The following is a 57671-nucleotide window of genomic DNA, read 5'->3' as shown; positions in this document are numbered from 1 at the left end:
TGCTCTGCGGAATTCCCCTCGGCGTGATTGCGGCGTTGCGCCACAACTCGTTCTGGGATTACACCATGACCGGCCTCGCAATTTTCAGCCAGATCTTCCCCAACTTCGTGCTCGCCCCCCTCATGGTGCTTCTCTTCACCCTATGGCTTGGCCTATTGCCCGGTGGTGGCTGGAACGGTGGGCAGTGGGCCTACATCGTCATGCCTGCGATCGCGCTCGGCACCTCCTACATGGCCTCTGTGGCACGTTTGACGCGGGGGTCGATGCTGGAAACGCTCAATTCGCCGTTCATCCGGACCGCGCGCGCCAAAGGGTTGCCGGAGCGCACGATCATCTGGCGGCACGCTCTCAAACCTGCGCTTTTGCCCACCATCGCCTATATGAGCCCGGTTTTTGTCTACATGATCACCGGATCGGTTTTTATCGACGTGTTCTTTTCGACGGGCGGGATCGGACAGGACTTTATTGATGGCGCCTATAGCCGCGACTATTCCATGTTGCTCGGCCTCGCGATCCTCTATTCCGTGCTGACATTCGCGCTCAACCTCGCCGTCGATCTGATCTATGCGTGGATTGACCCCAAAGTGAGGGCCGGCCTGTGATCTCCCCTAAAAAAGCACTCTCTTCGCCCGAAACCACGACCGCGCTCGCCGAACAGATGATCGTCAGCCGGTCGTTTTGGGCCGACGCGCGCATCCGTTTTTTCCGCAACCGGATGGCGGTTGTGTCGATCTTCATGCTCTTTTGCCTCGTTCTATTTGCGATCTTTGGCCATGCCTTGGCGACGTGGTCCTATGAAGAGATCGATTGGTCCCTTCTGGGCAAGATCAAAACCGAAGGTGGACCATCGCTCAGCAACGGGCATTATTTCGGGGTCGATGAACTCGGTCGTGACCTCTATGCGCGCGTGGTCCAGGGGTCGCGCACATCGCTGTTGGTCGGGTTTATCGCGGCGATCCTCGCGGTGGGGCTGGGCGCGACTTTCGGTGCGATTGCGGGCTACTATGGTGGCCGTATCGACCAGATCATCATGGGTGCCTACAACATCACCCTGTCGATCCCGTACATCATCTTCTTTGTCGTCTGGCAGGCTTTCTTTGGCCGCGATCTGATCCAGATGATCCTCGTTATGGTGATCATCAACTGGACCGCCGGTCTGTTGATCGTGCGCGGTCAGGTGAAGATGTTGAAGAACCGCGAATTCGTTGACGCCGCACGGATGCTTGGCATGTCGGATTTCAAAATCATCACGCGGCACATTCTGCCAAACATGCTCTGGGTCATCATCATCTATATGTCGATCACCATCCCCGAAACGATCATGTACGAGAGCCTCGTGTCGTTCCTCGGCGTCGGGATTCAGGAACCCAACACCTCGTGGGGCGCGTTGATTTCCCAAGGTGCGGGAACAATGACCTTTGGCACGCTCTGGCAACTCGCATTTCCGGCGATCTTTTTCGTGATCGCGCAGGTCTCACTTTACTACATTGGCGACGGTTTGCGCGACGCGCTCGACCCGAAGGAGCGCTGAGCATGTCCCTATTGTCTGTTCAGAACCTGAACATCCGGTTTTCCACCAACGACGGCGCGGTCTACGCCGTCAACGACGTGAGCTTTGATATCGCGGCGGGCCAAAAGCTCGCCATTGTGGGCGAAAGCGGATCCGGCAAGAGTCAGATCGCCCTTTCGGTCATGGGCCTTTTGGCCAAGAACGCGCAAACCTCCGGTCAGGTCATGTTCGATGGGCATGACCTGCTGACGCTGTCCAACACCGAGATGAACAAAATCCGGACCCGTGAAATCGCGATGATTTTTCAGGACCCGATGTCGTCGCTCAATCCCTACATGCGCATTGAACGCCAGTTGGGCGAGATTGTTGAACACCACGAAGGCGTGCGCGGTGCTGCTCAGCGCAAACGCGTGCTGGATGTCATGGATGCGGTTCAGATACCGGATGCCAAAAACCGGCTGCGGGCCTATCCACACGAGTTTTCGGGCGGGATGCGCCAGCGGATCGTGATTGCGATGGCGCTCATCTGCAATCCGCGCCTGATCCTCGCCGACGAGCCCACGACGGCGCTCGATGTTACCGTGCAGGCCCAGATCATGAAGCTACTGGACGAAATCCAGCGCGACATGGGCACCTCGATTGTCCTCATCACCCATGACCTCGGCGTGGTGGCGGGCTTTTGCGAAGACACCCTCGTCCTCTATGGCGGCCGCGTGATGGAAACCGCGCGCACAGAGGCGCTCTTCGAGGCTCCGACGCACCCCTACACGCGGGGGCTTTTGCGCGCGGTGCCAAACATCACCGACCCCTCGGAAACCCTCACATCCATTCCCGGTAGTCCGCCGAACCAGATGAAGTGGCCCGAATTCTGCCCCTTCGCCCCGCGATGCCCTGATGCAATCGCGGCCTGCCACACCACCCTGCCGGTCCTTGAAAACGGGCGGGCCTGTATCCGCTCCGTGGAGGAGATTGCATGACCACCCCTCTCCTGTCGGTGCGCGATCTGCGCGTCTCTTTCGCCGCTCCCCAATCAAAGAAATGGCCATGGTCGCCTGCAAAACGCGTGAACGCTGTGAATGGTGTGTCTTTCGATTTGCCTGCGGGGAAAACGCTCGGCGTTGTTGGGGAAAGCGGCTGTGGGAAGTCCACGCTCGTGCGCGCCATTGCGGGTCTCTATCCGCCGACATCCGGCGACGTGACCTTTGACGGAAAACCGGTCGACTACACCAACCGGCGCGAAACCAACGCGCTCAGATCGCGGATGCAGATGATCTTTCAGGATCCGATCGCCTCGCTCAACCCGCGCATGAACATTCGCGAAATCGTCACCGAGCCGTTGCGCGTGTTCCGCCCTGACATGACTGCTCAGGCGCAAAAAGAAGCAGTGCGGGCCATGCTGGACCGTGTCGGCATCGCCGAGCGCAATTTCAATCGCTACCCGCACGAGTTCTCCGGCGGGCAGTGTCAGCGAATTGGTATCGCGCGCGCGCTGGTGACCGAGCCGGATATCCTTCTGTGCGACGAACCGGTTTCGGCGCTCGACGTGTCCATTCAGGCACAGGTCATCAACATCCTCAAAGAGCTCCAAAAGGACATGGGGCTGACCCTGGTTTTCGTCGCCCATGATCTCGGCGTGGTGCGTCACATCTCGGACGAGATTTTGGTGATGTACATGGGCGGTGTGATGGAACATGCGCCTGCCGCAGATCTGGTCGCCGCGCCCCAACACCCTTATACCAAGGCGCTGTTTTCCGCGGTGCCGGTGCCGGACCCGAAGGTCACGACAACGCCTGAGGTGCTCGACGGGGACTTGCCAAGCCCTCTCGACCTGCCGGAAGGGTGCCTGTTCCAGTCCCGTTGCCCGCGTCGCATGTCCCGCTGTGCGACGACCCGCCCTGCATTGCGGCACGTCGGGCAATCTAAAGTCGCCTGTCTCCTTTACGAACCTGAGCCCGCCGCGATCTGATACTTTAGTGACGGTGAACCGTATCTGCGGCGGACACTCGCGACGGCGCGCATGGGCATTATTTATGGACTCCTAGAAGTCTCACGCCTATGGCGATGCAGCATCTCGCCAAGGACAACCATGACTGTCACAACCTACCCAAGCCCGAACTTGTCGCATCGTCGTGCTGATTTCGCCGTTCATCTGGCTAGCACGGTGCTGATTTTGGTCGCGGGTGGCCTGCTGTTGCGGGAAGCTTACGAGCGGCTGGACAGCAGGTTGATCGGCGCCGTGGCCGTGTATGTGGCCTGCGCGCTGGCTTCCAATCTTGCGTCTTGGACCTACCACTTCGCACCCCTGCATGCGCATCGCCAAAGGCTGCGCCGCGTTGATCATGCCGCGATCTACCTCAGCATTACGGGCACCTTCACACCGTTTTTCGTGCAGGCCAGCACCAGTTGGACACTGACCGTTTTGTGGATTTGTTGGGGTTTGACGGCGGTGGCCATTGTCAAAAAGGTGACGGACGAGAACGTCAAATCGAAATGGTCAACGGCATCATATCTCGGTCTCGGGGCCGTTGGGCTGAGCGCATTACCCGAGCTTTCGGATGTGCCCACACGGACATTGTGGTGCATTCTGGGTGGCGCGGTTTGTTATGTGTTTGGCACCACATTCTATGTCAGGAAATCCATGCCCTATCGCTACGCTATTTGGCACATCTGGGTGACCTTGGGCGCGATTTTCATGTTTGCGGGGATTTGGATTGCGTTGTTTTAGGACGCGGGTGCGGACGTCAGATGCAATAGCACCCAACGTCCTCGTTTCTTGAACCCATCAGTCGGAGATGGAGCCCTCTTCGTCGCGAGGACCGTGCATTTTCGATTTGACTTTGCGCCCCACGATGAGCGGCAAGATGAATCCCACAATCGCGATCAGCCATAGGGTGATGGACAGCGGACTATCGATCAAGGTCATCCAGTCGCCATTGTCGATAGTGATCGCCCGTCTGAGGTTATTCTCCATCGAGTTGCCGAGAAGTGTGCCCAGAATGATCGGCACCAAGGGCACGTCGAATTTGCGCAAAACCCACCCCATAACGCCAAAGCCGATCATCACCATCAGGTCGAAAGACGACCCCGAGATGCCATAGATCCCGACGAAGGAAACCATCGCGACGATCGGCATCAGGATACGTGGGGGCACCATCAAAACGCGGGTAAACAGGCCCACCATCGGAATGTTCATCGCCAAAAGCATGAAGTTCGCGATGAAAAGCGCCGCGATCAGGCCCCAAACCACGTCGGGGTTCTGGGTGAACAGCAGCGGCCCCGGTGTGATATTGAGCGACAGGAGGACCGCGAGTAGCACAGCCGTGGTGCCCGATCCCGGCACGCCCAGCGCCAGCATCGGCACGAGCGCACCACCAGCGGCAGCGTTATTACCCGCCTCTGGCGCCGCCACACCGCGCGGATCGCCTTTGCCAAAGGTCTTACCGTCTTTGTCCACCAGACGTTTCTCGAACGAATAGGAGATAAACGACCCGAGCGATGCGCCGGCTCCGGGCAAAACACCCGCAACGAACCCGAGAACCGTCGAGCGGGCCATAGTCGGTGCGGTTTCTTTCAGCATCGACAGGGGCGGCGTGAGGCGCCCGACTTTGATCTTGGCGGCTCTGCCGTCGGCTTCCCCATGACGGTGTTCCAGAAAAATGAACACCTCGGAGAGGGCGAACAGACCAACGATGGCCACGAGGAAATCCAACCCGTCATAGAGGTGGACCTCCCCGAAGGTGAACCGCGGAACACCGGTTTGCGTATCGACGCCAATCATCGCGAGACCGAGACCAAGTGCCGCCGCGAAGGCCGATTTGGCCTGGTTCGTCGAAGACACGCCCCCGAGCGTCATGAAGGCCAGCGCAAAGAGGGCGAAGTATTCGGCAGGTCCGAACAGAAGCGCAATCTTCACCAACTGCGGCGCGAGGAATATGAGCCCCCAAGTGGCAAAGAACGCGCCCACGAAGGAGGCGATACCCGACAGGGTCAGGGCTTGACCGGCCATCCCCTTTTGCGCCATCGGATGACCGTCCAGACAGGTCATCATCGCCGGTTCATCGCCGGGAATATTAAGCAGGATCGACGAAATCCGGCCCCCATACATAGCCCCGTAGTAGACCGACGTGAGCAAGATGAGCGACGGCGTCGGGCCCAGTCCGAGGGTAAATGCCAGAGGGATAAGAATGGCGACACCATTGGACGGGCCGAGGCCGGGAAGCGCGCCCATTATAGTGCCGAGGAAACAGCCCAGAAGGGCGAGGAACAGGTTTTGCCACGTCAACGCGATAGCAAACCCGTCTGCGAGTGAGGCGAGAGTCTCCATGTGGATGTCTCCTAAAAGCCGAGGGGACCACGTGCGAGCGACAGGCCCAGCACGAGATGGAAAATGACGTAGATTCCGACGGATGTGCCGATGCCCGTTGCAATCGAGGCGAGCACACCGGAGCCAAGGCGCCACGTCAGGTATGTCGCCGCGAGAGCCGTCGCAAAGACAAAGCCCATGACGGGCAGCATTTGCGCATAGAGCCCCATTACAACGACCGCGCCGAGGATTTCAACCAACCGGCCAAGCGGCGGCCATGTAGGATCGGCATCGGGTTTGAGGACAATAGCAATGGAACTCAGCCCCAGAACCGTTGCGATAATCAGGGGAAAGGCCTTGGGCCCGACTGCGTCGGACAGGAAGCTTTCTTCGATCGCGAGAGCGGCAAAGGCAAAGCCGATCGCGACAAGCAGGCCGATAACGCCAAAAATTCGATCACTCATAGGGAACTCCTTTTTTGGTGACACGGGTCATGTCCATGGCGGGAAAAGCGAGGCGCCGCATTTTCATGCGACGCCAATCAAGTAAGCTCAAACCAAATGGCTTACTTGATGATGCCGATCTCTTTGGAAATCGCCTGAATTTGGGCCACACTATCGGCCACGAAGGCTTGGAATGCGTCGCCTTGCAGGTCGAGCGGTGCGAGACCGTTGTTGGCCATGACTTCTTTCCACTCAGGTGTGGCGTAGAGGTCCGCGATTTTGCCAACCCAGGCTGCGTAGGCCTCGTCGCTCATGCCGCCGGGGGCGTAAAACCCGCGCCAGTTGGCGCCAATCGCGTCAACGCCCTGTTCTTTTGCTGTTGGGAAGTCCGCGAAATCGCCGGGAAGGCGTTCGGGCGAAAGCACGGCCAGCACACGGATGTCGCCGCTGTCCACAAACCCTTTGGCCTCCGAGATGTCGCCGGTAAAGGCCTGAACCGAACCTGCTAGGAGCTGCGTCACAGCCTCGCCGCCGCCGTCAAAGGCGATGTATTTCACCGAGCGAACGTCTTCGATGCCATAGGCGTTGGCTGCGATCAGGACCTTAAGGTGGTCCCAGCCGCCCACGGCAGAGCCGCCAGCCACAGAGATGGTTGTCGGATCACTTTTGATCATGTCGAGCAGCGCAGGAAGATCGGCAATTTCGCTATCTGCGGCGACAGCAATAACGCCATAGTCTGCACCGATGGACGACAGCCAACGCACCTGATCCATCGAGTTGCCCGGATAGGCGCCTTGGGCCAGACGGGTTGCGGTCGCGGCAGAGGCGGCCACGATCAGGTCGTTGTCATCGCCGCGCTTGTTGACGACTTCGGCGAATGCCACGCCGCCACCGCCGCCTGCGAGGTTCACAACCTGCATGGTTTTTTCCAGAAGCCCGCGATCCTGAAGGGATTTACCAACCTGACGGCAGGTGAAGTCCCAACCACCACCGGGGTTTGCGGGTGCGATACATTCGGGGTTTTCGGGGGTGAACCCTTGGGCGAAGGCGCCAAAGGTGGACGCGCCGAGCAGAGCCGCAGCGATCGTGAGGCGGGTTGCCTTGAATTTCATGTGATAACTCCTCCACATTGATATTTTGTCGGACTGTGTGGCCGCCCGAACGCCTGAGCCATCGCTCCGCGGTTTGCGGACTCCTCGCGATTGGCTGATAAAGGGATATGTTCTTTAGCTGTCGTGAACCTGTCACTTTACGAATTCAGCCATTGGTCAGGACGCATGTTCCTGTCACACAAGGTCATTACAGAGGGTGGAGACCATGCGCGTTTTGATCGTGGAGGACGCAGAAGACGTCGCCGAAGCCATTTCGATCCGGCTCGGAAAGAGCGGCATGGCATGTGATATTGCCGATAGCTGTCAGGCTGCAGAGGACTATCTGGCCGTGCAGCGCTATGACGCGATGGTGCTCGATATAAACCTGCCGGATCGCAACGGCACAGAATTGCTCGCCCAGTTGCGAACCGGCGGCGACCGCACACCTGTGCTCATGCTAACGGCGCTTTTTTCCGTCGATGATCGGGTCTCCGCGCTCGACCTCGGGGCGGATGATTATTTGGTGAAACCTTTTGATCAGCGCGAATTGGAGGCACGCCTGCGCGCTTTGGTCCGGCGAGAGGCGACGCAGAAATCGGATGCGATTGCGCTAGGTCCGCTGTCGTTTTCTCCTGCAGCGCTGTCGGCGTCTCTGGATGGTGAGCCGCTCGATTTGACCCGGCGCGAAGCGACATTGTTGGGCCTGCTCTTGAGAAGTCAGGGCACAGTCCTGAGCAAAAAGCGGCTGTATGACGGGCTGTTCGCCTTTGACGATGCCGACGTGGGGTTGAACGCGATCGAACTTTACATCGCGCGGCTGCGCAAAAAACTGGCCGCCTCCGCTGTCAGCATCGAAACGCAACGCGGCCTCGGCTACCGGATCATCAAGAATGACTAATGCAGCCAGCCCTGCCCCCCTTCAACGGACGCTCCTGTCGCGTGTCATGGGCGGGGTGTTGTCGCTGCTCGCCGCAGGGGGGATTCTGGTGACCATCGCCGCCTTTGCCTATGGCAAAAGTGCCGCGCGCCAGTCCTTTGACCGCATTCTGCTCGGCGCGGCGAACGACATCGCGGAATCGATCAATATCGTGGATGGCGTCCCCGTCGCAGATATCCCCGTCTCCGCCTTCGGCCTTTTATCTCTGGCCGCAGAGGACCGGATTTTCTATTCGGTTCGCGGCCCGCAGGGCGAGGTCCTGACAGGGTACGAGGGCGGCACGATCGGGGATTTTTCCCGCAATGACCTGACCGAACCGGCTTTTTTCGACAGCACCCTTCAAAGAGAGCATGCGCGGTTCGTTACCGTCGCGCGTAGGTTTTCGGAGCGCGATTTTTCGGGCGCTGTCTTCGTGACCGTCGGACAGACGTTAAGGGCGCGCAACGAAATGGCGCTGGATTTGGCGAAGGGCGCGGTTCTGGTAACCGGGCTTGGCGGGATTGCCTTGCTGGTGAGTGCGTTCCTGGTGATCCGCTCCGCCATGCGACCGCTCGACAGGCTCACGCGGGATCTGTCGGAACGTGACCCCTATGACCTTACCCCCATGCCCGCCGATGGGCCTGCGGAAGTCGCAGTTATGGTCGAGGCGATGAACCGCTTTATGCAAAGGTTGGATCGCCAAGTGGGCGCGATGAAAAACCTCATCTCCGACGCGGCCCATCAATTGCGCACACCGGTCTCGGCGATCAGGGCGCAGGCGGAGCTGGCGATAGAAGACGACCCGGAAAACCGCACGCAGCGTTTGGAAAAACTGGTGCGGCGCACGCGCTCGCTCGGCACGCTGCTCGATCAGATGTTGTCGCGCGCGATGGTCATTCACCGGACCGAAAATGCCAAACCGACAGTCGTGGATCTACGCGATGTCGCGCTCAATATTTTCGAAGAGCGCGACCATGAAGTTCTGGCGCCCGACGCAGAGGTCGAATTGCAGTTCGGAGACACGGAGGTCATCGTGATGGCTGACGAAATCTCTCTGCGCGAGGCCGTCAAAAACATGCTCGCCAATGCACTTCGCCACGGCACATCGCCCGTCACCATTGGCGTTAGTGCTCACGAAGGAACAGGAGAAATCTGGGTGCGCGATGTGGGGAAAGGCCCCGCCGAGGACGTGTTGGAGACCATCGGCGAACGGTTTGAACGCTCCGCCGCCTCAAAGGGCAATAGCGCGGGGTTGGGCCTGTCCATTGTCCGTGCGGTTGCAGAGGCGCTGGGGGGCGAGGTGCGCATGGAGAAGAGTGACGACGGGTTTCGCGTCACCTTGGCCCTGCCGATCGCACAGGAGGTGCAAACGTCATGAATGTGCAGGGGCTCTGGCGCAGGTGCGCCACAATGATTGCGCTCTTCCTATGGGCTTTGCCTGTGGCGGGTCAGGAAGCCACCCAAAGGTTTGTCGCAGCCGACGCGGCGCCGCAGACCTCATTGCTGGTGCGCTCAACCACCGACATTTCCATCTTTGCGCCTGCGTTAGAAGCCTTCGTCACGCAGTTCCCCACCGTCCAAATCCAATATGAACAATGGGGATCAAATGCCCTCTACTCCGACAGTCTCTCCGCGTGCGAAGGGCAGTCCCTACCTGCCGATATCGTCATTTCCTCAGGCGTTCATCAGATGGTGGATTTGGTCAACCGCGCCTGTGCGAGCGAGTATCGCTCCGATTTGACCGCGCAATTGCCTGCCGCGCGGATTTGGCGTGACGAACTGTGGGGGATCACGCGCGAAGCGGCTGTCATCATCTACAACACCGATCTGATTTCCGCCGAAGACGCCCCGCGCACGCGGTTTGATTTATTGGATCTGATGCGCCGCCCGTCCGACGATTTGATTGGAAAAATCGCAACCTACGACGTGGAGGCATCCGGTCTGGGGTTTCTATTCGCCTTTATGGACAGTCAGGAGGCCGCGACTTTTGGTGGCCTTCTGGAAGGGTTTGCGCGTGTCGATGCCGTGGCGACCTGTTGCTCTGCGGAGATCATCGAAGGGGTCGAAAGCGGGCAATACAAAATCGCCTACAACGTGTTGGGATCCTACGTGGAATCGGTGCAGCACAAAAATCTCGGCGTGATCCATCCCGAAGATTACACCATGTTCCTCTCCCGCGGTCTGATGATCCCGAAAGGCGCCAGTCAAAGGGAGACGGCAGGCGTGTTTCTGGATTTCCTCCTGTCGCCGCAAGGACGGGCAGTTCTATCCAAAAGCACGCTCATTCATGACAACAACAGCGACGAAACCTCAACCACTCTGAGTGCCGAGCGCTACATCCCGATTGGCCCCACGTTGCTCGTGGCCATGGACAAACAGAGACGCGGGCGTTTCATCGCAAAGTGGCGCGACACATTTGGCATGGATGCGCAGGAATAGAGGCCGCTAGGACGTGACCACATGAATGGGCGCGCCCTGAGCGAAGGCCACGATTTGGTCGTAGATGTCATTGAACTGAAAATCCAATTCGTCTTCGGTAACAAACCCGATGTGGGGCGTGGCAATGATTTTCGGGTGGGACAGGATCGCATCAACCGGCGCTGACATTGGTTCACGGTCGAACACGTCGAGGCAAATCCGACCCGGTCCTGTGGCGTCACATGCCATCTCAATCGCGCCCTTGGCCAAAAGTGCGGCGCGCGATGTGTTGATAAAGATCGCGCCGGGTTTCATCGTGCTCAAATCACCGCCCGAAATGATGCCCCGCGTAGTGGGAGTGGCGCGGACATGAAGGCTTATCGCATCGCTTTGTGCGAAAAACGCTTCCCGCGATGGCGCCACGGTTTCCCCATCACTTCGGGCGCGCGCACGGCCTTCCTCGGAGGCCCACCACCAGACCTCCATATCAAAGGCGCGGGCGTATTTGGCCACCTGCTTGGCTATTTTTCCGTACCCGTATAGCCCCAGTTTGCGACCTGCTAGGCTTTGCCCCACGCCTGCCTGCCATGTTCCGGCCTGAAGGCTTTCGAGTTGATCGGGCAATCGTCGCGCGGCGGCGAGGAGGAGCGTGAAGGTGAGTTCGGCTGCGGCGATGGAGGCCCGTCCCTCTGACATGTTCGAACACACTGTCACGCCAGAGCGTGCGCAGGCTTCGATGTCGATATGGCCATAGCTTGAGCGTTGGCTAATGAGTTTCAGTTTCGGCAACCGCGCCAGTAAGGTGGCGGTGATCGCGGTCCGGTCACGAAACAGGACAACCGCCTCTGCGTCGGCCAAACGGGATACCAAGACATCCTCGGATTTTGCCTTATCCGTCCAGATTGTCACATCGTGGTCGTGGAGTTTTCGAAAGCTCGGCAGGTGTCGCAGAGTGTCGAACCAATCATCGAGAATATGGACTTTCATGCCGAATCCTAATTTGCGGCCCACTGATGCTTCACCATGACGACAGAACATCTACGGCTCAACGCGGTTTGAGAAATTTCGAGCCGCCTCTCCCTTTGTCGCACCGTCGGCCCGTCTACGGGACCTGACCAATTCAAACCGCTCAGCGGTCTGTTGACGCGCCTGCATACACGTGTTTGTGTGGAGGGAGGGTGAGCAGGCGCAAACAAAACCCAAGTTGTAGATATTGTTGGAGTTTTAAGATGCCGCAGAACGGCCGCGCAAGGTTGCCGGATTTCCTGACGCCTGAAACCGTGGCCGCCTTGAACCATGGGACCCATCCCGCGCCGTTTGACGTCCTCGGGCCGCACGTGAGCGGTGGACGACGCTGGATTACCACTTTCCAACCCGGGGCCGTTTCGGTTGAGGCCACGGTCGCGGGAAAGTCGACATCCCTGCCCCGAATTGATGGCGATGTCTTCGCCGGCAATGTGCCGGGCAAGGCCTATACGCTGACGATGCGATACGCAGATGGTAGCGACAACACCACCCATGACCCCTTTGCCTTTGATCCCGTCCTCACAGATTTCGACCGGTATCTGGTGGGCGAAGGAACGCACAAAGAACTTTGGCGCGTTTTGGGTGCCCATGTCTGCGAACATCAAAACGTCGCAGGCGTGCATTTCGCCGTCTGGGCCCCCAACGCGCGGCGCGTCAGTGTGGTTGGGGATTTCAACCAATGGGACGGTCGCCGCCACCTGATGCGCCCTGCGGGAGAGACAGGCGTCTGGGAAATTTTCGTGCCCCAGATCGGCGAAGGCACATTGTACAAATATGAAATCGCCGGCGCCGACGGGCACGTCGCGCTCAAGGCGGACCCTGTCGGGTTCGGGTCCCAGCACCCGCCACAAAAAGCCTCCGTGGTGCGCGACATCGACGGGTACGGTTGGAAAGACAAAGGCTGGATGGATGCCCGCGCCGCACGTGCGGATCGCGCCAGCCCGATTTCGATTTACGAGGCCCATCTGGGATCGTGGCGCCGGCGCTACGACGACGGAGGCCGCCCGCTCAGCTACAAAGAACTGGCGCAGGACCTTGTGTCCTATGTGAAACACATGGGTTTCACCCATATCGAATTGTTGCCGATCTCCGAATATCCCTTCGACGGGTCATGGGGGTATCAACCCGTCGGGTTGTTCGCGCCCACCATTCGTTTTGGACCGCCCCACGAATTCCGCGACTTTGTCGAAGCGGCCCATGCGGCCGACATAGGGGTGCTTCTCGACTGGGTGCCGGGGCATTTTCCAACGGACGCGCATGGCCTCGCGCATTTTGATGGCACGGCGCTCTACGAACACGCCGATCCGCGCGAGGGGTTTCATCAGGATTGGAACACGCTCATTCCCAACTACGGGCGCCGTGAGGTCAAAAATTATCTTGTCGCCAACGCGCTCTACTGGATGGAGGAATATCACCTCGACGGGCTGCGCGTCGATGCCGTGGCCTCGATGCTCTATCGGGACTACTCACGCAATGACGGCGAGTGGGTGCCAAATAAAGACGGCGGGCGTGAAAATTACGAAGCGATCGAGTTTCTCCAAGAGATGAACACCGCCGTCTATGGCGCGGACCCCAGCATTATGACCGTAGCCGAGGAAAGCACGTCTTTCCCCGCGGTCTCTCAACCAGTGCACACCGGCGGCCTGGGCTTTGGCTACAAATGGAACATGGGCTGGATGAACGACACGCTGCGCTACATGGAAAAAGACCCCATCCATCGCCAGTATGACCATCACCTCATGACTTTCCCGATCGACTGGGCATTCACCGAAAATTTCATCCTGCCAATCAGCCACGATGAGGTCGTGCATGGCAAAGGGTCGATGATCGAAAAGATGCCGGGCACGGAATGGGAGAAATTCGCAAACCTTCGCGCATATTACGCGTTCATGTGGACGCAGCCGGGGAAGAAGTTGCTGTTTATGGGCTGTGAATTTGCGCAGCCGGAAGAATGGGATCACAACGGCGAACTGAACTGGGGGGCTGCTGCCGCGCCTGCAAACGCGGGCGTGCAGCAGTTGATCCGCGATCTGAACGCGCTCTATCGCGATACGCCAGCACTACATGTGAACGACTGTTTACCTGATGGTTTTGGATGGCTGCACAACGACCCCGCGCAATCGACGATCGGGTTCGCGCGCTACGGGGCACTGGGCGATGCGCCCGTCGTGGTGATGTGCAATTTCACGCCCGTTGAGAGGACGGGTTTCAAGATTGGTGTGCCGCAGTCCGGGTTCTGGGAGGAAGTCCTGAATACTGACGCGGCGGTTTATGGCGGGGGAAACCGCGGCAATCTCGGCGGAGTCGATGCGACACCAGAGGCTGCGGACGGCCATGCGCAATCGATCACTCTGACACTGCCGCCATTGTCGGTGATCGTGTTGCGCCTACGAGATACGAAATGAATACTTTTGGGATGGAGGATTTGGTGTGGCTACGAAGAGATTAACCCAACGATCAATGGTTTTCGTGCTGGCTGGGGGCCGGGGGAGCCGCCTCAAAGAGTTGACGGACCGACGCGTGAAACCTGCCGTGCCGTTTGGCGGCAAAGCACGCATCATCGACTTCGCGCTTTCAAATGCGCTTAATTCCGGCATCCGGAAAATGGCCATTGCCACGCAGTACAAGGCGCACAGCCTGATCCGCCACACGCAGCGGGGCTGGAATTTCTTTCGCGCCGAACGCAACGAGTTTCTCGATGTTTTGCCCGCATCTCAGCGTGGTGGAAACGAAAGCTGGTACAAAGGCACGGCCGATGCAGTAACCCAGAATATCGACATCGTGGACAGCTACGGCGTTGACCACATCATTATTCTGGCAGGCGATCACATCTACAAAATGGACTACGAAATCATGCTGCGCCAGCATGTGGAAACCAAAGCCGACGTCACCGTCGGTTGCCTGACGGTGCCGCGCGAGGAGGCCTCGGCTTTTGGCGTTATGGACACCGACAAAGATGGGCGCATCACCAGCTTTCTCGAAAAACCTGCCGACCCACCGGGCACGCCCGAGGATCCTGACAAAGCCTTGGCGTCCATGGGCATCTATGTGTTCGACTGGAAATTCCTGCGCGCGTTGTTGCTGGAAGACGCGCAAGACCCGAATTCCTCTAACGACTTCGGAAATGACCTTATTCCGGGGATTGTGAAAAACGGTAAAGCAATGGCGCACCGTTTCGACGAGAGCTGTGTGCGTGCTCCGGGCGCTCCCGCTTATTGGAAAGACGTGGGAACCGTCGATGCCTTTTGGCAGGCGCATATCGATCTTACGGATTTCACGCCCGAGCTGGATCTATGGGATCAGGAATGGCCAATCTGGACCTATAACGAGAGCGTGCCACCGGCAAAATTCATTCACGACGAACGCGACCGGCGCGGTATGGCGATTTCGTCGATGGTGTCGGGTGGCTGCATTATTTCGGGCACGGAAGTGCGCAATTCGGTCTTGTTCACCAATGTGCACACCAATTCCTATGCGGTTCTGGATCACTCCGTCATTTTGCCAAACGTGATTGTCCATCGCTCCGCACGACTGCGGCGGGTCGTTGTCGACAATCGGGTTATCATTCCCGAAGGACTTGTCGTGGGCGAGGATCCGACCGAGGACGCAAAATGGTTCCGCGTGACAGAGCGGGGAACGACCCTGATTACGCAGTCAATGCTTGATAAAAGGACCGCCAGTTTATGACCAAAGTTCTCTTTGTCGTGTCCGAGCTCGCTCCTCTGATCAAAACGGGGGGGCTGGCGGATGTCGCGGGCGCCCTGCCCACTGCCTTGGCCGAGTATGGCGATGAGGTCCGCACTCTCCTGCCCGGATATCGGGCCGTTATGGGCAAGCTCGGCAAGACAAAGGTGATCGAAAAATATGACGACCTGTTTGGCGGGCCTGCAAAATTGCTGGCGTGCAAAATGGCGGGACTGGACCTGTTGATAATCGACGCCCCCCATCTCTATGACCGTGACGGGGGGATATATCTGGACACCACGGGTACCGATTGGGCCGACAACCCGCAACGCTTTGCGGCGCTGTCCTATGTCGGCGCGATGATTGCGGAAACAGGCGCCGGTGGATGGACGCCCGATGTCGTGCATGGCCACGATTGGCAGGCAGGCCTCACGCCTGAGTATTTGCGCGCACGCGCAGTGCAGGTGCCTTTCGTGTTCACCATTCACAATATCGCTTTCCACGGAAACACGGACGCCGGCAAACTAGTGGCGCTCAAGCTGGATGGCGACCGCTTTACCCGTGACCATTTCGAGTTCTGGGGGCAAATTTCTGCGCTGAAGGCGGGGCTGATGGGGGCAACCAAAATCACCACCGTCTCCCGGACCTATGCAGAAGAACTCCTGACGCCTGAATTTGGGATTGGAATGGACGGGGTTTTGCGCGATCGGCAATCGGATTTGGTCGGGATCGTGAACGGTATCGACGAAGACATCTGGAATCCAGCCACCGATCCGTACATCACGCCTTACACAACCCCCGCTAAGAAGGCCGCGAACAAAAAAGCACTGCGCGAGATTTTCGGGCTTGGACCCTCGGACGGCCCCCTATGCGTTTTGGTCTCCCGATTGACCGAACAGAAGGGCATCGATCTCTTGCTGGCGGCTCTGCCCGAACTTTTGAGCCGTGGTGGTCAGTTGGCGCTGCTCGGATCGGGTGATCCAAAGCTAGAGGTCGCTCTGTTGGCCGCGGCGGCAGAGCATGAAAACGTCTCCGTGAAGATCGGCTATGACGAGGCTCTGTCCCATCAAATGATGGCCGGTGGCGATGTGATCTTGGTGCCCTCTCGTTTCGAACCCTGTGGACTCACGCAGCTCTACGGCCTTCGCTACGGGACCCTGCCGCTCGTTGCGCTAACGGGTGGATTGGCGGACACGGTTATCAATGCTTCGCCTGCGGCGCTTGCCAGCGGTGTAGCGACCGGAATTCAGTTTTTTCCCATAACCACTCAGGCTCTAGGGAACGCTTTTGCGCGTCTGGCTGACCTGTATAACGACCCGAAAACATGGAAGACGATGCAACGCAACGCCATGAAGCAAGACGTCGGATGGAAAGCTTCTGCGGCTGACTACCATGCGATTTACACATCCCTGACAGAGACGCACCAGTGAACACCGAAGTCTTTCCCATTCGACCTGGCCATCCCTCCCCGCTCGGGGCGACTGTGGATGAAGGGGGCGTGAACTTTGCCGTATTTTCGCGCCATGCCACCAAAGTCATGCTGTGTCTGTTCGACGAAGACGGGAACGAGAATCAGATCGTCGTCCTGCCCGAGCGCGAGGGCCACGTTTGGCACGGGTATTTCCCGGGTATGAAAGCGGGCCAACAGTATGGTTTCCGCATGGACGGCCCCTACAAGCCCGAAGAAGGCCACCGGTTCAATCCCTTCAAACTGCTGATTGATCCCTACGCAAAGCGCCTGTCTGGGCACCCGAAGTGGCACGATGCGCTCTTCGCCTATGAAACCGGTCACAAAGACAAAGACCTGAGCTTCGACAAGACCGACAGCGCGCCCTATATGCCGCGCTCTATCGTGGTCGATCCCAAATTCAATTGGGGTGACATGCCGCGCCCGCGCCATCCGATGGAAAGTTCGGTCATCTACGAAGCCCATGTTAAGGGTCTGACCGCAGGCCGTTCGGACATCAAAAATCCGGGCACCTATTTGGCCATGGCATCCGATCCGATCCTCGAACACCTCAACAATCTGGGTGTGACGGCGATCGAGTTACTGCCGGTACAGGCGTTTTTGAACGAGAAGTTTCTGCTCGATCGCGGGCTGACGAATTACTGGGGTTATATGACCCACGGCTTCTTCGCGCCCGACCCGCGTTACATGCAGGGCTCTGATATTGCAGAATTTCAGGAGATGGTGCGCCGTTTCCATTCGGCCGGTATCGAGGTCATTCTGGACGTGGTCTACAACCATACCGCTGAGGGCAGCGAAATGGGGCCGACGCTGATGTTCCGCGGGCTCGACAACGCGAGCTACTATCGCCTCGCGGATGATCCGCGCTACTACATCGACGATGCGGGTTGCGGAAACACGCTCGATTTCGAGAACCCGTTTGTCATCCGCTTGGTCATGGACAGCCTGCGCTACTGGGTCGAGGTCATGCATGTCGACGGCTTCAGGTTCGACCTGTGCTCCGCCTTGGGGCGCACGCGTCACGGATTTGAACGCGACGGACCGTTCTTTCGCGCAATTGGTCAGGACCCTGTGTTGAACAAGGTCAAACTGATCGCGGAGCCGTGGGACATTGGCCCAGGCGGCTATCAATTGGGCGCCTATCCTGCCCCCTTCGCCGAGTGGAACGACAAATACCGCGACAACACGCGGGAATTCTGGCGCGGGGATCGTGGAAAAGTGTCTGACATGGCGGCCCGCATTTCGGGGTCAGCCCAGTTCTTTGACCACGACGGTCGCTCGGCTGCGTCTTCGTTGAATTTTCTGACCGCACATGACGGGTTCACACTGCACGATACCGTCAGCTATTCGCAAAAACACAACCTTGCGAATGGTGAAGACAACCGCGACGGGCACTCCGACAACCACTCCGACAACATGGGGGTTGAGGGGCCGACCGACGATCCGGATATCATCGCGGCGCGCGTGCGACGCAAACGCAATATGATCGCCACGCTGATGCTGTCACAGGGCACGCCGATGATCTTGGCGGGCGATGAGCTGAGCAATTCCCAAGGCGGCAACAACAACGCCTATTGTCAGGATAACGAAATCGGCTGGGTGAACTGGCCTGAGAATGAAGACCCGTTCTTCACGTTCTGCCAGCAAGCCATTTCATTCCGCCGCATGCACCCGCTTTTGCGACAGACGCGGTTCCTGCATTCTCGGCAGAGGCTGATTGATGGCGAGCCGGATCTGTTCTGGCGGCAAACCAACGGCGAACCGATGCGGCAGGAAGACTGGGACAATCCCGATCTGGATATCATTGTGGCCGAGATGCGGATGGCGTCCGGGTCCCCCGAATACGTCCGTCGCGAAGGCGCATTGTTGGTCGTTTTGAACCGTGGAGAGGCCGTGGAAATCACGCCACCCGCGCTACCCGAGGGGGGTGCCTGGGTGCGCCGGTTCGATACCAGTCAGGAAGATGCGATCGAGGTGACAGAGGGCATGCATGTGGCCGCTGATGCGGTGGTCGTGTTTTCGCACGAACAGAAAGAATAGCCGGGCGTTTTCACGCGCCGATCAAGTGAAGCCCAAGGGGAGGGCAGGAAAATGCCAATGCAAATCGTCCGCACGAATCCAATCGATGGTCAAAAGCCCGGAACCAGTGGTTTGCGCAAAAAGACCGCGGTTTTCCAGCGTCCAAGGTATCTCGAGAATTACGTCCAATCCACTTTTGACGGAATTGGTGGCGTGGAGGGTAAGGTACTCGTGGTGGGCGGCGATGGTCGTTACTTTAATGACAAAGCCATTCAGATCATTTTGAGCATGGCGGCGGCAAATGGCGCGGCGAAATGTATCGTCGGGCAAAGAGGGATTTTGTCGACACCGGCCGCATCCCACCTGATCCGCAATCGCAAAGCGGATGGCGGCCTGATCCTGTCGGCCAGCCACAATCCCGGCGGTCCCGAAGAAGACTTTGGTCTCAAATACAACGGCCCGAACGGCGGGCCGGCAAGCGAGACGGTCACCGACAAAATTTTCGCGTGCACGCAGAAAATCGAGGTCTTCAAAATCTGTGCGTCCGGTGGCGTGGATATCAACACTGTGGGCACACAGACGCTGCAAAACATGATCGTCGAGATTGTCGATCCGGTGTCGGACTACGCCGCTTTGATGGAAGATATCTTTGATTTCGACAAAATTCGCGCCCTCTTTGCGAGTGGGTTCACGATGCGTTTTGACGCCATGCATGCGGTCACCGGCCCCTATGCCCACGCGATCCTCGAAGGGAAACTGGGGGCCGCAAAGGGCACGGTCGTAAATGGCACCCCCAGCCCCGATTTCGGCGGCGGGCATCCCGATCCAAATCCGATTTGGGCAAAATCTCTGATGGATACAATGTTTGCCAAGAACGCGCCGGACTTTGGTGCGGCTTCTGACGGCGACGGGGACCGCAACATGATCGTCGGGCGCGATACCTATGTGACCCCCTCCGACAGCCTCGCGGTTGTCACCGCGATGGCGCATCTGGCCCCGGCCTACAAAGAAGGATTGGCCGGTGTTGCGCGCTCCATGCCGACATCACGTGCGGTGGATCGCGTGGCTGAAAGCCTCGGCATCGAATGCTATGAGACACCCACGGGATGGAAGTTTTTCGGCAACCTGCTCGACGCGGGCAAAGTCACGCTTTGCGGGGAAGAAAGTGCGGGCACAGGGTCCAACCACGTGCGCGAAAAGGACGGTCTGTGGGCCGTCCTTCTATGGCTCAACATCCTAGCGGAAACAAAGCAGTCGGTCGCCGATCTGATGGTCGATTTCTGGGCGAAATACGGGCGTTGCTACTACTCACGCCACGATTATGAAGCCGTGGAATCCGACAAAGCCAACGCCATGATGGACGCGTTGCGTGCGAAACTGCCGACACTTGCCGGCACAAAGGTGGGAAATCTCACGGTCGAGACAGCGGATGAATTTGCCTATGATGATCCCGTAGACGGGTCACGCTCCACCGGTCAGGGCATTCGTATTTCGTTCGAAGGTGGCGCACGCGCCGTTTTGCGCCTGTCAGGCACGGGAACACAGGGCGCGACCATCCGCATTTATCTGGAGCAATTGGAAACAGACGCGGGGCGGCTGCAGATGGCACCCGCCGATGCCTTGGCCGACGTACGCTCCAGCGCGATGACCCTATCGGATTTGACGGCAATGACCGGCCGGGTTGATCCAGACGTCGTTACCTGACATCAGACCCTTTACACGCATGAGACCACGCCACTGCATCACGCCGATGCGGTGGTAAGGGGCATCCTTGACTATGCCGACGCGAAATCTATCCGCCCGCATGACCCGCGCGGCGAACCACACGATACGGAGCCTTATAATATCATGAACGCACTCAATGATGTGTCGCCGCAGTCGCTGCGCACCCGTATCACGAAACATCTCACCTACACGCTTGGCAAAGATAAATCCCACGCGAGTCTTTATGACTGGCGCATGGCGGTCAGCTACAGCGTGCGTGATATCGTAATCGAGCCATGGTTTGCGGCGACGCGAAAGACCTATGAGGCGCAGGGAAAACGGGTTTACTACCTGTCTCTGGAGTTTTTGATAGGCCGCATTCTCGGCGATGCGATGACGTCTCTCGGGCTGTTTGATACCGTTCGCGAAATTCTGGACGACGAAGGGATCAGCCTGTGGGATGTCATCGAAGATGAACCGGACGCCGCATTGGGCAATGGTGGATTGGGCCGCCTGGCGGCGTGTTTTCTTGAGAGCATGTCCACGCTCGCCTGTCCGGCCTATGGTTATGGCATCCGCTATGAACATGGTCTGTTCCGGCAAAAGTTTGAAAACGGCAGTCAGGTGGAGCTTCCTGAGGATTGGCTGAACCAACCCAACCCTTGGGAATTCGAGCGTCCTGAATCGCGCTACACAATCCCGTTCAAGGGGCATGTTGAACAGGCCGACGGGAAATCCGTTTGGTACGCGGCGGAGACCGTTTACGCGCGCGCCTACGATATGCCCGTGGTCGGCTGGCAGGGGAAATGGGCAAATACACTGCGCCTTTGGGGTGCCCATCCCACGGAAATGTTCGATCTGGAGCGGTTCAATTCCGGTGACTATACGGCCGCGGCCGCACCGGAAGCATTGGCGCGCACCCTGTCGCGCGTGTTGTACCCCGAGGACACAACCGAGAGCGGGAAAGAGTTACGCCTCAAGCAGGAGTATTTCCTGACCTCGGCTGCTTTGCAGGACATCCTGCGCCGGTTCCTCAGCGAATATGACGACCTCTCGCTCCTGCCCGACAAGGTCGCGATCCAGATGAATGACACGCATCCGGCACTGGCAGGACCGGAGTTGATCCGCCTGTTGATGGATGTGCACGGTTTGGCGTGGGAGGATGCGAAACGCATCGCGCTCGGGTGTCTCAACTACACCAACCACACGCTTTTGCCCGAGGCATTGGAGACATGGTCAACGTGGCTCATGGGGCGGGTATTGCCGCGCCACATGCAGATCATCGAACGCATCGACGCCGAGCATCAGAGCGAAACGAACTGCGCGCCCGACCTCGCCATCGTCCAGCATGACCATGTCCACATGGGCACCTTGGCCTTTGTGATGGCTTCGCACGTGAACGGCGTGTCCGCGCTGCACACAGACCTCATGAAAGAGACGGTGTTTGCCGGCCTGAACGGGGTCTACCCGTCGCGGATCATCAACCAGACCAATGGCGTAACGCCGCGCCGTTGGGTGCGCCTGTCCAACCCAGCGCTCTCAAAGGTGTTGACGGATACGATTGGCGCGGGCTGGGAAAGTGATCTGGACCGCCTCGCCGACCTCGCAGCACACGAAGAGGATCACGACGTGCGCGATGCGATTGGTGCCGCGAAACGTCACAATAAGGTCGCCCTATCCAACTGGGTAGGTGAAAAGATGGGGATGTCGCTGAACCCTGACGCGATGTTCGACGTCCAGATCAAGCGCATCCACGAATACAAACGCCAGCTGATGAACGTATTCGAAACGATCGCGCGCTGGTCGGCCATCCGTGCCAATCCCCAAGGTGACTGGACACCGCGCGTCAAAATTTTCGGGGGCAAGGCCGCACCGGGATACTTTGTCGCCAAAGACATCATTCACTTCATCAACGATGTGGCAAAGACCATCAACAACGACCCTGTCACGGCCGACCTGTTGCAGGTCGTCTATCCCGCCAACTACAACGTCTCGATGGCGCAGCGCCTGATCCCCGCCACGGATTTGTCCGAGCAAATCTCGACAGCCGGAAAAGAGGCGTCGGGAACGGGAAACATGAAGTTCACCATGAATGGGGCACTGACAATCGGCACGCTGGATGGTGCCAACGTGGAAATCCGCGAACATGTGGGGGCCGAAAATTTCTTTCTGTTCGGCATGACCGCCGCTCAGGTGCAGGACCGCTATCAGGTCACGGACCACGCGCGACAGGCGATCCTCGCAAGCCAGCCCCTGCAAGACATCCTGCAAATGATCGCCGAAGGCCGTTTTAGCCCCACGGACAAGGGGCGCTACCTGCCCCTCGTCGATGCAATGTGGAACCACGACCCGTTTCTGGTCGCATCGGATTTTGACAGCTACCTCGCATGTCAGGCGCAGGTCGACCGCGCCTATACCGATGCGGACCAGTGGAACAGGCTCGCGCTGCGCAACATTGCGGGGTCCGGTTTCTTTTCCTCGGACCGCACGATCAAGGGGTACATGGCCGATATCTGGGACACCAAGAGTTTGGCCTAGTCGGCCGATATCTTGAGCCCTGATTTGTGGGATAGATAGGCAAATCCGTTCCCGTCCAGTGTCAACTTTGCCCCATCCAAACCGGCCGCCGCGCCGTGTGCGATCTGTGCCTCACCCTTTAGCGAAAAGGTATGGGTATCGGGCGACAGGTTGAACACGCAGGTGAGCGTTTCGGTCGCAGCCGTGCGGGTGAACGCCAGTATCGGCTCGGGCATTTTGATGAATGCCGTGGTGCCATGGCTTAGGGCCGCGCTCGCCTTTCTGAAGGCAATGGTTTCCTTGTAGAACGCCAGAATGCCGTGTGGCCTCTGCTGGTCCACGGCCTTGGCAGCCTGCGCAGCTTTCACGGGAAGCCACGGCTTGCCTGTGGAAAATCCGGCGTTGGGCGCATCCTTTTCCCAAACCATGGGCGTGCGACAGCCGTCGCGACCTTTGACTGCGGGCCAATAGCGGATCGCGGGCGGGTCAGTCAGTTCTGCGAATTCCAACTCGGTTTCGGTCTGCCCGAGCTCTTCGCCCTGATAGATGCCGATCGTTCCTTCGAACGACATCAGCATGCCACAGGCAAAACGGGCCATGGCGTCTTCGCTGACCGCATATTCGGACCATCGGGTGACCTGACGCGGGACATCGTGGTTGCTGAACGACCAATAAGGGTGACCATCGGGTGCGCCACGTTGGAAACCCTGAATGCAATTCTGGAAATGCTCTGCGTTGAAGTCGGGTCCCAGCATCGCAAAGCTATAGGCCATATGGAGACGTTTGGTGCCCGCCGTGTATTCACCCATGATCTCGATAGAGCGGTGACCCATTTCACCGACTTCACCGACCATCATGATGTCGGAATATTGGTCCGTCAGGGCACGCAGGCGTTCCAGAAACCCGATATTTTCAGGTCGGGTTTTGTTGTAGATGTTGTTCTGCATCCCGTAGAGGTCGGTCGCCATGACTTGTGGTTTAGCCTGCGCAGGCGGGTTCGAACGCAGCTTTTGGTCGTGAAAATAGTAGTTCACGGTGTCGAGGCGGAAACCGTCCAAACCGCGATCCAGCCAGAATTTGCAGGTCTCCAAAATCGCATCGACGACGTCGGGATTGTGGAAATTCAGATCGGGTTGCGAGGCGAGGAAGTTGTGTAGGAAATATTGCCCGCGCTGCGGTTCGAACTCCCATGCAGGCCCGCCAAAATGGCTGTGCCAGTTCGTGGGAGGGGAGCCGTCCGGCAGGGGATCAGCCCAGACATACCAATCCGCCTTGTCGTTATCGCGACTGACGCGGGACTGTTTGAACCAGTCGTGTTGTTCGGAAGTGTGTGACAACACTTGGTCGACGATGACCTTCAGTCCGCGATCATGGGCGGATTGGATCAGTTCATCAAAGTCATCCAGATCCCCGAACAAAGGATCGACCGAAATGTAGTCGGAGACGTCATAGCCCATGTCCGCCTGAGGGGAGGCGAAGATTGGCGAAAGCCAGATGCAATCGGCGCCAAGCTCTGCGATATGGTCCAAGCGTCGCGTGATACCTTTGAGGTCCCCGACACCGTCACCGTTGTCGTCCTGAAACGACCGCGGATAGACCTGATACACTACGGCACTGCGCCACCATTCTTGCATTCGCCCACTCCAAACTTACGCACTAAACCTAGTGTCCAAAGTCATGATTGGAGAGGTCTCTGCAAGGCGAAAACAACGTGGAAAACCATTTTGTGGTCCCCAATCGTCACCCCGCCTGCGGGGCGCCGCAAGTGACCTGCACAGGATCAATCAGTCCGTCATCCCCCTTCGGCGAGCGCGACATTGCGTTTGACGTCCAGAAAACTGTCCGGTGCCACAGAGATCGTGTCGATCCCTGCATCGACAAGAAGCCGTGCGAATTCGGGATCGTTACTGGGCGCCTGTCCACAAAGCCCGATCTTGCGATCCGCCTCATGTGCGCGCGTGATTGCGGTTTCGATCATCCACAGCACAGCCGGATCGCGTTCGCGAAAGACGTCGGCCAGAGCTTCGCTGTCGCGGTCAACACCCAGCGTGAGCTGGGTCAGGTCATTGGACCCGATAGAGAACCCGTCGAAACGCTCGGCAAATTCCGCGGCCCGGATCACGTTGGACGGGATCTCGGTCATCACGTAGAGCTCGAGGCCAGCGTCCCCGCGTTTGAGGCCATGAGCGGCCATCACCTCAATGACCTTGTCGGCTTCTTCGGGCGAGCGACAGAAAGGCACCATTGCAATAACATTGGTGAACCCCATGTCTTCGCGTAGCCGTTTCAATGCCACGCACTCCAAGGCGAAGGCATCGCGGTAGAAATCGGAATAGTACCGCGCCGCGCCCCTGAGACCGATCATCGGGTTCTCTTCCTGAGGTTCGAATTGGCGCCCCCCGAGGAGGTCAGCGTATTCGTTCGACTTAAAGTCGCTCAGCCGCACGATCACCGGTTTCGGATACCAAACGGCCGCGATCCGCGCCAAACCCATGGCCAAGCGTTCGGTGAAATAGGCGCGCCCGTGTTCATAACCATATGTGAGTCTGGCAATCGCGTCTCGTTCCTCGCGATCCACCACTTTGTCGGGGTTGAGGAGAGCCAGCGGGTGCACTTTGATTTCATTGCTGACCAGAAACTCCATCCGCGCCAGCCCGACACCATCCACCGGAAGGCGCCACCAACGAACGGTGGCAGAAGGGTCTGCGATATTCAACATAACGCCGGTGCGCGTTTTTGGAACATCGGCTAGCGAGATATCCAAAACCTCGATCTTACCGACCCCGTCAAAAACCGCGCCGATTTCGCCGCCCGCGCAGGAGACCGTAACATCCTGTTTGTCATGTAGTAGTTTGGTCGCATTGCCGGTGCCGACGACTGCCGGTAGCCCGAGTTCGCGGCTCACGATGGCGGCATGCGAGGTGCGCCCACCGTGGTCGGTTACGATCGCTGCGGCCCGTTTCATGATCGGCACCCAGTCGGGGTCCGTGGTCGATGTGACCAAAACCGACCCGTCCACAAAGCGATCAATGTCGGCGGCAGAATGGATCATACAGATCCGTCCTGCGGCGGCCGCGTTACCCACACTCAGTCCTTCGACCAGTTGTTTTCCGGCGGGTTCCACCGAGTAGGAATGGAACACGGCTCCGGTATCTCTGGACTGAACCGTTTCGGGGCGCGCCTGCACGATGAAGAGTTCGCCGGTTTCGCCGTCCTTGGCCCATTCCATGTCCATTGGCATGCCATAATGCGCTTCGATGGTTTTCGCGTAACGGGCCAGTTCGACGATTTCGGCGTCACTCAGGGTAAAGCTTTCGCGTTCTGCCAGCGACGTCGGCACATTACGTGTCGCGGCCTCCCCGGAGCGCCCGTAGATCATCTTGATCTCCTTGGCGCCGCGTTTTTTTGCAACGATGGGGAGTTTTTTAGTGTCATCCAGGAAGGGTTTGAAAACCTGAAATTCGTCCGGATCGACCGCCCCCTGCACCACATTCTCGCCCAGGCCCCATGCCCCGTTGATCAGCACGAAGCGGTCGCAACCGGTCTCTGTGTCGATCGAAAACATAACGCCCGAACTGCCGATATCAGAGCGAACCATCAACTGGACGCCGACGGACAGGGCGATCTCTTTTTCACCAAACCCCTGCACCTGCCTGTAGGTGATCGCGCGATCGGTAAAGAGCGACGCATAGCAACGACGGCATGCTTCAAGGAGAGCATCCTCTCCCGTGACGTTCAGAAAGGTTTCCTGCTGACCGGCAAAGCTGGCATCCGGCAAATCCTCTGCGGTCGCGGAGGAGCGCACGGCGACAGAGGGCATTTCCCTGCCACTGCGTGTCGCCAGTTCTTGATAGGCGGCGCGAATGGCTTTGGCTGTCTCTTCGGGCCATTCACCGGCGGCGATTGCGGTGCGGATGGCAGAACCGGCCTCGTGAAGGGTCGTGCGGCCGGCTTTCAGCGCGCCCATACGATCAGAGATCAGCTCACCCAAACCGTTTTGCGAAATGTAGCCACGATAGGCGTCGGAGGTGGTGGCAAACCCCTGCGGAACACGAATGTTCTCGGCCTTGAGGGTTGAAATCATTTCCCCCAAAGAGGCGTTTTTACCCCCAACAATGTCAACGTCGCCACGGCGAAGGTTCTCGTACCAGATTAGTTGTTTGGACACGATCATATCCTTTCCATCAGACGGCTCACAGCCTACGAGAGTGCACATTCGCAGTCATTGATACGGGTCAAGGTTGTCAGCCCTATCGATATGGTGCTGGGTCAGTCGTCGGTAGGTGCGGTGATCGACCCTGTCCAGTCGTCCAACACCCGCTTCAACGCCGCCCAGTCGGTGTATTCGACATCCAGATTTGGGTCCGCCGATGGGTCCCTCTGGGCCACAATGCGGCGCATCACATAGCGGCGGAAAACACTGTAAGTCGATGGCTTGTAGGCGCCTGCAATCTGTTCGACCCGACCGGGCGTCCACTCGGTAGCCGAGATGAATTCGTCCAGGGTTTTTTCCAAACCTCGCCAGTCCTCTGCCACGTGCCCCGCGGCGGAGAGGGACACGGACAGGAGCAGGCTGGGCATTGTCGAAAGCATGTCAGCGCGGGATGCGCAAAACTCGGTAAGCGCTTCTTGGTAATGGCCCATATGGATCGATGCAGCCAAGAGCACGGCATCAAAACGCGCGAGGTCGATGCCATCGGCATCGACGAGCGACAGAAGTTCGACCGCATGACCCGCATCCGCAAACCTATCCGCCGCAAACCGGCAAATCTTGCGGGTTTGGCCATCGCTCGAAGCGTAGGCGACAAGAATTTTCATGTCCTCATAGTAAATGATATCCCGACCAACCGCTTTGACGCCTGTCAATTCCGGCGAAAATTGATGGTTGAACGGGCCTGCTGCGCCACCAAGTGCCAAACGTCCAAACCGCCACTTAGTCCCTGCTTTTTTATGTGTTCGAGTTTTGGGAACCGTGGGCAAATTTGATGCCCGTCAACGCCGACGGGCGCGCATTGCCGTAGTTTTGTGGCTCATGTGCTCCCCTGCAGCGGAGCCGCGCACTCAATCACGTCGCAAAGGGCCTCTGAGTTGTCATGCAAACACGCAAAAGCCATGAGATGGAAGGCATGGAACGTCCCGCAAACCTGACGCTTAGCATTGCGCCGCACGGTCTCTCGGCGGAAGAGGTCGCGGAACTGTTGTCCGTGTCCGTCAACGATGGCTTGTCAGAGGCTGAGGCCCTGCGACGGCTCGCGTCCCACGGCCCGAACCGGCTGCGTCGGCAGAAACCGAAAAGTGCCCTATCGATCCTCCTTCATCAGTTCCGCAGCGTGATCGTGTGGTTGCTCGCCGCGGCTGCCATCATTTCGCTGATGCTAGGCGACAATGCAGAGGCGGCGGCCATCGCCGTCGTCCTTTTGCTGAACAGTGCCATTGGTTTTTACACCGAACTGCGCGCGGCTCGTTCGATGGAAGCCCTGTTGCACATCGCCGAGGTTCGAACCCGCGTGCGCAGAGACGGTCACATACGGATGATCGACGCACGCGATCTTGTCCCCGGAGACATCGTGGTTCTGGACGGCGGTGACGTGGTGACCGCGGATTTGCGCCTGATCGAAGCATCGCACTTACTGGCCGATGAATCTGTCCTGACCGGAGAATCCGCACCGGTGGACAAATCTACTGCGAAAGTCGCGGATGACACTCATCTCGCCGAGCGGACCCCCATGCTGTTCAAAGGCACGTCCATCACGCGCGGCGCAGGCGCGGGCATCGTCACCGCCACCGGCATGGAAACCGAACTGGGGCGGATCAGCAAACTGGCCGAGACCGCGCAGGCTGAAACTTCGCCATTGGAGGCGCGGCTGGAACGGCTGGGGCGCACACTCATCTGGTTGACGCTGGTCCTTTCTATTGCCACCGCCTTGGCGGGCATCCTGCGCGGTCATGCGCCCGCCGACATGCTGCAAACCGCCGTGGCGCTGGCGGTGGCGGCAATTCCGGAAGGATTGCCCGTGGTGGCGACGCTTTCACTGGCACGAGGCATGTGGCGGATGGCCCGTCGCAATGCCCTGATCCGCCGATTGTCAGCCGTCGAAACGTTGGGGGCGACCACTGTGATCCTCACCGACAAGACCGGCACGCTAACAGAAAACCGCATGACCGTTGTCCGCCTCCTGCTGGAAAGCGGAGATTTTTCTCCCGAGGCACAGGACCAGGATGTAAAACGCGCGTTGAAGACCGGCGCGCGTTGTACGACGGCGGAACTGGGGCGCGGCGGCGAAGCTGGCACAGGCGATCCGATGGAACTGGCATTGCTCAGGGCGGCGCACAACAGTGGATTGCCGCCGCCCGACAACCGTGTAGGCCAATCCGCCTTCGACCCTGAACGCCGGATGATGGCGACCATCCATGCCGCACCTGACGGCGCCAGTTTTGCCATCAAAGGCGCGCCAGAAGCGGTCATTGATGTCTGCGAAATGGTGCGCGGGCCCGATGGACCACACGCACTGAACGACGCGCTCAAAGCCAAGTGGATCGACCGCAATTCCGACGCCGCGAGCGAAGGGTTGCGCACCTTGGGTCTGGCCATGAAGACAGAGCGTGACGCGGACGCTGATCCCTACGCGGGGCTGACGCTCGTCGGGCTGGTGTGTTTCGCAGACCCCCTTCGCGCCGACATTCCCCCCGCCATTGCCGCCTGCCATCAGGCCGGCGTGCGGGTGATGATGGTCACAGGGGACCACGCGGCTACTGCTGCGCGGGTCGCCTCCGATGCGGGCATCAGGCGTGACGGTTCAATCGTCATCGAGGGGCGTGAATTGGCCACCCTTATTGCCGACGGCGGGTCAGAGGAAGCGCGCGCGCGAATTCGCGCGGCGGACGTCTTTGCCCGCGTGGCTCCAGAGACGAAGCTAACACTCGTTTCTTTTCATCAAGAAGACGGTCAGGTCGTGGCGATGACCGGCGATGGGGTCAACGACGCGCCCGCCCTGAAAAAGGCCGATATCGGCGTCGCCATGGGCCAACGCGGAACGCAGGTTGCGCGCGAGGCCGCCGACATGGTTTTGAAAGACGACGACTTCGCAACCATTGTCGAAGCCATTCGCCAAGGGCGGGTGATATTCGGAAATATCCGGAAATTCATCGTCTACCTGATGTCCTGCAATCTCTGTGAAGTTCTGGTCGTGGCTGGCGCGGTTGGCGCGGGATTACCTGCACCGCTGTCGCCACTGCAAATTCTGTTTCTGAACCTCGTGACAGATGTCTTTCCCGCTTTCGCTCTCGGGATGGGCCAAGGCGACGGGTGCGAGATGCGCCGCCCTCCCCGTGACCCTTCCGAGCCCATCATCGCACGCAGGGAGTGGTTGAAAATTGCGGGCCTCGCCGGTGCGCAAACTGTCGCGACCTTGGCTGCCTTCTTGGTCGCGCTCAACCAGTTGCACCTGTCTGTGGAGCAGGCCATTACCGTGGCCTTCCTGACCCTCGCGCTCGCGCAACTGTGGAATGTGTTCAACACGCGCGCCAAGGACACGGGCCTTTTCGACAATGACGTGACACGCAACCCCTATATCTGGGGCGCGATTGCGCTGTGCCTGATCTTGCTCGCAATGGCGATCTGGCTCTCGGGTTTGGCGGCTGTGCTGAGCCTCGCCGCGCCGGGAAAAGCCGGAATGACGCTGGCGGCGGTCGCAAGCCTATTTCCCCTCCTCATCGGGCAGGCGACATTGGTTGTCGCCTTCGCCGTTAATCGCCGGAAGCCTGAGGGAGCCTAGCCGCCAACCCTTGCCGTATTTGGCTGCGGCAGCGAAGGCAGCGGGTGACAGCGCCCTTCTAAACCGGTTGACCTTCAAACTGCGCTAGGGTGACACCGCTGTCCATCAATGCACGGCGAACCTCGGACGCTATGCGGACCGCTGTCGGGGTATCACCGTGAAGGCAGATCGTATCAATGCGCGTTTCGATGCGTTTACCGCTTTCAGTGATTATGGCGCCTTCGCGAACCATCTTTGCCATACGGCGGCCTGCCTCATGCGGGTCATGGATCACGGCCCCCGGCAAGGCGCGATCGACCAAAGTTGCGTCATCGTTGTAGGCCCGATCCGCAAAAATCTCGCAGGCAACTTTGCAGCCCAACGCAGATGCGGCGCGATTCTGGGCAGTGCCTGCCAGAACCATAATGGTAATGTCGGGGTCGATCTCGAGCGCGGCTTCATAACAGGCCCGTGCCATCGCCTCATCCTCGGATGTCATATTCGCCAGTGCGCCATGAAGTTTGAGATGGCGCACGGAACTGCCCGCGGCCCTCGCCATCGCCTCAGCCGCACCCAGTTGATAGCGCACAATGTTCTGAAGGGAGCCGGTCGCGAATGTCATCCGCTGACGCCCGAAACCGTGCAGGTCAGGAAAGCCCGGGTGCGCGCCGATGCCGACGCCTTTTTGCGCCGCCACTTTCATCGTCGCGGCCATCACGTCCCAATCGCCCGCATGAAACCCGCAGGCGACATTGGCGGAGGTCACGATATCCAGCAAGGCTGCGTCATCGCCCATTTTCCACGCCCCATAGCTCTCGCCCATGTCGGCGTTCAGATCGACCGTTTGTGTCATTCTATATTCCCTCAAAGTCTTCGTTTCCGGCCACCACTCCGCTGATCAGATTGTATGAAAGCAGATCGCGCATAAAACGCGGATCGCGGATCAACGGGCGGCAATGTTTGCCCAGCTCTGCGCGCCGTTTGGCCTCTGCGCGCTCCAGTTCCACGGCCTCTTGGAGATCGACAAAGCGAAACCGCAATTCCGCCCCTGCCGGGGTCTGCGCCACACGTGGCAGATCACAGGGCAGAACCGTGCCGATCCGCGGATAGCCGCCGGTGGTCTGGCATTCGACCATCAACACAAAGGGCATGCCATCGCCGGTGACCTGAATGTCGCCCGGCAATACAATTTCAGACACCACGTTGCGCCCGCCGTCGATGTGATACCCCCCGCCTGCGGGGGTCAACGCCACACCCATCCGGTTCGCCCGCGCGGCACGATGCAGCGGTTCGGCCTGCAGGCGCGCCAGTTCGGCCTCACCGAAAAGGTGTGTTTGAAAGCTGGGGGTGAGGCGCACCGCACCGCCGTGAAAACGGTCTTCGGGTTCAAAAACCCTGTTTGTTTCGCTCCCCACGTCGCGGCCCATGGTCAGCGTATCGCCATCCTGCAACAGCGTGCCGATACCGGCGGCAAGATGCGCGGAGGCGGCACCCAAAAAGGGCTCTGCCGCAAACCCGCCGCCAACATGCAAGTAACCATAGCAGCCCGCCGTGGCGGCACCGATGGACAAACGCGCACCCGCAGGAAGCCAATGCGACGCGTTCCACACTACCGCCTCACCGTCGATTGTCGCGCGCATGGGCGCCCCCGTCAGGGCGATGCGCGTGTCCTCGTTGGCCTGAAAATCCCCGCCCAACGCAGCCATTTCCAGCGCAAGCCTATCGGCAGGCTGACCGAGCAACGCCGCACCTTCGGCCAGAGCCAACCGGTCCGCTGCCCCACCACGCGACAAGCCAAGCGCCAAATGGCCGGCGCGCCCCGTGTCCTGCAATGTCATGCTGGGACCGGCGCGTAAAATCGAAAGTTGGGCGCTCATTTGATCATCTCGTAAGTTGCACCGCCATTTGGATCGCTGCGCATATTGTCCAATGACGCGGCATCCGTGGCGATGAATTGCACCTCGTCACCCGGGCGCAAAAGGATCGGTTCGTCCGCCTCGGGTTGGAACAGGTTGATGGCCGTCTGGCCGACATGCTGCCAGCCGGTCGGCGCAGAAACGCCGAACAGCACGAATTGCCGGATCGCCACGACCAGCGCGCCTTGCGGGACGCGTTCAGTCAATTGGCTTTGGCGGGGAATGTCCCACGCTTGCGGCAATTCACCAAGATAGGGCTGGCCGGGCGCAAATCCGAGCGCCTGCACGCGCACGCGCGCGCCTGATAGTGACGTCATCGCCTCGGCTTCGCTCATCCCCGCGGCCTCGGCAGCCTGCGCCAATTGCGGGGCCAGATCGGTGCCGTAAACGGTAGGAATGCGCCAGAACCGCCGCCCCTCGGGCAAGACGGCATCGAACCAGTTGCGGCGTTTCAAAAGGGTATCGACCTTGGCCTGCAACACGTCGTGCGGCAGGTGCAACGGATCAAAGCGAACGAAACAAGACACCAGTGTCGAGGATGTCTCCTCAACACCGTCCCACCCTTCGGCCTCGACCGCTGCACGAAAGGCCAATGCGGCACGATTGGCAGGTTCGCTCAATCTGTCACCAAAGGTGACAAGCAGACCGTCCACTCCACCGGTGCGGATCACGGGAAATTCAGGTGCTAGGTGGGTCACATCTGCTCCGGCAGGTAGGTCACGATTGAAGGGAAGATCACGATCAGCACCAGTGCGACGATCATCAAAAAGAAAAACGGCAACGCAGCACGGGCGACAGTCAGAATATCGCGTCCCGTCAGCGATTGAAGGACAAAGAGGTTAAAGCCCACCGGCGGGGTGATCTGGCTCATCTCGACCACGATCACCAGAAAAATGCCAAACCACAGCGGATCGATGCCAGCGGCCTGAACCATCGGCATGATGACCGAGGCAGTCAGCACCACAACCGAAATTCCGTCAAGGAAACAGCCAAGGATCACGAAGAATACTGTCAGCGCGGCCAGCAAGGTGAAGGTCGACAGACCTAGCCCGCCGATCCATTCGGCCAGGATGCGTGGAATGCCGGTAAATCCCATGGCAACGGTGAGGAAGGACGCGCCTGCTAGGATGAAGCCGATCATGCAGGACGTCACAGTTGCCCCCATCAGACCCTCGGCAAAGCTCGCGCGCGTCAGCGTGCCCGAACTCCACGACAGGATCAGCGCCAGCACAACCCCGACGGCTGCGGCATCCGTGGGCGAGGCAATGCCCGCATAGATCGAGCCGATCACCCCGCCAATCAGCAACGTCACGGGCAGCAACCGGCGGGAACGTCTCAGCTTTTCGCGGAAGGTGGCGGAGATGTCCTCCATAGGGAGGGTGTCGCGGTTCATCATCGCCCAGATGACGACATATCCCACGAATAGGGTCACAAGCAGGACACCAGGAAGAACGCCCGCGATAAACAGCCGCGCGATGGATTGCTCTGTCGCCACACCATAGACGATCAGGATGATAGACGGCGGGATCAGCAGCCCCAGCGTCGCCGACCCGGCCAGCGTCCCGATCACCATCTTCTCGGGATAGCCGCGACGCGACAGTTCGGGGATCGAAAGTTTGCCAATAGTGGCGGCCGTTGCCGCCGACGAACCGGACACCGCAGCAAAGATCCCGCAAGCAAAGACATTTACGTGCAGTAGCTGACCCGGCAGGCGGTTCATCCACGGGGAAAGACCAGTGAACATGTCATCGCTGAGGCGTGAGCGGAACAGGATTTCGCCCATCCAGATAAACAGCGGCAGCGCAGCCAAAGCCCATGAATTCGAATGGCCCCACATTGTCGTCGCCATGACAAGGCCGAGCGGCGCTTCGGTGAACAATGCCATCGCGGCAATACCCACACCCAGAAGAGAAAAGGCAACCCATAGCCCCGCGCCAAGAAAAGCGAATAGAAGGACAATAAGGATGACCGAAAGAACAGCTACAGACATGGCAAAGGCTCCTATTCGCTCAGCAGGTTTTCACCCTTGCCTTCCCAGGACGCCGCACGGCCGCGCAAAAGGGCGACCAGTTCGTCAAGGAGGGCAATGGTGAGGATGATCAGGCCAAGCGCGACAGGCAGTTGCGGCAGCCAGAGCGGAACAGAGACCATGCCGGACGACCGGTCACCGTATTCAAAGGATTCGTAGACAAGCAGGATGATATACCAGCTTGCATAGGCGCTCATCGCCATGGCGATAGCGACGACGATGATTTCAACGCCGTGTCGCGCCCGTGCCGGCAGACGGCCCAGCAGCAGCGTCACGCGGATATGCCCGCCTTCGCGCAGGCTATAGGCCAGCGCAAGAAAGGTAGATGCGGCCAGAAAGAAACCGGTGAAATCAGCATAAGACGGGATCGTCAGCCCAAGTCCGGTTCCGGTAATGGCGGCGGCGATCTTGTCTGCAAGGTTAAGGCAGACCTGCAAGAAGACGACGGCCACAATGGCCACAATGAAAGCCGCAGCCAGCCTGCCGGCGGTTCGGTAGAGGATGTCCAAGGCTTGCCGCATGGCCGCCTCCTTACAGGTAAGGGTTGGGTTAGGCCGGGCGCGGTGGTGCGCCCGACCCGCAGGATTATTGACCGCGGGATTATTTCCCGTAGGCGCTCAACAACGCGGCACCGGCGTCGCCTGCTTCGGCGGTCCAGTTTTCCAGCATTTGCGCCCCGATCGCGCGCAGCCCTGTCATCAGCTCTTCGGACGGTTCGACGACGATGATGCCGTTTTCGGCCAGAACCGCAGTCTGCGCTTCGGTTTCGGCGCGGCTCATTTCCCAACCGCGGGCTTCCGCAGCGGCAGCCGCTTCTAGAACGGCAGTCTGGGTGGCGTCGTCCAGACGGCGGAACGAACGGGTGTTCACCACCACGACGTTTTTGGGGATCCAGGCCTGAATGTCGGTGTAGTGGGTCAGGAAGTCCCAAGCCTTGGAGTTCACGCCGGTCGAGGGGGAGGTGATCATCGCCTCAACGCGTCCGGTGGAGAAGGCCTGCGGAATATCCGGATTTTCGACCTGCGTCGGCGCGGCACCCGCGAGGTTGGCGAATTCTTCGAGGGTCGCGTTATAGGTGCGGAATTTCAGCCCTGCGAGGTCTTCGACGGAGTTGATCTCGTTGTTGGTATAAAGACCCTGCGGCGGCCATGGCACCGAATAGAGTACCATCATGCCCTGCTCATCCAGCAACTCGGAAATAACGTCTTTCTGGGCGGCCCAGAGCTTTTCCGCGTCCTCGTAGTTGGTGGCAAGGAACGGCAGCGAATCCGCGCCAAAGGCGGGGTCTTCATTGGCCAGAAGCGACAGGAAAAACTCGCCAATCGGCACCTGACCGCTGCGCACCGCTCTGCTGATCTCGGGGTGCTTAAAGAGAGACGCCGCCGAATGGACGTTGATCTCGAGGCCGCCATCGGTGGCGGCAGCTACGTCACTGGCAAATTCGGTGATGTTGACTGTGTGGAAGGTCGCGTCCGGGTACGGCGTTGGCATGTCCCAGGTTTCAGCCTGAGCGCCAATCGCCAGACCCGCTAGAGCGGCAGCCGTGCCGCCAAGAATTCGTGAAATGAGCATCGTGCTCTCCCTGCTTTTGTTTGATGAAAGCAGGCTTGCATTACGTTTATATTTCGTCAACGTTTTATAATTGTTGGTCGTGGGTTCGCGTTGTGCCTGTTGATATGGTGAGGAAATATTGACATCATATGCGGAAATTATCGGCGATATGTGTATGAAGAGAGCTAGAAATGACTAAAAAAACCACCGCTGACCGCCGAATCGTCTCGTCGCGCCATCTGGCCGAAGGCGACGGCTGGGAACTGTCAGAGCTCGAGTTTGGTCTGATCGTCGGGTTCAACGCCTTCTCGCGATGGGTAACGCGCTGCATGGCCGCTGCAGGTCACCCCGACCTCAGCCCGCTCGAAATCCTGATCCTGCATAACGTCAACCATCGCGACAGGGACAAGCGGCTCTCCGACATCAGCTTTCTGCTCAACATCGAAGACAGCCATACGGTGAACTACGCCCTACGCAAAATGCTCAAGGCCGGGCTGCTGATTTCGGAGAAACGGGGCAAGGAAGTATTCTATCGCACGTCGGCGGAGGGGATCGAACTGTGCGATGCCTACCGCGATGTGCGGCGGCAATGTCTCCTGGACGGGCTGCCACCCACGGATATGAGCGGCGTTGAACTGCGCGAACTGGCCCGCATGCTGCGCGCCCTCTCCGGCCACTACGACCAAGCCAGCCGCGCCGCCGCGTCGCTGTAAACCCGATCACCACGACAATCGGGTGACCGAAAGTTTCGTCGCGCCAGACGGGCCGCTTTGGGTCGGCTCGATGACGGCCGAGATTACAATGCGCGCAGGACGGGAGGAGCCGTGGCCCGTTTCGCCCCAGATGGGAACGCGCCAGGCCCTATTGGCCTGCCGATGCGACAGCCCACGAGTTGCACCTTTGGCGTGCCGAAGCCGACTTTCGCGCCCTCGATCAGCGCTGCAATGCGCGCATCACCGGACCAACTATTCGTGAGCCGCGCAGTATCCACCGTCTGGAACGCTCACGTCAGGCATCGCTTCAAACAACGATCGTCATAATGCGCCGAGGCTTGGGCTTTCGCTGTGCACGATCTCACGGGGCGAATTGGCAAAGACGCCCGGCCTTAGCCAAGTCGTCACGGTGCGGGTCAGGCTTGGATCTCCATCCATCATCAGATCGCCGTTCTTGATGGCATCGCGGTAGGTCCGGTCGCCCATCCAGATGTCCGACAAGGTCTGGACCGTGCAATTGAAATAGACGTCGATATCCTTGCCCGGATCCTTGATGCAAACCTCTGACTTTTCCGGGCTGACGACCAACCACCAGTCACGTTGCTCCTCCAGATCCGAGAAACGGAACTTGATGATCGTTTCCTGACCCTTGATCTTTTCGCGGTCAATACTGCGCTCAAGGTAGAGCATCAGGAACTCGACATCGAAATCCTGGTCCAGGATCGTGTTCTTGGCCCAGATGATCCCCCATTCGCCAAGTGCAAACAGAACCGGCAACAGCGATTCACACGCCTCGGTCGGAAAATATTCGAAGCCTTTCTGACCGGGGATGCGCCGGCGGATCACCATGTTCTGCTCTTCGAGTTGCTTCAGCCGCTTGGTCAGAAGGGCCGGTGAAATATCTCCCAGCCCGCGTTGCAGCGTGCTGAACCGTCGCCCGCCCATCAGGAGTTCGCGCAGGATCAGAATGGTCCAGCGTTCGCCAAGGATCTCGGCGGCTTTCGCGATCGGGCAGAACTGATTGTAATTCATAAGCGCTCCTCCTCGTCACCCTGGCTGTGATGAACTTCACATATTGTAGCAGATTCCTTCGTTTTTTGTAGCGGGTTGCTTCTGGCGGTGAAGTATTTCGCCCGCCCTAGCTCCTCTATTCCTTTGGTCATCGGCGAACGGACACCCCGTCGCCAGGAAAAACCGAAGAGAAAAACAATGTTTAGCAAAGCAATATCAGGGTTCCGACAGGCCGGTTCGCTCATGCGGACCAAACTCCAGGACCTTCTCGAAATCCGCCGTGAGAGGCAGGCCATCGCCAATCTCACACCGCGCCAACTGTCCGACATCGGCATCCGTCCGGCGCAGACAGGATACGCAGCCACGCGATCAATCTGGGATGCACGCGCGATCTGGCGCGGCTGAAACCACACCGAATTCGCTGATTCCCTAAGCGACCTTTACCGGAGAAACGAAAATGACTTTTCAAAACGAATTCACCACACGGGATGGCGATATCCTGCCGGCCTCGCCGCTCGTCGAATTCTGGAACGACACGCTGGCCCCCAAATTCGTCAAGTATCGCCACGTGCTCGAAGGCGGGTTGTCGCGCCACAGCGAGACAGTGATGCCGATGCTTGAGATCGCGCGCGGCGACCACGTTCTGGATGTCGGATGCGGCTTTGGCGACACCGCCATCGCGATTGCCAATCGCGTCGGGCCAGAAGGCAGAGTGGTAGGCGTCGACTGTTGCGATGCCTTCCTCGATATCGCCCGCAACCGGCCGGAACGCAGGTTCGCGCCTAATGTCCGGTTCCAAACCGGCGATGCCGAGCGGGGCTTGGGCGATGCCCGGTACGACTTCGTCTTTTCGCGCTTTGGCACGATGTTCTTTTCAAACCCGGTTGCCGGATTGCGCAGCATGCGTAGCTCTCTCAAGCCCGGCGGCCGAATGGCGCACATCGTCTGGCGCGAGCGTGAGGATAATCCCTGGCTGATCGCGGCCCGCGATATCGTGCGCCGGTATCTGCCCGCACCGGGTGCCGATGCTCGTACCTGTGGCCCCGGCCCGTTCTCGATGGCGGATGAAGACACGACCCGCGCACAAATGGTGGCCGCCGGTTTCACTGACATCGCGTTCCAGCGCATCGACGCCAAGGTGCAGGTCGGCCGCGATATCGAGGACGCCGTGTGCTTCCAGCTCGCGGTCGGTCCGGCAGGCGAAACCTACCGCGAGGCTGGTGCCGAGGGAATCGCGCGCCGCGCCGAGATTGTGGTCGCTCTGTCGGAGCTGTTCGAAGACGTGAAGGCGCGTGAAGGCGGACTCTGGATGGACAGCTCGTCGTGGCTGATCACCGCCCGCGCACCACGTTGACCTGAAACAAAAAAGAAAGAGACCGCAATGTTTTTTACCCCATTCCGCCGCTCGCGGCGCGAACCCGCCGGCACGTCTGACGTGCCCGGTGACGGGATGCACCAACCGGCCGACACGCGCCGGCGGTTGCACCCGATCCACCTGCTGTTTCCCCGCTGGGGCCAGCAACCAAACCCCGGATCGCCCACCAGCGTTTCCACCAAATCAAACTCAACCAACCAATCCAAAGGACCAACTAAAATGACGACTGTATCCACTACCCCCGCCAACAATGGCGTCAATACCGAAGCCCTCATCGGCGCGCGCGGCGCGTTTGCCGAAGCCCCTGTCGCGGCGCAGTTCACCTTCAAGAGCACCTGCGACTGGATCGAGGGCACCTACAACCGCAATACGATCAGCGGCTATTTCGGTCTCGGCCAGGAGCATGAGCGCAAGCGCACGTTCTCGATCGAATCCGATCATCCGGAAGTCTTTGCCGCGGCAGACCGCGCTCCGACCCCGACCGAGATCGTTCTGTCGGCTCTGGCCAGTTGCCTGACCGGCGGCGTAGCGGCGGTTGCCCAGCATCGCGGCATCCAGCTGCACTCGGTGCGCGCCACCGTCGAGGGCGACATTGATGTCCAAGGCATCCTTGGCATGGATCCCGAAATCCGCAACGGCTTCTCGGCGATCCGCGTGTCTTTCGAGATCGACGCTGACGCAAGCGACGAAGACATCCGCGCGCTGGTTGCCCAGTCGCAGAAGCGCTCGGCCGTGTTCGACATCGTGACCAACCCGACCAACGTCGCCGTCACCGTTTCGTAACACTCACCTCGTCATCGGCCGTGCCTGCGGTGCGGCCGATGGCCAGCCAACCCTCTACCGAAACGAACATTGATAGAATTCACCCGCTGTTCACTGCACCGCCACAACAGGCCCCACCCCAAATTTTCGGCGCAATGCCGTCCAGCTACCCCGCGTAAACCGCCATCCGCAAACAAAGGAACCACCCCATGCAAAGCATCCACACAATCATCATCGGCGCCGGTCAGGCCGGTCTCGCGATGAGCTATTGCCTGCAACAACGCGGGGTGCCGCATGTGGTTCTCGAACGTGGCCAGGTCGCCAATTCCTGGGCGAGTGAACGCTGGGACAGCCTGCGGCTCCTAACCCCTAACTGGCAGAGCAGGCTGCCCGGCTGCGCCTATGCCGGATCCAACCCGGACGGTTTCATGGACATGGCTGGCGTCGTCCGCTTCCTTGGTGGATACGCGGCCGCAATCGCTGCCCCGGTCGAGGAACAAACCACCGTCACGTCGGTTTCCCGCCTGGGTGACGGATACCGGGTGATGACTGACAAGGGCATCTGGGCCTGCCGCAATCTGGTTCTGGCAAGCGGCGCCTGCAACCGCGCGCATATTCCCGCCTGCGGCGCAGCTGTTCCCGACCACATCGACCAATTGAGCCCTCTGGACTATCGCAACCCGTCCCAACTGCGCGCCGGCGGTGTTCTCGTGGTCGGTGCTTCCGCTACCGGTGTCCAACTTGCGTCCGAAATCCGGGCCGCCGGACACCCGGTGACTCTCGCCGCAGGTCAGCACATCCGCATGCCGCGGCATTACCGCGGTCGCGACATCCAATGGTGGATGGACCGGTCCGGACTGCTCGCGACCACGACCGGCGAGATCGACGATCTGGCCCGCGCCCGCGCCGTGCCGTCGCTGCAACTCGTCGGCGATCGCGATGCTCAGTTCCTCGACCTCAACGCGCTCCAGCGAGCGGGCGTCGAGGTGGTCGGCCGCCTTGCGGACATACGTGACGGTGAGGCGCTGTTCTCCGGCGGTTTGGCCAATGCATCAACGCTGTCCGATCTGAAAATGAACCGGGCCTTGGAGGCGTTCGACATCTGGGCGGACCAGGCGGGAACCGACGGCCTGGCTCCGCCCGAGCGGTTCCCCGCGACCGAGGTCCCCGCCAGCCCGACGCTCCGGCTTGACCTCGCGAGACGGCAAATCTCGACCGTCATCTGGGCAACCGGGTTCCGGCCGGACTTCAGTTGGCTTCACCTGCCCGTGTTCGACCTCAAGGGGCGGCTTGCCCATCGCGACGGCCGCGTTGCGCCGGGCCTCTACGTGCTGGGCCTTCCGTTCCTGCGCACCCGTAAGTCATCGCTGATCGACGGCGTGGGCGCCGATGCCGCCGCGCTTGCCGATCACCTCGTCCAATCCACCGGCCGCCAAGCGGCATGAACCGAAAGAACAACAACATGACCCAACATTTTACCACTTCCCCTCAGAACACGGATCGCGACGCGCACATTCGTGACGCGCAGACTGCGGTGATCGCGCGCATGAAATCGGATCCGGGCAAGGCCCGTAGCACGATTAAAACCAACGGCCACATCGGCGAAGGCCTGGCCTGCCATGTCACGCAGGGCCGTTTCGAAATGATGCTCGATATGGGCCGCGCGATGGGCGGCGAATGCGCCGGTCTTTCACCGGGGTTCCATGGCCGCGCCGCCATTGCTGCCTGCGTCGCGATGGCCGTCAAAATGCTCGCCGCGCGGGAGTCCATCCGTTTCGAAGCTGTCGATGTCTCGGTCGAAATGGATTTCGACGATGCCGCGCTGTTCGGCCTCGGCTCGGGGCATGCCGCGCCGCTGGATACCCGCATTGCCATCGACGTCACGACCGATGCCGCTGACAGCACAGTGCGAGGCATCGTCGATCAGGCGCTGGCATGGGACATCTGGTATCTCGCGCTGCGCGACCCGCAACAGGTTTCAACCCGTCTGTCTGTCCATGAACCCGGCCGTGTGCCGGGCGGACAGGGCACCCAACATGGAAAGAACACCCAATGACCCATAATCCCACCTTTTGCGAAGGCGGATGCGCCTGTGGCGCGGTGCGCTACCGCGTGACGTCCAAACCATTGATTGTGCACGCCTGCCACTGCCTCAATTGTCAGAGGCAAACCGGCAGTGCCCACGCCATCAACGCGCTCCTCGAAACCGATCGCGTCATTCTCCTGTCCGGCGAGATCGAGCAATTTCTGGCCGACACGCCCAGCGGTCGTGGTCAGCGCATCGCGCGCTGCGCGTCGTGCAAGGTCGCGCTGTGGAGCAACTACCTGATCAACAACCAGGGCGAACACCAGCTTTTCTTGCGGGTGGGCACGCTGGACGATCCGTCGCTTATGCCGCCCGATGTGCACATTCACACCGCCACCAAGCTGCCGTGGTACATCATCCCGGACGAAACGCCCGCAGTCGCGGTGTTTTACGACCAGAAGACAACCTGGTCGCAGAACAGTCTACACAGGCTGAAAACACTCTGTGAAAAGACGGGTGCACCCTACAAGTGACACCGCTGATCTCCCGGCAACCGCCGATCCGGCACCTGCCAGAAAAGGAGCTGCCCATGTGGCCCGACACCCGTCTTCGCGACCTGTTTTCCATCGACCACCCTATCATCCAGGCGCCAATGGCCAGCGCCAGTGGTCTTGACATGGCGCTTGCCGTCAGCGCGGCAGGCGGGCTCGGATCCCTGGCCTGCGCGGCGCTGGATCCAGACCGCCTGCACGGCGTTCTGGCGACCGCGCGAGAGAAAACCGCCAAATCGCTGAACGTGAACTTCTTCGCCCACGCCGCGCCGGAGGAAGATCCCGCGCGCGACGCCGCGTGGCTTGGAAAGCTGTCGGCCTATTACGCAGAGCTCGGGCTCGACGCCCCGGATGCTCTGACCGTCGGCCCCCTCCGGCCGTTTGACGCGGCGCGCTGCGCGGTCATCGAGGCCTTCGCGCCAGCCGTTGTCAGCTTTCACTTCGGCCTGCCCGAACCCGCGCTTGTTGCTCGGGTCAAAGCTGCAGGCTGCAAGGTTATCTCTTCGGCCACAACGGTGAAAGAGGCGCGATGGCTGGCTGCGAATGGATGCGACGCGATCATTGCCCAAGGTTTTGAGGCGGGAGGCCACCGCGGCATGTTCCTGACCGAAAACCTCGGCAGCCAGACCGGAACAATGGCGCTGGTGCCGCAGATTGCCGACGCGGTCGATCTGCCGATCATCGCTGCGGGAGGGGTCGCAGATGCGCGCGGCATTGTCGCCGCCTTCGCGTTGGGGGCGAGTGCGGTCCAGATCGGAACAGCGTACCTGTTCACCGAAGAGGCGACCATCCCCCCGCTCTACCGGCAAGCGCTGGCCGATGCCGCCAATGGCGAAACCACAGTCTGCAATGTGTTTTCCGGGCGACCGACCCGCGTGCTCGCCAACCGTATGGCGCGCGATCTCGGACCGGTCTCGCAGGATGCACCGGCTTTCCCCAAGGGATTTTCTGCAACAGATCCGCTCCGCGCCACGGCCGAGAGTTTGTGGAAACGGGATTTCAGCGCCCACTACTGTGGACAAGCCGCCGCGCTCGGGCGCGAGACGACAGCGTTCTCCTTGACCCACGACCTGGCTCAAGGTGCTCTGCGGCTCTTGGACCCGCACGCAGTCAAGTAGGTGTGGACATGTTCCGTGTCGGCGCTCACTGTGACCAACAGGCAGGACGTCGTGAGTGCCAAGAAGCGCAAGACTCCTGATCAACTCGGGTTGATCATTTCCCGCCACAGAGACGCGGGCAAAATGAATGCACCCCTATATTGTGCGCAATGGCTCTTTGCAGACTATGGAGGGTCGCTCTATTGCTGTCGCGCAACGTCGACCAAGCAGCCATTTGTGACTGCTGCAGAAGGACCCAGTCGTTAAAGGCTGCCGGCCGAACGGATCGGTCGATACAGCGACCGTCATCGCCGACCTCTCCGCGCGCCAGCCCAGGGCTTTAGTCGCCCTACCGCCATCGCCCATGTTCCAATCGCCACAGCGCACATCAAGGTCTTCGACACTGTCCCCATCGTGCCTTCGATCAGGATCGCGTGCACCACGCTCCCGACCACAACGATGGAGGCTGCCATGGTGTGTCCAAGTCGCCAGACTTGCGGTCGAAGATGGAGCTTTTGCCTGAGGCCGGCGAGGAGCGCAGCTGCCATCAGTGCCCACATCGCCACGACGCCAAAGGAGGAGAACGCGGTTGGCGCGGTGAAGGTTAATGCATCGACCATGTCGGGCGGGCTCGTGATCCACAGGCCGACGACATGCACGGCAATGGCGAGCACCAGCGCAACGCCGGTCCAGCGATGGATCCGTCGCCCGGCCTGCATCGGCACCCCGGGCAGCAGCCTGGCGACCAACAGAGGCTGCATCAGCAAAAGGGCCAGCCCGACCACACCGGCAAATCCTGCGCCCACGTAGACAGGGGAGCGATACGCAAGGTACTCGCTCCCTGCAGCAACGATTAGGGATGTGCCGATGACGCCCACAATCGAAGACCAGATCAGGATCGCGCGAAGGACGGCCAAGGTCAGGCCGGTTGCAGCACGAAATGCGCGGATAGGCTGGTCTCACGGGCACTCGCCATGACCGGGCGCAGAAAGACCGTCTCGAAGTCACCGCTGTCGTAGGCAAGGTGGCCATGCGGTTGCCCGAAGGTCGGCACGATCTGCGGCATCTCGAGTTGGAACACGCCGTCAGCGTTTGTCAGGGTCGCACCGTGGCTTCGTGTGTCGCGCTCGCGGCCCTCTGTGGTGTGGGCCCAGATCTGGATGCGAATACCGGCCAGCGGTGCGCCGTCGCCCGCGCGGCGGACGGTGCCAGACATCATGAAACCGCCGCCACCGATCCGTTCCACGATGGGCGCGCCGGGCCGGTAGTTGTTCGACCCGCCGCGCATCGTTGTGGTCGCAGCGAGGCCCTGCGCACGAACAGGCGATATCAAACTTGACCCGGCGGTCACCAGTGCTGCCGTTCCCGTTGCCATGAACGTTCTGCGAGGTATCGCAATTCGAGACATTGGCAGGCCTTCCTTTGTCAGAGCTTGTCCTTGCACATGAGTTTAGCGCAAATTTTGGGTCAGAAGGGGCCTGCGTCCATTGCCGCACAGATTTGTGATCAGTTCGTCGGTCACACCCCGTGACACCCCATGGCGGGGTGGAGCATCAGATCGATACAAGCGTGTTTGTGCACTTGCCGCCGCCGATGTCGGGCCTACGCTGCCGTTCGCGGTCTTGCCAGCGAGTGTCGGCTTCTGCAGGGGCAAATGATCGAGGCCAGGTCAGTTTTCGGTTTTAGGTTGCTCGTGCAAATCCTTTCACATGATCCAATCTTCCTGGGTCAATTGGCCCAGGGCGGCACAGCGAGAACCAGATGGGTAATCGTTGCATCGAGCGCGTAGAATCCCCAATGCAGTCCGTAGGCCCAGCGGAATCCGTGCCGATTACGCAGGTAGAGATAGGGTACGATCAGCCCGAACAGAGTCGCGGCGACAGTGAAGCGGGCGACGTAAAGTGGGGTGAACCCGTCCAGCGCCAGCGTCAGGTGAAAGCCACCGAACAGGATTGCCATGAGGATAGAGATTGTCCGTATTTGCAGCCCGACGACATCTGCCCGACGTACCATCACGGCGACGAGCGTCTGCTGAAAGAGGATATCGACCGATTTTGGCAGATAATACCACGCCGAGGCGAACATAAACTCCGGCGGGTTCGGCGGTGCGCGATAAACGGACACGTCCGGCAGCAACGGCAGCGCGAAAGTGACGAAGGTAGCGTAGGCCAAGAGTAGTGGAGCCAGAGCAATGGCGTGACCGACGATCACCTGCAACGATATCTTGCCCTTCAATGTCCTGCGAAAAAGCCAGAATGCTAGTGTTGTCCAACCTAAATAGAAAACGGCGAAAACGATCGGCGCGTCATCATAGCCGCTTTCAACTTCGAGCACCTCGACCAGCGCATAATAGCCCCAGCTGGAAACGGTCCAAAGTAGCCCAACAAGAGCAAAGATCGGAGCCATCTGCATAAGTCGTGCAGCGGTAGGCCTGGTGGGAGCTGCCACGTTCGGTGTGTTAGTGTCGATTGTCGAAATTTGTATGGTCACGGGAAAGCAACCTTGTCAGGACTTGCACATTCCACATAATTAGCATACGAACTGTTCGCATGCAAACCGACTCGTTCAAGCTACATTACTTGCTTCATTCCGCCACCCTGCTGGAGGATCATCTGCGCATGCGACTTGCGGCCCTGTCCATTCACCCCAGACAGGCGCGTGTTATTGATGCGCTGTCACGGATGGAGCCAGCATCGCAGGTCCAGCTTGCCCGGGCATTCGGAACAAAGCCCGCCAGCATGAGCACGATGACCACCCGATTGATTGATGCCGGGTACATAACGCGCGAGATCGATCCCGAGGAGGCCCGCGCCCACATGCTGCGCCTTACCGAGCGCGGTCGCAACTTGTTGTCGGACATCCATGCCGCCTGGCGCGAAATCGACCGTCTGATCGAAGATCGGATCGGAGCGGACAGCGCCACCCAACTCGCCAACCTGACCCGCAATCTGCGCGACACCCTAGGCGGGCGCGTTCCGGGTGTAGAACCCGCCAACACCGCGACAAAGGAGCTCAGTCAGGGCTGACGCAACACGCAGAGCGACCGGCCCTGCCTACTGCACCAATGACCAACCCCGACAGGAGAGATGTCATGATCCCGAAAGCCACCCTCTTATGCGCGTCACTGGCCGCTCTGCCCGGCAATGTCAAAGCGGACACGAATGGCGACTGGCTGCATGACCTCAATCACTTTTTCGAAGTTGCCGACGTGCGCGCCGGTCCTGAGGTTGTCGATTGCACCCTCTCCGAAGGGGCCGAGGCGGAATGTTTCCGGATCACCGTCGCTGCCAATCCATTGACATATACTCCCGGTCCGTGGTGTCCGACGCATATCAGTGACGACTCCGAGGCGGGCGGTATCTGGTTTCTTGATGGAGAGACCGTGGACGTCGATGGCGATTTCATATCACGACTGTCGGAGATTTACGGCGACACGAACTGGCAACTCTACGATCCCGACACCGGCGACATCCGCTACACCGGCACACTTCAGGAATGCGAGGCCGCCGCGCGGCCAGATGTGGACCCTGACTACCAGAATTACTGCGTGCAGTGCTTGCCGCAAACGCTGCCAGAGGAGGCGGTCGTGACCTATGTGATCCCGCTCGAACCTGTCGCGGCGTCCCTGACGACACCCACGAACATGAGCGGCTCCGGCGTGGCCTATAATGGCGTGCGCCTCGATGGCCCGGCCCCGGTCGATGCAATCCTCGGGGCCTACACCATTGCGCCCTTCGACGATTGCGGCGGGCATGTGAACCCCTTCGTGGGATATCACTATCACGCGGTAACCGATTGTCTGGACGAAGCCCCCGGCGTGGCAGAAGCCGACAATCACGGCGCACCCATCGGCGTTGCTATGGACGGGTTTCTGATCTTGCCACATTTGATGGCCGATGGCGCAGCGCCGGAAAACCTTGACCAGTGCAACGGGCACGCAGGTGAGGACGGTAACTATCACTACCATGCAGGCGAGGCTGGTTCGAACGCGATCCTCGGCTGTTTGACAGCACAAACCGGCTGCACCCTCGACGATCCGGACGGCACCTGCGACGCCTCGGTGCGTCGGCCACGCCCATGAAATCCATTCCGATACCGTCATTCTGGAAAGGTACTTGCAATGAAAACCTCACCGCACACCGCGCTGCTACTCGCCCTTGCCGCGACAGCCGGCCATGCCCAGGATTTGACCTATCCGGTGGTCGACACGATGCAAGACACCTGTTTCGACCTCGTGGGCGAGGACATCGACTGTCCTATCGAAGGAGAGGCACTTTTTGGTCAGGATGCCCAATACTCAGGCCTTCCGGCCTCCTACTCTGACAACGGGGATGGAACGGTTCTCGATAATAACACCGGCCTCGTCTGGCAGCAGACGCCACAAGATGACCGGCTTCAGTATCTCGATGGCATCGCCTATTGCGGCACATTGGAACTGGGTGGGCGTTCAGATTGGCGCGTACCCTCGATCAAGGAACTCTATTCTCTTGCCGACAACCGAGGCGAATTGCTGACCCCCGAGGAAGGTGAACCGACCCCCTATATCGACACGTCAGTCTTCGATTTCGAATATCCAAAGGGGCAAATGGCCTTTGCTGGCCAATACTGGAGTTCCACTCTTTACGTGAAGGGCCCGGTCCAGAACGGGCGCAATCAGGCTGCCTTCGGGTTCAACTTTGCCGATGGGCATATAAAGGCCTATGGCACTGGCCTTGATTTCTACACCGGCGCTGCTGCGACTGGTGGATTGACCGGGGAAAACGGACAGACGCCGGGCAACTATGTGCGCTGTGTCAGCGGCGAGGAAAATCTTTATGGGGTCAACGCCTTTGTCGACAATGGCGACGGCACGGTCACCGACAATGCCAGCGGCCTGATGTGGCAGCAATCTGATGACAACATCCGTCGCGAATGGGCCGAGGCGCTGGCCTATTGCGAAGCGCTGGAGCTTGCAGACCATGACGACTGGACCCTGCCCAATTCCAAGGAACTGCAAAGCATCGTGGACTATGACCGCACCGGTTTTCCGGCGATCGATGAGGCCTACTTAGCGATCACGGACGATTCCGAAACGCTGGATTTCTGGACCAGCACGACCTTTGGTGACTGGAAAAACTACGCCAACGTCATCACCTTTGGCCGCGCGCTCAGCAAAGCGGGCGACCAGACCGAATACACCGACTGGCACGGTGCGGGGGCGCAGCGCTCCTCGATCAAGACGATCATTGGCCAGGAGATGACCGATGACACGACCTGTTCGATCAACGCTTGCGACTACAACCGCTCCGACAACCTCGTGCGCTGCGTGCGCTAACACCCCATAGGCGGGCCGATGAATGGCCCGCCGTTTCATTTGCAAAAGGACATCCCATGACACGTCTCATCGCGGCACTGATGCTGTCGGCCGTCCCGACAATCGGTCAGGCAGAACAATACGCTACCGACATTTGGGCGGACAACTGGTTCGAAATGCGCGTGAATGGCGTGCAGGTCGCACAAGACAGCGTGCCGATCACGACTGAGCGTTCCTTCAACGCAGAGAGCTTTACCTTCGAGGCGGAGCGCCCTTTCGTCATCGGCCTGGTCGCGCGCGACTTCATCCAGAACGACACCGGCCTTGAATACATTGGAACCAGGCGTCAGCAGATGGGCGATGGCGGTGTCATTTTGCAGATCATGGATGCAGCGGGCGCAACTGTCGCCGTCAGCGATGCAAGCTGGCAATGCCTAGTGATCCATAAGGCGCCACTGGACAAGTCCTGCGAAAATGAAGCCGATCCAGTCGCGGGCGAAGGTGCCTGCGCTTTTGATATCTCAGACGAACCGGATGGGTGGGACACAGCCGGTTTCGATGCCTCCGACTGGTCGCAGGCCGATGTCTACACCGCCGCGCAGGTCGACCCGAAGATGGGCTATGACGATATCGACTGGACCGATGAAGCAGAGTTTATCTGGGGACCGGATCTTGAACAAAGCAACACCGTCCTCTGCCGCCTGACCGTCGACTGAGACCCCGAGATTTCCCCCCGACCGAAACAAAAGGGCATATTCCAATGCTTAGACTCGCAACATCCGCAGCACTTCTTTTGACAGCTTCCGTGGCCCATGCAGAGACCGTTGAAATCTACGTGGTTGATCTGCTCGACAACACGCAGAACGGCTACTGTATCGACATCTCTGGTGGACAGGGCGCTCAGGCCGACCCGTCTGACGGCCTTCAGGGCCATACATGTTACAGTCCTTCGGGCGAAATTTTTGTCGACCAGGGTTTCGACTCGGACCGCTTCGCCGAAGGGGTGCTTTACATGCCCGAGTTCGATGTCTGCGCCGAAGTGGCTGGAATGGATGCTGGTTCGGCGGTTGAACTTGCCGAATGCGACGGCAGTGCCGAACAAACCTTTGCCTTTTCGGGCGCCGGCACGATCACGCCCGCCAGCGCCGCCGACATGTGCCTGACTTTGGGCGACGACACACGGACAGGCCGCAGCGACACCAATCAAATCAAGGCCCTGTCGCTTGAGGTTTGCAGCGAAGACCGCGCCGCCTTCCAAACGTGGAGCAACCGGACTGCCGACAACTGATAGCAATTAGGTAGAGCCAAGAAGCCGACAACATCCGGGATTTCGACCGTGAACAAAGCAATTCGGTTTTGTGTCGCCTGACTGTCGAATGCCCCATCCAAGAAAGGCCATAACCATGATCCGTCCACTCATTCTTGCCCCGTTCCTTTGCATTCTCGCCATGCCTGTCTTGGCCCACGAGGATCACTGCAGTGCTGTAAAGTCATCGGTCGAAGACGCGGGGTTCTCGGATAGTGTGACCGTCAACTGCTCTGACACGCACGCCATACTCACATCCGACACATATCCCGATCACGAGATGATGACCGGCATTATTGGCACTAACGAGCAGGTGCCCGTACCCGCCGAGTATGGCGCGCCGATTTTGCTGGCCCCCGAGTACAACGGAACTCCTTTAACGCGGGACGCGGCCTTGGGCGTCGCCGTTAACGGGGTGCCGATCTATGACTACACAGGCGGGGGCGAGATGACCGAGGCCGATCTGGCCCATCATCAAGCCCAACATGACACGCTGCAAACGGGCCAGCTGGACGTCTGCGGTGGACATGCCGGACGGGGCGACGACTATCACTACCATGTCACCCCGACGTGTATGATCGCACAGATGAACAACGCAGGGCCCGATGCAATCATTGGCTGGGCCTTCGACGGATTTCCGATCTTCGGTGACACCAACCCCGACGGGTCAACTATCGCCGAAGGTGCCTTGGATGTGTGCAACGGGCAAACCGATGATACCTTCGGATACCGTTACCACACATCGCAGGATGCCCCCTACATCGTGCAATGTTTGATGGGTGTCGTTGAAGATTTTGATCAATTGCCCCGGGTCCGACCGCTGACCGCCGTGGGTGGTGGCGGCGCTGAACCGGGGCGCCCGCCGCAGGGTGGCGTCGAAAACCTCGTATTGACGCAGAATACCGACGGAAGCCGCAGCATGGACTACAGCTATAAGGGTCAGGACTATTACATCCGTTATGCGCCCTCCGGTACGGAGAACTGCTACAACTACACAACCAGCACGGTCACCAATGGCGGCAAAGTGATGCAAGGGGAGTTCTGCAGATGACTTCCGCCTTTGGCCGCATGTTTGCGTCGTGCGTGGCGTGCCTTGCGATCGCTGTCCCTGTGGCAGCGCAGGACGCGTTTGTCCTGTCCAGTCCCGCAATCACGGATGGCGGCAATCTGCCGCCCGCTCTGAAGTGCACGCGCGACGGTGGTGATGGTCTGTCACCGCCACTTGATTGGGGACATGTGCCGGAAGGGACCGAAAGCCTCGCCCTTATCATGCATCATTATCCCAAAGACACTGTCGAGGGCGTTGATCCACCCAGTCAGTACTGGTTGCTCTGGAATATTCCTGCGCAGACGACGACCATCCCACAAGGAAACCCGGCATCGATCGGCGATGAAGGGTCGGACAAGGACGGCGGACGCACCGGCTATACGCCGCCTTGCTCTCCGCCGGGAGCGCGCCATGAATACACGATCACCCTTTATGCCCTCAATCACCGTGCGGACGCCTTGCCGACAGAGGACAGCGTCGACGTCAATTGGGTAGCCATGACGGATGCTATTGCCGACAAGGTCATAGGGTCTACGTCAATCTCATTCTGGAACTGACTAAACGGTCACAGTGGCCTCTCTTTTATCCGATAGAGCCGACATTCAAGAAACGCGCGGCGGCAGGCCGCTTCGCACAAATGGGCATGCACAACTGCCAACGCGATCAAGGTTTGCAGTGTCATGTCGCGCCCTTGCAGGAATTGTTGCACAAATGGGTTGATGGGATTCACTGTATGACTCCGGCGTGATAGCTGCAGGAAATGAGCAGTTGGGCCCCTACGAAGGGCAAGACCAAGAATTGGTCGTCTTACAATGACAGCTTGTAGCGTCGCGGATCACTGTCGATTTGGTTTGATCCGGATTTGGCAGTGGATACTGCCGCCACCCGGTAAGCGCGGTAGGCAACGTAGCTTCAGCGATGCTGCGATCCAAGCTTGTCTGACCTTGAAGGTGCTGTTTGGACTTCCACCGCGACAGACCAGAGTTTTGTAGAAAGCCTGTAAAAGTTGGTCGGACTGGGCTGGGGCGCGCCTGGTTTCAGCACCTTAAACACTGAACGTGACCCTGCCTTATCGCGGTTTTACGGGGCCACTGAACCTCCTCATCGATAGCACAGGCATCAAAGCCGAATGTGAAGGCGAGCGGAATGCGCGCAAGCATGGCGGCTCAAAACGTCACATCCGCTGACCGGCAGGGCATTGCAAAGCAATGTCCCGAGAGGTTGCCGCCATAGGTGCCTATGCGGTGATCCCGCCACGCAAGAATGCAAAGCCTTGGTAGCCGACGAGCGCCGGAGCAATTGCCCGCAACGAAGCGGTCAGTGCCCAACGATAATTGGGCCGCACCCTGTGGCGCCGCTGGAGCGGATATCACCGCAGAAGCCGCGTCGAAACGAAGATGCATTGCGTCAACTTGCTAGGTTAAAGTCTCATGGCGAAGGGCTTCGAAAGGCATCGCGGAGATCCAAATCCGCATCGCCATCCTGAACCGCTACACCGCTCTGAGCATACCCGTCGCGGTGCCCGTAGGCTAAATCCGTCTGCGGAAAGGGGTAGCCTGCCCTTCATCGGATTTGTGCAACAAAGCCGGTGTCCAAGCAGCACGTGGTTTGTAATTCTTAAGCCATTGCGACAAGTCTTGCTCGGATAGTGCTGGCGCAAACAAATATCCTTGAAACACACTGCACCCTAGGTGTTTTAAGACTTTAGCTTGCGCCTCGGTCTCGACACCTTCGGCCGTCATTTCAATGTTCAGCGAGTTTCCCATTTCGCAGATTGCCTTAACCAAAGGGTTTGCACTCGAATCTTCATGAGCGATTGATGACACAAGCTGTCTATCAATCTTAATTCTGTCCGGGCGCAGCCGGAGAAGCGTCGTAATTGAGGCGCGCCCACTACCAAAGTCATCTAATTCGATTTCAATGTCTTGGTCTCTTAGTTTGTCAAGAATCCAACTAAAGCTGTCGGCGTCTTGATCGTAGTCGATGGTCTCCAAAAGCTCAAAAGCCAATCGGCATGGCCAAGGCCTTAGATCCTCGACCTGGTTCAACAACGATTTTGCCTTAAGGCGGCGATAGCTTAGGTTCACGGAAAGCTTTGGAATCTGTATCCCTTGCAATTTCAGGCGCTGTACCGTTTCCAAACTCGTGCGGAGGATGATGTCGTCAATATCTCCAAGTCGACCAAGTTCCTCCGCTACAGGCAAAAAGACGTCAGGGGGCACCAAACCCATTGTCGGGTGTTGCCAGCGGGCAAGCGCCTCCACTCCGACGAGTGATTGATCTTCAGCAGAAACCTGTGGCTGGAAGTGTGGGAAAATCTGATCATCGGCAAATGCTCTAAGCAATTCGTCTGCCATACATTTTTTTTCTTCTGCGACGGCACGAAGTTCCGGCGTAAAAAGGGTGCATCGATTTCGGCCTGACGATTTCGCATCATAGAGCGCGATGTCAGCATTCTCCATGAGGTCACCGATACCAATATTTTTGGCAAGTGCGATGCCGATGCTCGCCCCAAATCGTAATTCCTGCCCATTGAAATCGACCGATTCCTGGCACGCTTTGATAATGCGATCTGCGATGATTTCCGCGGCGCTTTGGGCGTTTTTGAACGTCGCAGCGATAACGAACTCATCACCTCCTACGCGTGCGATGTATTCATTCGATCGTACACTGTCTCGTAGTATTTGAGAGACAACGCAGAGAACGTGATCACCGGCGGCATGTCCGAAAACGTCGTTTATCGCTTTAAAGCGATCAAGATCTACGTGGATCAGCACAACTTCGAAGCCCGGAGCAACTCGTTGTTCCCAATCCTCCAAGAGCATATCCAACCCGCGCCGATTCCCTAGGCCCGTTAAACCATCTGTCAGTGACGCAGCTTCAGCGTCTTGCATTGCTTTGATCAATGCCAGCGCCTGTCGCTCCATTTCACTCGCCTGACGTTCCAAGGCGCGCTTTTGTCTGTGGAGTTCCGTTACATCGGTTCGGAAACCGACCGTATCGCCCTGCTCGGTTCGAACCTCATGAATTTGAAGGAATCTGTCGCCCACAACAGACTGTTCCATCGGGCCGCTTGGGTTTTTATGCCGTTCAAGCCGTTCCTGCAGCCATGCTTCTTCTTGACCCACGGCTTCTGGATATTGACCATTGTCGAGTCCAAATTGGATAATATCCTCGAAGGCGGCACCTTCAAATATTGCAGGCGCTGATGCCGCATAAACCTCTTTATACTTCTTGTTACAGGTCACCAATCGATCTTCCGCGTCGTACATCACGAACGCTTCCGGAAGAGCTTCGATAGCGCCCCACAGCCTTTGCTGAGCCTTTTTTGCTTTTGTTTCTGAGTCTTGTAACGTCTGCGCGATTTTTCGGCGCTCCGTGATGTCCTGAAACGCCCCAATTAGACCGGTGTTGATTCCGTTTTCGAATATCGGGCGACCAGCCGCACGAACCCAGATATCGTTACCAAGTGCTGTTGTCAGTGGAAGCTCAAGGTCCCAACCCAACCCATCCGACATCGCCTTTTCTATGCTGCTTTCGATTGCCGCTCTTGCCTCAGGTCCATAGAACTGGAGCGCCTCGTCAAGGTTTGGTTCATAGTCGAGTGGTAATTCGTGAATTCGCTTGGTCTCGTCTGTCCATCTGAGAGACGGGGGGTCCAATTTCAGCTCCCAGCCCCCAATTCCTGTCAACTCCTTGACCTGCTCTAGCAAGATTGCAGTCTTGGAAAGCTCTTCGGATTTACGGCTTTCCTTCAGCCTTAGCCTGTTCATCTCGTTTTGGGTTTTAACTGACGCAATCAGACCTTCAGCCACTTTGGCAAGTCCACGCAGTTGCTCAAGCTGTTCATCGCTTATCTGATGAGGCTTTTTATCAATGACGCAAAGCGTACCTAGATTGTGTTCCCCATCAATTGAAATTGGGACCCCAGCATAGAAAACAACATGCGGTTCACCAATAACCAACGGGTTCGCAGCGAACCGTTCGTCATGTCGGGCATCTCTAACAATCATCGGCTCCTTGCCCATGATTGTATGTCCGCAAAAGGCATCCTGCCGCGGGGCGCGCGTAGCATCGAGGCCAACACTCGCTTTGAACCATTGCTCATCCTCGCCGACGATCGAGATCAACGCAATCGGGCATCCGAGTAGTTGCGCCGCGAGATCTGTGATGGCGTCGAACTCGGCCGAGTGCCCCGAGTGCATCAGGCCTATGTCATCTAGCAGCTGTAGCCGCGAGGCTTCGTCATCAAGTACAGGATATTTCACACAACACACCTCCGAAGCCGAGTGTGAAGACACCTGCGACTTTGGCGATCATCATCGACAAGCGTTTAAGTATGGTTAATTTTGCGTAGCACCTTCAATCTGTACTGCGGTCATTTAACCTTCTCAAAATGCTTTGCTTTCGACGAATTTTAAGCCTTGCCCAAATTTCGTAGCAAACTTTCCGTCATGCCGAGCCCAGACATTGGTGCGCGCTGCATCATCCGGCAGTTTGGGCTCCTTGCGGCCGTTCTCCGCTTTGCAGCATATTTGTCGGTGGCCTCCCACTTGCAGTCATCTTCCGCATTCGGCCCGAACCGGACCTTGGCAAATTCCGCAGCTAGCGACAGGAAGAGCCCAAAGTATCAGGTGCTGAAATCTGCACTGATGTCTGTAATATCGGTCATTCCAGACCTTCAAACCGAACTGCACACGGATTGCACGACCGTACTGTGGAATTTGCTGAGTATCCCTTCACAAACACCGCATCGGAACGCGGTAAGCGCATAACAAAGAAGTGGATCTTGCATTCCACGCCGCCGATCACGCCGAGGGTCTCGCCCAAATCAACTTGCGCATGACCCGGCCGATGCGGCGAAGGTACAATCATTTCTTTAGTGCGCCGCTTTTGTTCGCGAACGTAATAGGTCAATGTGGTTAAGCTACCTGTGTACGGTTCTTCTGCCCCTTAATCGTGACCCGCACGATCCAGCGTCGCGCTCCCGAAAGGTCGACCACTAGGTAGAGCCCACCCCCGTCGCCATGGCGACCCGGCCCCAGATTCTCGACGAGCTTCTTTGTTAGCTTCCCGCTCAGCGCCGCCATGTTTCGTACCCGCAACCGAACGCAGACCGAAAACCCCGGCAAAATGCGACCAAACCGACAGTTGCGGCGAACCCAAGGAAGCAAAAGAAAAAGGCCGCCAAAGGCGACCCATTCAAACCGACCAAAAACGTATGGTGGCGGAGACGAAGTCCGACCTATTACTTTTATAACCACTTGTTTTACTTATACTTAAATAAAGCCGTAAAAATCTATACCACATATTGTACCACAGCTCGCACTGCGCGAAACGTTTGGCCAGAGGCGGCGCCATTCCATCGCGCCAAAATGAAAGACGTTATTGTTTGCACATTCCTATGGCCGAAAGCGGACCTTCACCAAACTTTTGTACCATGCGAAGATGCGATGAGCCCATTGGGCAAGTGCAGGTGAGCGTGCCCGTTGCAGGTCGAGCGAGACCAGAGTTGAAGAACGAGGTCGGAATGGATTCGCCTTTTTGAAGGCCCATCCGCTGCTTTCCTTCGAACACCGTATTCACGAACGGCTTCATATCTCGACTCGTCAGTACGCACGGATTGTCCGTGAATGGGTGACATCCAATGGCTTGGAGGCCAGCGCCTACGGCACGCACTCGATGCGGCGCACCAAGGTGACGCAAATCTACAAGAAGACGGGCAAACTGCGGGCAGTCCAACTGCTCTTAGTTCATACCAAGATGGACAGCGCTGTCAGATACCTTGGTGTTGAGCTTCAAGATGCGCTGGCAATCGCAGAAGCTATCGAAATATAAATGTTTGGGCCGTCTTCACGGACGGCCCCTAGCGGACATTGAACGAACCATGCTTTGCTGCGCCGCAGCTACCCCGAAGCAGACATTCAAACATTCGAGCCGCGATTTAATGCGGTCGATTTCCGCTATGCGGGACTTTGCCGCCGTTGGCGCTGTGCAGGCTTCAAGTTAAACTTAGACAACATTGAATTGGGAGATCGCAGTGTCAGCGCAGCTTGGCCGCATCATAATCTACACCAAAAAAGTTGAGGAAGTTGCGGACTTTTACTGCAAGCATTTTGGCTTCGACATGTTGCGGCTCG

General features: G+C 58.8%; 49 protein-coding genes and 2 pseudogenes (1 of these 51 only partly in view). 33 read left to right on the top strand and 18 right to left on the bottom strand.

Features of this window, described 5'->3' with window-relative positions; genetic code table 11:
* From ABD815_RS09260 to trhA, 5 genes are all read left to right on the top strand, one after another.
* On the top strand, positions 1-602 hold the 3' portion of the coding sequence (locus ABD815_RS09260) for an ABC transporter permease subunit (protein WP_344846578.1). Its footprint begins 328 nt before the window's first position; only the last 602 of its 930 coding nucleotides appear in the window; its start codon lies off the left edge, out of view; the stop codon is at positions 600-602.
* Positions 599-1531, top strand: a complete 933-nt coding sequence (locus tag ABD815_RS09255) for an ABC transporter permease (RefSeq protein ID WP_344846576.1) — start codon at positions 599-601, stop codon at positions 1529-1531. Before ABD815_RS09260 ends, ABD815_RS09255 begins: the two co-directional genes overlap by 4 nt.
* 2 nt (positions 1532-1533) lie before the next feature.
* A complete protein-coding gene (locus tag ABD815_RS09250; RefSeq protein WP_344846574.1) occupies positions 1534-2487 on the top strand; it encodes an ABC transporter ATP-binding protein in 954 nt (317 codons plus the stop codon).
* Positions 2484-3476 (top strand): ABC transporter ATP-binding protein, encoded by a 993-nt coding sequence (locus tag ABD815_RS09245; RefSeq protein ID WP_344846572.1) that lies wholly within the window; start codon positions 2484-2486, stop codon positions 3474-3476. Before ABD815_RS09250 ends, ABD815_RS09245 begins: the two co-directional genes overlap by 4 nt.
* Positions 3477-3596: 120 nt before the next feature.
* Positions 3597-4235, top strand: a complete 639-nt coding sequence (gene trhA, locus ABD815_RS09240) for a PAQR family membrane homeostasis protein TrhA (RefSeq protein WP_344846571.1) — start codon at positions 3597-3599, stop codon at positions 4233-4235.
* 57 nt (positions 4236-4292) lie between these two features.
* On the opposite strand, the gene ABD815_RS09235 is transcribed toward trhA, so the two are convergent.
* From ABD815_RS09235 to ABD815_RS09225, 3 genes are all read right to left on the bottom strand, one after another.
* Positions 4293-5834, bottom strand: a complete 1542-nt coding sequence (locus tag ABD815_RS09235; RefSeq protein ID WP_344846569.1) for a tripartite tricarboxylate transporter permease — start codon at positions 5832-5834, stop codon at positions 4293-4295.
* A gap of 11 nt (positions 5835-5845) precedes the next feature.
* Positions 5846-6277 (bottom strand): tripartite tricarboxylate transporter TctB family protein, encoded by a 432-nt coding sequence (locus ABD815_RS09230; protein ID WP_344846567.1) that lies wholly within the window; start codon positions 6275-6277, stop codon positions 5846-5848.
* Between the two features lie 101 nt (positions 6278-6378).
* Positions 6379-7368 (bottom strand): Bug family tripartite tricarboxylate transporter substrate binding protein, encoded by a 990-nt coding sequence (locus ABD815_RS09225; protein WP_344846565.1) that lies wholly within the window; start codon positions 7366-7368, stop codon positions 6379-6381.
* 205 nt (positions 7369-7573) lie between these two features.
* Here ABD815_RS09225 and ABD815_RS09220 point away from each other — a divergent pair, with 205 nt between their 5' ends.
* Genes ABD815_RS09220 through ABD815_RS09210 form a run of 3 tightly spaced genes read left to right on the top strand, consistent with a single transcriptional unit; the run spans position 7574 to position 10702 of the window.
* The gene (locus tag ABD815_RS09220) at positions 7574-8245 is read left to right on the top strand and encodes a response regulator transcription factor (RefSeq protein WP_344846564.1); all 672 of its coding nucleotides are present in this window, start codon (positions 7574-7576) and stop codon (positions 8243-8245) included.
* The gene (locus ABD815_RS09215) at positions 8238-9641 is read left to right on the top strand and encodes a sensor histidine kinase (protein WP_344846562.1); all 1404 of its coding nucleotides are present in this window, start codon (positions 8238-8240) and stop codon (positions 9639-9641) included. Before ABD815_RS09220 ends, ABD815_RS09215 begins: the two co-directional genes overlap by 8 nt.
* Before the next feature lie 32 nt (positions 9642-9673).
* The gene (locus ABD815_RS09210) at positions 9674-10702 is read left to right on the top strand and encodes an ABC transporter substrate-binding protein (RefSeq protein WP_344846560.1); all 1029 of its coding nucleotides are present in this window, start codon (positions 9674-9676) and stop codon (positions 10700-10702) included.
* A gap of 6 nt (positions 10703-10708) precedes the next feature.
* Here the strand turns inward: ABD815_RS09210 and ABD815_RS09205 are convergent, their stop codons facing one another.
* Positions 10709-11668, bottom strand: a complete 960-nt coding sequence (locus ABD815_RS09205) for a D-2-hydroxyacid dehydrogenase family protein (protein ID WP_344846558.1) — start codon at positions 11666-11668, stop codon at positions 10709-10711.
* 242 nt (positions 11669-11910) lie between these two features.
* On the opposite strand from ABD815_RS09205, the gene glgB reads away from it, so the two are divergent.
* From glgB to ABD815_RS09175, 6 genes are all read left to right on the top strand, one after another.
* Positions 11911-14112, top strand: a complete 2202-nt coding sequence (gene glgB / locus ABD815_RS09200) for a 1,4-alpha-glucan branching protein GlgB (protein WP_344846556.1) — start codon at positions 11911-11913, stop codon at positions 14110-14112.
* 25 nt (positions 14113-14137) lie between these two features.
* Complete coding sequence (gene glgC / locus ABD815_RS09195; protein ID WP_344846554.1) at positions 14138-15394, top strand: glucose-1-phosphate adenylyltransferase; 1257 nt, start codon at positions 14138-14140, stop codon at positions 15392-15394.
* On the top strand, positions 15391-16821 hold the full coding sequence (glgA, locus tag ABD815_RS09190) for a glycogen synthase GlgA (RefSeq protein ID WP_344846552.1): 1431 nt from the start codon (positions 15391-15393) through the stop codon (positions 16819-16821). Before glgC ends, glgA begins: the two co-directional genes overlap by 4 nt.
* The gene (gene glgX / locus ABD815_RS09185; RefSeq protein WP_344846550.1) at positions 16818-18899 is read left to right on the top strand and encodes a glycogen debranching protein GlgX; all 2082 of its coding nucleotides are present in this window, start codon (positions 16818-16820) and stop codon (positions 18897-18899) included. The genes glgA and glgX overlap by 4 nt, the downstream gene beginning before the upstream one ends.
* A gap of 51 nt (positions 18900-18950) precedes the next feature.
* Positions 18951-20582, top strand: a complete 1632-nt coding sequence (locus tag ABD815_RS09180; RefSeq protein WP_344846548.1) for an alpha-D-glucose phosphate-specific phosphoglucomutase — start codon at positions 18951-18953, stop codon at positions 20580-20582.
* A gap of 144 nt (positions 20583-20726) precedes the next feature.
* Positions 20727-23120: a glycogen/starch/alpha-glucan phosphorylase gene (locus ABD815_RS09175; protein ID WP_344846546.1), complete on the top strand. Its 2394-nt coding sequence runs from the start codon at positions 20727-20729 to the stop codon at positions 23118-23120.
* Here ABD815_RS09175 and ABD815_RS09170 read toward each other — a convergent pair.
* The 3 genes from ABD815_RS09170 to ABD815_RS09160 form a co-directional block, all read right to left on the bottom strand.
* A complete protein-coding gene (locus ABD815_RS09170; protein WP_344846544.1) occupies positions 23117-24733 on the bottom strand; it encodes an alpha-glucosidase in 1617 nt (538 codons plus the stop codon). The genes ABD815_RS09175 and ABD815_RS09170 overlap by 4 nt on opposite strands.
* Positions 24734-24891: 158 nt before the next feature.
* The gene (gene ppsA / locus ABD815_RS09165; protein WP_344846542.1) at positions 24892-27267 is read right to left on the bottom strand and encodes a phosphoenolpyruvate synthase; all 2376 of its coding nucleotides are present in this window, start codon (positions 27265-27267) and stop codon (positions 24892-24894) included.
* 101 nt (positions 27268-27368) lie between these two features.
* A complete protein-coding gene (locus ABD815_RS09160; protein WP_344846540.1) occupies positions 27369-27917 on the bottom strand; it encodes a flavodoxin domain-containing protein in 549 nt (182 codons plus the stop codon).
* A 275-nt stretch (positions 27918-28192) separates the two neighbouring features.
* Here ABD815_RS09160 and ABD815_RS09155 point away from each other — a divergent pair, with 275 nt between their 5' ends.
* Positions 28193-30874 carry a cation-translocating P-type ATPase gene (locus tag ABD815_RS09155; protein WP_344846538.1) on the top strand — a complete coding sequence of 894 codons (2682 nt, stop codon included), beginning with the start codon at positions 28193-28195 and terminating at the stop codon, positions 30872-30874.
* Positions 30875-30932: 58 nt separating this feature from the next.
* On the opposite strand, the gene ABD815_RS09150 is transcribed toward ABD815_RS09155, so the two are convergent.
* The 6 genes from ABD815_RS09150 to ABD815_RS09125 form a co-directional block, all read right to left on the bottom strand.
* A complete protein-coding gene (locus tag ABD815_RS09150; RefSeq protein ID WP_344846536.1) occupies positions 30933-31706 on the bottom strand; it encodes a LamB/YcsF family protein in 774 nt (257 codons plus the stop codon).
* Position 31707: 1 nt separating this feature from the next.
* Positions 31708-32730, bottom strand: a complete 1023-nt coding sequence (locus tag ABD815_RS09145; RefSeq protein WP_344846535.1) for a 5-oxoprolinase subunit C family protein — start codon at positions 32728-32730, stop codon at positions 31708-31710.
* On the bottom strand, positions 32727-33467 hold the full coding sequence (locus ABD815_RS09140) for a 5-oxoprolinase subunit B family protein (protein ID WP_344846533.1): 741 nt from the start codon (positions 33465-33467) through the stop codon (positions 32727-32729). The genes ABD815_RS09145 and ABD815_RS09140 overlap by 4 nt, the downstream gene beginning before the upstream one ends.
* Positions 33464-34759, bottom strand: a complete 1296-nt coding sequence (locus ABD815_RS09135) for a TRAP transporter large permease (protein ID WP_344846531.1) — start codon at positions 34757-34759, stop codon at positions 33464-33466. Before ABD815_RS09135 ends, ABD815_RS09140 begins: the two co-directional genes overlap by 4 nt.
* Before the next feature lie 11 nt (positions 34760-34770).
* Positions 34771-35319 carry a TRAP transporter small permease gene (locus ABD815_RS09130; RefSeq protein WP_344846529.1) on the bottom strand — a complete coding sequence of 183 codons (549 nt, stop codon included), beginning with the start codon at positions 35317-35319 and terminating at the stop codon, positions 34771-34773.
* Positions 35320-35398: 79 nt separating this feature from the next.
* Positions 35399-36370, bottom strand: a complete 972-nt coding sequence (locus ABD815_RS09125) for a TRAP transporter substrate-binding protein (RefSeq protein ID WP_344846527.1) — start codon at positions 36368-36370, stop codon at positions 35399-35401.
* A 170-nt stretch (positions 36371-36540) separates the two neighbouring features.
* On the opposite strand from ABD815_RS09125, the gene ABD815_RS09120 reads away from it, so the two are divergent.
* Positions 36541-37062 (top strand): winged helix DNA-binding protein, encoded by a 522-nt coding sequence (locus ABD815_RS09120; protein ID WP_344846525.1) that lies wholly within the window; start codon positions 36541-36543, stop codon positions 37060-37062.
* 321 nt (positions 37063-37383) lie between these two features.
* Here the strand turns inward: ABD815_RS09120 and ABD815_RS09115 are convergent, their stop codons facing one another.
* Positions 37384-38094, bottom strand: coding sequence for a winged helix-turn-helix transcriptional regulator (locus tag ABD815_RS09115; RefSeq protein ID WP_344846523.1), 711 nt, complete (start codon positions 38092-38094; stop codon positions 37384-37386).
* Between the two features lie 177 nt (positions 38095-38271).
* Here ABD815_RS09115 and ABD815_RS09110 point away from each other — a divergent pair, with 177 nt between their 5' ends.
* The 7 genes from ABD815_RS09110 to ABD815_RS09080 all read left to right on the top strand — a co-directional run bounded on the left by ABD815_RS09110 (position 38272) and on the right by ABD815_RS09080 (position 43905).
* Positions 38272-38478, top strand: coding sequence for a YjiS-like domain-containing protein (locus ABD815_RS09110; RefSeq protein ID WP_344846522.1), 207 nt, complete (start codon positions 38272-38274; stop codon positions 38476-38478).
* 52 nt (positions 38479-38530) lie between these two features.
* On the top strand, positions 38531-39427 hold the full coding sequence (locus tag ABD815_RS09105) for a class I SAM-dependent methyltransferase (RefSeq protein WP_344846519.1): 897 nt from the start codon (positions 38531-38533) through the stop codon (positions 39425-39427).
* A gap of 27 nt (positions 39428-39454) precedes the next feature.
* Complete coding sequence (locus ABD815_RS09100) at positions 39455-40231, top strand: OsmC family protein (protein ID WP_344846518.1); 777 nt, start codon at positions 39455-39457, stop codon at positions 40229-40231.
* A 188-nt stretch (positions 40232-40419) separates the two neighbouring features.
* Positions 40420-41655, top strand: coding sequence for an NAD(P)-binding domain-containing protein (locus tag ABD815_RS09095; RefSeq protein ID WP_344846516.1), 1236 nt, complete (start codon positions 40420-40422; stop codon positions 41653-41655).
* Positions 41656-41672: 17 nt separating this feature from the next.
* Entirely contained in the window at positions 41673-42266 is a 594-nt protein-coding gene (locus ABD815_RS09090) for an OsmC family protein (RefSeq protein ID WP_344846514.1), read from the top strand.
* Entirely contained in the window at positions 42263-42769 is a 507-nt protein-coding gene (locus tag ABD815_RS09085; protein WP_344846513.1) for a GFA family protein, read from the top strand. Before ABD815_RS09090 ends, ABD815_RS09085 begins: the two co-directional genes overlap by 4 nt.
* Before the next feature lie 56 nt (positions 42770-42825).
* Complete coding sequence (locus ABD815_RS09080) at positions 42826-43905, top strand: NAD(P)H-dependent flavin oxidoreductase (RefSeq protein WP_344846510.1); 1080 nt, start codon at positions 42826-42828, stop codon at positions 43903-43905.
* A gap of 284 nt (positions 43906-44189) precedes the next feature.
* On the opposite strand, the gene ABD815_RS09075 is transcribed toward ABD815_RS09080, so the two are convergent.
* From ABD815_RS09075 to ABD815_RS09065, 3 genes are all read right to left on the bottom strand, one after another.
* Positions 44190-44801, bottom strand: coding sequence for a ferric reductase-like transmembrane domain-containing protein (locus ABD815_RS09075; protein ID WP_344846507.1), 612 nt, complete (start codon positions 44799-44801; stop codon positions 44190-44192).
* A gap of 2 nt (positions 44802-44803) precedes the next feature.
* Positions 44804-45259, bottom strand: coding sequence for a twin-arginine translocation pathway signal (locus tag ABD815_RS09070; RefSeq protein WP_425549851.1), 456 nt, complete (start codon positions 45257-45259; stop codon positions 44804-44806).
* Between the two features lie 353 nt (positions 45260-45612).
* The gene (locus ABD815_RS09065) at positions 45613-46290 is read right to left on the bottom strand and encodes a hypothetical protein (RefSeq protein WP_344846501.1); all 678 of its coding nucleotides are present in this window, start codon (positions 46288-46290) and stop codon (positions 45613-45615) included.
* Between the two features lie 143 nt (positions 46291-46433).
* Between ABD815_RS09065 and ABD815_RS09060 the strand changes: the two genes are divergently transcribed.
* The 8 genes and pseudogenes from ABD815_RS09060 (at position 46434) to ABD815_RS09025 (ending at position 53064) form a co-directional block, all read left to right on the top strand.
* Entirely contained in the window at positions 46434-46910 is a 477-nt protein-coding gene (locus ABD815_RS09060; RefSeq protein WP_344846499.1) for a MarR family winged helix-turn-helix transcriptional regulator, read from the top strand.
* Between the two features lie 65 nt (positions 46911-46975).
* Positions 46976-47965 carry a YHYH protein gene (locus ABD815_RS09055; RefSeq protein WP_344846496.1) on the top strand — a complete coding sequence of 330 codons (990 nt, stop codon included), beginning with the start codon at positions 46976-46978 and terminating at the stop codon, positions 47963-47965.
* A gap of 39 nt (positions 47966-48004) precedes the next feature.
* Positions 48005-49198: an Lcl C-terminal domain-containing protein gene (locus ABD815_RS09050; RefSeq protein WP_344846494.1), complete on the top strand. Its 1194-nt coding sequence runs from the start codon at positions 48005-48007 to the stop codon at positions 49196-49198.
* A 56-nt stretch (positions 49199-49254) separates the two neighbouring features.
* Complete coding sequence (locus ABD815_RS09045) at positions 49255-49893, top strand: PEBP family protein (protein WP_344846491.1); 639 nt, start codon at positions 49255-49257, stop codon at positions 49891-49893.
* Positions 49894-49937: 44 nt separating this feature from the next.
* Positions 49938-50465 carry a ricin-type beta-trefoil lectin domain protein gene (locus ABD815_RS09040; RefSeq protein ID WP_344846489.1) on the top strand — a complete coding sequence of 176 codons (528 nt, stop codon included), beginning with the start codon at positions 49938-49940 and terminating at the stop codon, positions 50463-50465.
* Positions 50466-50580: 115 nt separating this feature from the next.
* Positions 50581-51534, top strand: coding sequence for a YHYH protein (locus ABD815_RS09035; protein WP_344846486.1), 954 nt, complete (start codon positions 50581-50583; stop codon positions 51532-51534).
* Positions 51531-52088, top strand: a complete 558-nt coding sequence (locus tag ABD815_RS09030; RefSeq protein ID WP_344846483.1) for a YbhB/YbcL family Raf kinase inhibitor-like protein — start codon at positions 51531-51533, stop codon at positions 52086-52088. The genes ABD815_RS09035 and ABD815_RS09030 overlap by 4 nt, the downstream gene beginning before the upstream one ends.
* A gap of 203 nt (positions 52089-52291) precedes the next feature.
* Positions 52292-53064 (top strand): annotated as a pseudogene (locus ABD815_RS09025) (transposase).
* On the opposite strand, the gene ABD815_RS09020 reads toward ABD815_RS09025, so the two are convergent.
* Positions 53061-55799 carry an EAL domain-containing protein gene (locus tag ABD815_RS09020; RefSeq protein ID WP_344846480.1) on the bottom strand — a complete coding sequence of 913 codons (2739 nt, stop codon included), beginning with the start codon at positions 55797-55799 and terminating at the stop codon, positions 53061-53063. The pseudogene ABD815_RS09025 and the gene ABD815_RS09020 sit on opposite strands and share 4 nt — an antisense overlap.
* A 1246-nt stretch (positions 55800-57045) precedes the next feature.
* Here ABD815_RS09020 and ABD815_RS09010 point away from each other — a divergent pair.
* Positions 57046-57369 (top strand): annotated as a pseudogene (locus tag ABD815_RS09010) (tyrosine-type recombinase/integrase); the annotation flags it as partial.
* 202 nt (positions 57370-57571) lie between these two features.
* Positions 57572-57671, top strand: a 100-nt coding sequence (locus ABD815_RS15115; protein ID WP_425549867.1) for a VOC family protein, incomplete at its 3' end; no start/stop codon positions are given.

It is taken from the genome of Celeribacter arenosi, from assembly GCF_039539485.1.
GTDB classification, from domain to species: domain Bacteria; phylum Pseudomonadota; class Alphaproteobacteria; order Rhodobacterales; family Rhodobacteraceae; genus Celeribacter; species Celeribacter arenosi.
The sequence above is the reverse complement of the archived record's forward strand: the minus strand, read 5'-3'. Positions and strand labels throughout refer to the sequence as shown.

Excerpts from the sequence above, each read along its gene's own strand:
- ABD815_RS09035 (WP_344846486.1), top strand. The coding sequence starts at position 50,581 with ATGATCCGTCCACTCATTCTTGCCCCGTTCCTTTGCATTCTCGCCATG.
- ABD815_RS09105 (WP_344846519.1), top strand. The coding sequence starts at position 38,531 with ATGACTTTTCAAAACGAATTCACCACACGGGATGGCGATATCCTGCCG.
- ABD815_RS09045 (WP_344846491.1), top strand. The coding sequence starts at position 49,255 with ATGACACGTCTCATCGCGGCACTGATGCTGTCGGCCGTCCCGACAATC.
- ABD815_RS09100 (WP_344846518.1), top strand. The coding sequence starts at position 39,455 with ATGTTTTTTACCCCATTCCGCCGCTCGCGGCGCGAACCCGCCGGCACG.
- ABD815_RS09230 (WP_344846567.1), bottom strand. The coding sequence starts at position 6,277 with ATGAGTGATCGAATTTTTGGCGTTATCGGCCTGCTTGTCGCGATCGGC.
- ABD815_RS09080 (WP_344846510.1), top strand. The coding sequence starts at position 42,826 with ATGTGGCCCGACACCCGTCTTCGCGACCTGTTTTCCATCGACCACCCT.
- ABD815_RS09030 (WP_344846483.1), top strand. The coding sequence starts at position 51,531 with ATGACTTCCGCCTTTGGCCGCATGTTTGCGTCGTGCGTGGCGTGCCTT.
- glgB (WP_344846556.1), top strand. The coding sequence starts at position 11,911 with ATGCCGCAGAACGGCCGCGCAAGGTTGCCGGATTTCCTGACGCCTGAA.
- ABD815_RS09235 (WP_344846569.1), bottom strand. The coding sequence starts at position 5,834 with ATGGAGACTCTCGCCTCACTCGCAGACGGGTTTGCTATCGCGTTGACG.
- ABD815_RS09215 (WP_344846562.1), top strand. The coding sequence starts at position 8,238 with ATGACTAATGCAGCCAGCCCTGCCCCCCTTCAACGGACGCTCCTGTCG.
- ABD815_RS09170 (WP_344846544.1), bottom strand. The coding sequence starts at position 24,733 with ATGCAAGAATGGTGGCGCAGTGCCGTAGTGTATCAGGTCTATCCGCGG.
- ABD815_RS09115 (WP_344846523.1), bottom strand. The coding sequence starts at position 38,094 with ATGAATTACAATCAGTTCTGCCCGATCGCGAAAGCCGCCGAGATCCTT.
- ABD815_RS09065 (WP_344846501.1), bottom strand. The coding sequence starts at position 46,290 with ATGGCTCCGATCTTTGCTCTTGTTGGGCTACTTTGGACCGTTTCCAGC.
- ABD815_RS09150 (WP_344846536.1), bottom strand. The coding sequence starts at position 31,706 with ATGACACAAACGGTCGATCTGAACGCCGACATGGGCGAGAGCTATGGG.
- ABD815_RS09135 (WP_344846531.1), bottom strand. The coding sequence starts at position 34,759 with ATGTCTGTAGCTGTTCTTTCGGTCATCCTTATTGTCCTTCTATTCGCT.
- trhA (WP_344846571.1), top strand. The coding sequence starts at position 3,597 with ATGACTGTCACAACCTACCCAAGCCCGAACTTGTCGCATCGTCGTGCT.
- ABD815_RS09250 (WP_344846574.1), top strand. The coding sequence starts at position 1,534 with ATGTCCCTATTGTCTGTTCAGAACCTGAACATCCGGTTTTCCACCAAC.
- ABD815_RS09130 (WP_344846529.1), bottom strand. The coding sequence starts at position 35,319 with ATGCGGCAAGCCTTGGACATCCTCTACCGAACCGCCGGCAGGCTGGCT.
- ABD815_RS09050 (WP_344846494.1), top strand. The coding sequence starts at position 48,005 with ATGAAAACCTCACCGCACACCGCGCTGCTACTCGCCCTTGCCGCGACA.
- ABD815_RS09220 (WP_344846564.1), top strand. The coding sequence starts at position 7,574 with ATGCGCGTTTTGATCGTGGAGGACGCAGAAGACGTCGCCGAAGCCATT.
- ABD815_RS09090 (WP_344846514.1), top strand. The coding sequence starts at position 41,673 with ATGACCCAACATTTTACCACTTCCCCTCAGAACACGGATCGCGACGCG.
- ABD815_RS09180 (WP_344846548.1), top strand. The coding sequence starts at position 18,951 with ATGCCAATGCAAATCGTCCGCACGAATCCAATCGATGGTCAAAAGCCC.
- ABD815_RS09055 (WP_344846496.1), top strand. The coding sequence starts at position 46,976 with ATGATCCCGAAAGCCACCCTCTTATGCGCGTCACTGGCCGCTCTGCCC.
- ABD815_RS09110 (WP_344846522.1), top strand. The coding sequence starts at position 38,272 with ATGTTTAGCAAAGCAATATCAGGGTTCCGACAGGCCGGTTCGCTCATG.
- ABD815_RS09085 (WP_344846513.1), top strand. The coding sequence starts at position 42,263 with ATGACCCATAATCCCACCTTTTGCGAAGGCGGATGCGCCTGTGGCGCG.
- ABD815_RS09160 (WP_344846540.1), bottom strand. The coding sequence starts at position 27,917 with ATGAAAATTCTTGTCGCCTACGCTTCGAGCGATGGCCAAACCCGCAAG.
- ABD815_RS09225 (WP_344846565.1), bottom strand. The coding sequence starts at position 7,368 with ATGAAATTCAAGGCAACCCGCCTCACGATCGCTGCGGCTCTGCTCGGC.
- ABD815_RS09245 (WP_344846572.1), top strand. The coding sequence starts at position 2,484 with ATGACCACCCCTCTCCTGTCGGTGCGCGATCTGCGCGTCTCTTTCGCC.
- ABD815_RS09095 (WP_344846516.1), top strand. The coding sequence starts at position 40,420 with ATGCAAAGCATCCACACAATCATCATCGGCGCCGGTCAGGCCGGTCTC.
- ABD815_RS09070 (WP_425549851.1), bottom strand. The coding sequence starts at position 45,259 with ATGGCAACGGGAACGGCAGCACTGGTGACCGCCGGGTCAAGTTTGATA.
- ABD815_RS09060 (WP_344846499.1), top strand. The coding sequence starts at position 46,434 with ATGCAAACCGACTCGTTCAAGCTACATTACTTGCTTCATTCCGCCACC.
- ABD815_RS09125 (WP_344846527.1), bottom strand. The coding sequence starts at position 36,370 with ATGCTCATTTCACGAATTCTTGGCGGCACGGCTGCCGCTCTAGCGGGT.
- ABD815_RS09210 (WP_344846560.1), top strand. The coding sequence starts at position 9,674 with ATGATTGCGCTCTTCCTATGGGCTTTGCCTGTGGCGGGTCAGGAAGCC.
- ABD815_RS09040 (WP_344846489.1), top strand. The coding sequence starts at position 49,938 with ATGCTTAGACTCGCAACATCCGCAGCACTTCTTTTGACAGCTTCCGTG.
- ABD815_RS09120 (WP_344846525.1), top strand. The coding sequence starts at position 36,541 with ATGACTAAAAAAACCACCGCTGACCGCCGAATCGTCTCGTCGCGCCAT.
- glgA (WP_344846552.1), top strand. The coding sequence starts at position 15,391 with ATGACCAAAGTTCTCTTTGTCGTGTCCGAGCTCGCTCCTCTGATCAAA.
- ABD815_RS09145 (WP_344846535.1), bottom strand. The coding sequence starts at position 32,730 with ATGAGCGCCCAACTTTCGATTTTACGCGCCGGTCCCAGCATGACATTG.
- ABD815_RS09175 (WP_344846546.1), top strand. The coding sequence starts at position 20,727 with ATGAACGCACTCAATGATGTGTCGCCGCAGTCGCTGCGCACCCGTATC.
- ABD815_RS09155 (WP_344846538.1), top strand. The coding sequence starts at position 28,193 with ATGCAAACACGCAAAAGCCATGAGATGGAAGGCATGGAACGTCCCGCA.
- ABD815_RS09205 (WP_344846558.1), bottom strand. The coding sequence starts at position 11,668 with ATGAAAGTCCATATTCTCGATGATTGGTTCGACACTCTGCGACACCTG.